Source organism: Fructobacillus pseudoficulneus (assembly GCF_900108455.1).
Taxonomy (GTDB): Bacteria; Bacillota; Bacilli; order Lactobacillales; family Lactobacillaceae; genus Fructobacillus; species Fructobacillus pseudoficulneus.
Window position 1 is genome coordinate 56,600 of sequence record NZ_FNWS01000005.1, and the last position, 45,864, is coordinate 102,463.

Consider the following 45,864-nt stretch of genomic DNA (forward strand, 5'->3'; position numbering starts at 1 on the left):
ATAAAGACCATATCGCCTAAAGGCATTGCCTTTGACATTGATAGTGTTGGAACCATCATTTCATTCCTCCCTCAGGGATTGTTTTTACTTGTTGATAAGTGTGAACGCCATACCCAAAACGATGATTGGTGTGGCTTCGGCCAAGGCCAATCCCAAGAAGGCACGTGACAAAAGCTTGTTTGCCAATTCAGGTTGACGAGACATTCCAGCTAGGAATTGTGAGTACATCACACCGACTCCGATACCACCACCGATAGCAGATCCCGCGAAGGCAATCCCGGCTGCGATTACGCCTAAGTTGTGTAAATCCATTATAATTCTCCTTTAGTGCTAAAACGCTTCGCGTTTTTTCTTTAGGGTTTGGATGATAGCGCTCCCGCGCGACGGCCTAACGCTTTGTTAGACCAAGTTGTTTTCCTACTCGTTACCAGATAACTGAGCCGTAAAGACACCAGTCAACATGACAAAGACGTAGGCTTGAATACCACCGATTAAGAGTGAAAATGCCTGCCATGCAATTTCCAATGGGAAGGCCAGGATAATCCAAAAGCCATTCAAGTGGGTTCCCCATGCTAAGCTTGCAAGCAAGTTGAGCATTAACTCACCGGCAAAGATGTTTCCAAAGAGCCGCAAAGCAAGCGTCAAGAAGTTCGTAAACTGCTCGACAACATTCAATGGGAACATGGCAACATAGGGTTTAAAGAACATGTTCTTTAGATAACCACCAAAACCAAGTGCTTTCACCCCAGTTCCATGGGCAAGCATCAACGACATAATCGCCAACGTGAAGGCAAAGAGTGGGTCGGCAGTTGGCGACTTCACATAAGTCACACCATTACCCATCTTAACTTGTAAGAGTAGGCCCATTTCGTTTGCCACAATCAAGAACAAGAAAAGGGTAAAGGCATATAAACCAAACTGCCGGGCTAAATTAGCCGGTAATTGATCACCTAAGATACCACGAACAAAGTCTAAGACATATTCGATGGCATTTTGCCCCTTACTTGGACGAATGGCGACTTTCCGGGTTAACAAAACCGCAATTAGGACTACGATTGACATCGCAATCAACGTCGAAATGATTGTCGTCCAATTAAACGTCAAACCCAAGAAAGAAAAGGTTGATGTCGGTTCATCCATCATTTTTCTCCTTTCTATAGAACTTATTTTGATGCAAGGCGTTGGGCGCATTCCTCAAAATATACCCCCAATAATACTCGTGAAATGGAGCAAATACAAGCGACTTTGTTTCAAATTCACAACATTTTTTCATTTATTTTTGCCTTGTTTAAAATAAACAACAATATGAAAAAAATGTTGAAAAACTCAGCCAAATCCCGTCCTTATGCATCCGATTTCGCCTGCTTTGGTAAGACCAAATTTAATACAATTCCCAAAACGGTTGCTAAAGCCACGCCAGAGAAGTCCACTTGTGAACTAAGTGCCAAATGGAAGTTCCCAATCCCCACAACCATCACTGGTCCGGCAATCATCAAATTTCTTTTCTGACCGTAATCGACATGGTTATCAACGATGACTTGCAACCCCGCGGCAGCGATTACCCCATAAAGCATCAAACCAACACCACCGGTGACAGCACCGGGTACCGTTCCAATTAAGGCCGATAATTTACCAATAAAAGAGAAGACAACTGCCAAAACAGCTGCGCCACCAATGACCCAAACGGAGTAAACTCGTGATAACTGCATCACGCCGATATTTTCACCGTAAGAAGTCACAGCCGGTCCCCCGAGCAAACCAGCCGCAACGGAAGCTAAACCATCACCCGCCAAGGTTTTATTCAAGCCGGGTTCCTTAAAGAAGTCTTGACCAGTAATCTTTGACAAAACCAACAAGTGACCCAGGTGTTCGGATAATGTTACCAAAACCAGGGGTGCCATGGTCAAAATCGCGATTGGATAAAACTGCGTTGCGTGACCGTTAGCCTGTGAAAAGAGAAAATCAAACTTTGGTAAGGCAAACCAGTGGGCCGAGGCTACCGGTGCCAAGTCAACCAAGCCAAAAGCCAAAGCCAACAAGTAACCCACGACAATTCCAATCAAAACCGGAATCAATCCTAAAAAGCCACCCAGGTACATGTTGCTAAAGATAGTCACCAGCAAAGTCGCCCCCGCCACCAAGAAAATCTTCGTATCATAGTGACCGTTTAATTGGGTAGCCGATTGGGCCGCCGTTGCGGCTAATGACAAACCAATCACCAAAATGACCGGCCCCACAACCTCTGGTGGGAAAATTTTGTCGATCCAAGCGGAACCAATTTGAGAGACGATGATGGCAATGATGAGGTAGACCACCCCAACCGCGACGACTCCTTGACCAACAGCTGAGTAACCAAAGGTTTTCAACAATGAAGTCATAGGAATGATAAAGGCAAAAGACGAGCCCATGTAGGCTGGAACCTTCCCCTTCGTTGTCAGTAAGTGAATCAGGGTTCCCACTCCTGATGAAAAGAGCGCCACCCCCGGATTTAAGCCAACTAAAATTGGCACCAAGATTGTAGCACCAAACATCGAAAAGAGGTGCTGTAGTGACAGACCAACCAGCGGCAAAAATGGTGGCCGCTCGTGTAAGTCATAAATCGGTTTTACGTGTTTTGTTTCTTCCATAATTTCAACAATCTTTCATTTCTTTACTTAATAAAAAGCCTACCGAGAAGAGTATTCTCCCAGTAGGCTTATGTTTGGGCTTAGGCACCCAAAGTCTTCTTTGACTTGATTGACAAATCATCGGCCAAATCATAAACGATTGGTTGACCATTGGCAATTTCAAGGTTCAAAATATCATCATCAGAGATGTTTTCCAAGTGCTTAGCAAGGGCACGCAATGAGTTACCATGAGCAGCAATCACAACGTTCTTACCAGCTTCCAAATCCTTCTTGATCTTAGCATCATAGAAAGGCAAAACACGTTCCAAAGTCACCTTCAAGTTTTCACCCAATGGCAATTCACCAAATGGAACATCTGCGTAGCGAGCGTCAAAAGCAGGGTAAGTCTTACCCTGAACTTCAACAGTTTCTTCGTAGTTTTCAAGCAATGGAGGCAAAACGTCATATGAACGACGCCAAATGTGCACTTGGTCATCGCCCCACTTTTCAGCGGCTTCTGCCTTGTTTTGTCCTTGCAAAGCGCCATAGTGACGTTCGTTCAAACGCCATGACTTTTCTTCAGGCACGTACAATTGACCAGCTTCTTCCAAAGCATAGTGCAAAGTTGTGATGGCACGAGTCAACACTGAAGTATAGGCCTGGTCAAATACCAATCCCTCTTCCTTCAAGAGTGCACCAGCTTGCTTTGCTTGGTCGATTCCCTTGTCAGACAACTTTGTGTCAATCCAACCGTTAAAGAGGTTCAATGCGTTCCATTCACTTTGTCCGTGACGGATCAAAACTAATTTAGCCATTAATGATTGCTCCTTTAAAATTCATTGATTATGATTCTTGATTATTATACAACATTCGTCATGTGAATTCACCCAAACAAAAAACCCGGGAAACCCGGGTTTTTCTTGGACAAGAGTAAATCTTAGTCCTTAACGATGTTAACAGCTTGCAAACCGCGGTCTGAGTTTTCAACATCGAAAGTTACGGCTTGGCCGTCTTCCAAAGTCTTGAAACCGTCACCTTGGATTGCTGAGAAGTGTGCAAATACATCTTCGCCTGATTCGCGAGTAATGAAGCCGTAGCCCTTTTCGCTGTTAAACCACTTTACAGTGCCTTTTTCCATGATTGTTTCTCCTTGGGTCATCCCAAAATTATAGTTGTAATTAAGAATTGTTGGTATGACGCCTTCCGAAAAAAACAAATCAAAATCAAATACTTAATTTACACTCTTACTTTATCATAAAATTATAATCTAAGCAAACGCTTTCACCGACTTTTTTAGAACGGAACTAATGTAAACAAAAAGAATCAAAAAGTACTTAATTAAGAAATTTTAATCACTTTATGAAGCGGACAAAATATCGCGATAGTGTTGAACCGTTGCTCGTGCAGCCCCGTCAGGATCATCCTGTGCCTGAGCTTTGACTTGTTGCAACCATTCGATAAAGTCAGCTTGTGTTGCCAAATTCGTAATCAGTCCCTTTAGGCGTTCACTTTCTTGAACAGAAAGTGCCAACCAAGTTGGTGGAACTTGATAAGTTACTTGAGAGTGCTTCAATTCATTGTTGTTATCGGCAATTCCAAAGAGGAATTGGTAGAAACCATTGCGGTAGACATAACGTTGCGTCTTTGTCACCTTAAAGGCTTGATTTCCCTGAATGTCTTGAAGAGCAGTGCTTGTCTTTAGATCAGGCTTGGCAACTGTTGCCGTCTTACTGTTTGCCTGATCACGGTAAATGAAGATTTTTTCCTTACCAGACGTTCCAACCGTTTGGAAAGAAAGCATCCCGTAAGTATTTTGTCCTTGGACTGAGTAAATTTGTTGCTTCGTCGTTGTTGTTTTAACCTTCATGCCAAAGTGATCGTGCATATTACCAATCACCAGCAAAACAGAAGCTACGACAACAAACATTGATCCGGCAACTGCCAAAATTCGTTTTTTCGGATCCTGAATCATCATCAAGGAAACGAAAGCCAAGATAACAAAGATAAATAGAATAAAGATAATCATCTTAGGCCTCCTTCTTTGACTTTGGTTCTGGGGTTGGATTAACCTTCCCATTGTGCATAAAGAATACCAAGACAAAGGCCACGAAGGCAAAGCAACCAGCTAACAAGAATGAAGCATGGAAACCATCTAGGCTGGCATTTAATGCCTTGGATGCGTATGCCAAAGGATCTCTCGTTTTGAGTGAATCACTTGGCAAGTTGTTATTGATTTGCGTTTGCATCACCGAGGCCAAAATGGCAGTTCCCAATGAAGCGGCAATTTGACGGGCCGTGTTATTGGCGGCCGTTCCCTGAGCCGTTTGATCAGTGTGCAAAGCACCCATGGCTGATGAGGTCAACGGCATCATCGTGATTCCAATTCCAACCATTCGAACCATGTACAAGGTTGTAATGTAGAAGGTTGGCGTTGTGGTCGTTAAGAACTGGAATGGAATGGTTCCCAAAAGAATCATAAAGAAACCAAATCCAGCCAAGCGCTTAGCCCCATACAAGTCGTAAAAGTAACCGGCGATTGGTGAGAGAACCCCAATCATCAAGGCCCCTGGCAAAAGCGTCAAACCTGAGTGGAAGGCTGACAAGCCACGCACTTGTTGCATATAGATTGGCAAAACCATTTCAACACCAATCATGGCAATGAATGTCAAAGAAACCAAGGCAGACGTTAAGGCGAACTGCTTGTTAGCAAAGACGGATACATCCAAGAATGGCTTTTCCATGTGCAATTGGTGCCGGACAAATTCAGCAATGACCAAGACACCAACAATCATTGGTGCGATTACCCAGGTAAAGTTTGACCAACCATAATTTGAAACCATGGCCGAACCAAACAAGAGCAATCCAAATCCAACTGTGGATTCAATTAATGAACGAATGTCCAAAGACATCTTGCGCGTTTCCAAAACATTGCGGAAATAAACCGTTGAAAGAACTAGGGCCAAGAGTGCCAATGGCAAAACGAGGCCAAAGATTGACCGCCAGTCACCACCAAGGGTCATCCCCCAAACGTGGTGCTTTGAGTCTAAAATCCACCCTGATAGGGTTGGGCCAATCGCTGGCGCCATCCCAATCACTAAGCCGACCATTCCCATCGCGCGACCACGCGAACTGGCGTCAAAGAGTGTTAAGGCAACCACCTGCATCAACGGCATCACAATTCCTGCCGCCATTGCCTGCAATGCCCGGGCCACCATTAAGAGCCAAAAAGCATTGGTTGGGGTTACCCACGCTACTGCCGTTCCAATCGAGTAAACCGTCAAAGCGGCCAAGTACAAGTACTTTGTTGGAATTCGAGTAATCAAAAATGCCGAAACAGGCACCATGATTCCATTAACCATCAAAAAGATTGTCGTCAACCATTGTACTGTCGCTGTATCGACGTTAAACGCAGTCATCAAGGTTGGCAATGCCGTTCCCAATGACGTTTGCATGATGATAATCAAAAAAGATCCAATCATCAACAAAGCCATCATCATCGGGCGGTTGATTGATTTTTCACTGTTGTCAGTTTTATCTGCCATTGTGTCCTCCATTATTTTTTCGGTAATAACTTAATACTTTTCCTAGTCAGTAAAAGTTCTAAAAATTGAACATTATTTTCTCGTTTTTCTAAACCCAGAAGTTAAGCATACCGCCAAATGGGGATTGTTGTCAAATTTGTAAAAATTGGTCTAATTATTTTTCAATGTTATTCGCCTGAATATCAACAACTTGATGATATCGGTCTAACTTTAAAAGCCAGCCAGCCTTGTTTTTAGTGGGTAGAATGAATCGATCGTAATTCGCTTGATTGGTTTGCTCCCAAACTTCCATGGCCAAAGCATATAAGTCTGCCACCGGCATTTCCCGGTATTGGTAACGCCATGAACTGGGCTCCTGACTGGCCTTGGCTGTTGCCAAAAATATTCTTTCGATATACCAGTCTTTAATATCAGTTATTTTAGCCTCAACAAAGATTGTTTGATCCAATAAGACTGAAGGCAATTGTAGGGCAACCACCCCTTCAATAATCAAAACATCCGGCCGGGTAATCTGGGTCACTTCGTTTGGTACGATATCCGCCAAGGTTTGAGAATACTTTGGGATTGCCTGTTGCTGTTCTCCTTGTCGGAAGGCTTCAATCACTGCCCCCAACTGGTCCAAATGATAAGTCACCGGAAAACCCTTTTGGTCAAACAAACCATCGTCTTGTAATTCTTGGTTGGTCTTTAAAAAATCATCTGTTGAAACAACCGTGACAGTCAGGCCCCTTTTCTCAAGGTCATGTGCTAAGTTTTCGGCTAAAGTTGACTTTCCAACTGAAACCGAACCAGTGATCCCAACCGTCAAAAAAGACCCTTGATGGGCCTGATAAATTTTTTCAACTAATTCTACTGTCATACTTGCTCCCGTGAATAGAGGTCCGCTGGGACATTGGCAATCAATGGTGACAATTCGCCCGCACCAATCAAAGTCAGCCGGTGCATTGCTCGGGTCGAAACGGTGTACAGCAACCGTTGCTGATCAGCTTGGCTGTAATGTTTAGCATCCGCTTGCCAAATAATGACGGCGTCAAATTCGAGTCCCTTGGCCAAATATGATGGAATAATCACCGCACCCGGTGCGAGTCGCTGGTTTTCGGAATGGATTAGCGTTACATCTTCTTCGGCCAAATTCTGAGCTAAGTCCTGAGCAGCTTGTAGCGTTTGCGTGATAATGGCGGTTTTTTCATCGTCGGCCGCATTTTCGGCCAATTGTTTTTTAACCGCCTGCAAGGCACCCGCTTCATCCTTGGCCAACTGCATTACTGGTAGTTCATCATCTCGGTTAAAGGCTTCGATTGCACGACCATTTTGCAAGAGTTCCTTCGAGAAATTCGTAATTTGCTCAGTTGATCGGTATGTTTGGCGCAATTCAATCAATTCAACCTTGTCCTGGTCAAAGAGTGAGGCAAAGTCTTGTTCCAAACTATTAGCCCAATCTTGTGTGAAAATCGCTTGGTTCAAATCACCCAAAACGGTAAATTTCGCATTTGGGAAGGAGAACTTCAAAAAGGCCAGCTGGAACGGCGTATAGTCTTGAATTTCATCAATGAAGAGGTAGCGAATGTCGCGCTGACCGTGCTTACCAGTAATTAAGTCATAGAGGTAAAGATAAACAGTCGTATTCGTCAGCGTTAACTTGTGCTCTTTCAAATCAGCAATCACGCGCTGTACATAGCTATCCCATTCAGCATTTGAAATTGAAAAGTCTGCCAACTTAATAAATTCTGGCAAGGCGCGCAAAAAGTCAACAAATTGGGTATTAATGTTGATAAAGCCTGAGCGCCGGATGCGCTTGGCAATCGGACGGAGCGCCTGAGTCACAATCTTCTTTGCTAAGAAGTTGCGCTCCTGCTTGTCTGACTTAAATTCTCGTTCCTGTGGCCCCTCGCCCAGCTGATGACGACGGGTTGCTGCCGCAGCGTCGCCTTCCTGGTCATCCCCAAGGCGGGTTGAACCGGCTCCAACCATTTCGTCGTACTCTTCCTTTGAAAGGTTTTCGATAGCTAATTCGACCCAGTCCTTCTTCATTTGAACGCCGACTTGGGCCCGCAATGAGCGTAGCAAGGAATCTTGGGTTGCTTCTAGGCGCTGTGATAGCTTGTAGTTACTATTATATTGGTAGTAAATTTCCAAGACTTTTTCCTTGGAAATCAGTGGTTCGCCACGGAAGTTCAGGCTCTTAGCCTGAAGACCACTTTGGTTGAGTGACTGCGCATAGCGGTTTGTTGCTTCAAATAACTCAAGAGACCCCAACATCCGGTCAATCTTTTCGTTTCCAGCCGTCTGTTCAAATCGTTCCGCCAAAGTTTGGACTGAGATCCGTGGCAAACGACGGGAAGCATATTGGAAAAAGGTCAATTGCACCAAGTTTTGCTCACCCAATTCCGGCAGAACCTGGTCGACGTAGTCATTGAAGAGTTGGTTTGGTGAAAACATCACGACTTGACCCGAATTTAACTTACCACGGTAACGGTAAAGCAAATAAGCGACACGTTGCATGATGGCCGCGGTCTTACCAGAACCGGCCGCCCCCTGGACAAAGAGTAGGTCTGCCGCGGTGTTTCGAATAATCTTGTTTTGCTCTTTTTGAATCGTTGTGACAATTGACTTCATCTTCGTTGATGATTCACCGGACAACGCGTTCAAGAGCATCGCATCCCCAATTGCTTCTTCCGTATCAAAGAGGGTGACAATCTTGCCCGATTCAATTTCAAATTGTCGCTTTAACGTTACGTTAGCTTGTTGTGGACCAACTGGGGTCAAATAATCGACCTTCCCCAACCCTCCATCATAGTAGATAGAAGCAACTGGTGTTCGCCAGTCATAAATCCAAAACTTCCCCGCCTCATCTGAATAAGACGCTAAACCAATATAAATCGATTCTGGTTTTTGACTTTCTTCTTGTGGGTCTTGAAAATCAATTCGCGCAAAATATGGCTTGTCTTCTTGCTTAGCCAACGTTTGAAAGCGGACTTCAGCACGTGACTTAGCTGCCTCGCGCTCGGCAATCGCCTGTTGTTGTTGGCGCACGGACATGGCTGTTTCGACAATCCCTGAATAGGTACTCGTCTTAACACGAACGTCATCCCAGGCGCTGGCAACGTTCTCTAATGAACCTTTTGACTTCTTGATTTCTTCCTTTGTTTCCTCTAACGAATGGTTAATTTTACCTAGGGTTTGATCTAAATAGGCTTGTTCACTGGTTAATTGATTGTTTGACACGGTGCACCCCTTCGAAAAATAAGTTGTTATTATTATACGCTAATTTCAGAAAATTAGAAAGACTATAAATACCAAACAAAATTGAGCAATTTGTTCGTTTTCCCTCTCATAATTAGCTTCTATTTTAACAGAATTTGCTGGAAAAACCGATTTTTATGTACAAAAAAAGACTGAGCGCGAACTCAGTCTTTCATTTTTACTTATCAGTCAATGACTGGATACCTGGCAAAGTCTTACCTTCCAAGTATTCCAAAGATGCACCACCACCAGTTGAGATGTGTGACAACTGGTCAGCAACACCCAAGGCTTGAACGGCAGCAGTTGAGTCACCACCACCAACGATGGTTGTTCCACCGTTCTTGGTTACATCAACCAAGGCGTTACCAATTGCCAGTGTTCCCTTGGCAAAGTTTTCCATTTCAAAGACACCCATCGGACCGTTCCAAACAACAGTCTTGGCATCTGACAAAACCTTCTTGAACAAGTCAATTGACTTAGGACCAATGTCCAAGCCCATGTAACCGTCAGGGATACCAGCGTCTGAATCAACAGTCACTGTCTTGGCATCGTTGGCAAAGTTGTCAGCAGCAACGGCATCAATTGGCAAAACCAACTTGTCCCCTGCTTCTGCCATCAATTCCTTAGCCAAGTCAACCTTGTCGGCTTCAAACAATGACTTTCCAATCTTGTTGCCCTTAGCAGCATCGAATGTATAGGCCATTCCACCACCGATGATCACCTTGTCGGCCTTCTTCAACAATGATTGAACAACTTCAATCTTGTCAGAAACCTTGGCACCACCAATGATGGCAACAAATGGACGCTTTGGTGTGTCAACCGCGTCACCCAAGAACTTGATTTCCTTTTCCATCAAGAAGCCGGCAGCTGCTTGGTCCACATTTGAAGCGATTCCAACGTTTGAAGCGTGGGCACGGTGAGCAGTTCCAAAGGCATCATTGATGAAGATATCGTCACCAAGTGAAGCCCAGTACTTACCCAATTCAGGATCGTTCTTTGATTCAAGCTTTACTTGTTCGCCATCATGAACATCTTCATAACGCGTGTTTTGAACCATCAAGACTTGTCCGTCCTTCAAATCCGCAACAGCTTGTTCCAACTTAGCACCACGTGTTTCAGGAACGAAGATCACTTCTTGTCCAAGCAATTCGCCCAAGCGCTTTGCAACTGGAGCAAGTGACAAGCCAGGCTTGTCATCTTCAGACTTGATACGACCCAAGTGTGAGAACAAAATTGCACGACCGTTTTCAGCGATCACGTGCTTGATTGTTGGCAAGGCAGCCACGATTCGGTTGTCGTTACCAATTACACCATCTTTAATTGGGACGTTAAAGTCCACACGCATCAAAACCTTCTTGCCATTCAAGGCCAAGTCAGTTACTGCTAATTTTGCCATAATTGCCTCCAAATATTCTTTGTTTAAACAAGACCAATTATAAAGCAAAAACCGGCAAATGTCTTGGGGTTCCCGCTAATTTATTTAAAAATTTCAACACCAATTTGCCTGATTTGTTGGACAATTTCTGACGGTCTGTAATCAAAAAGAAAAAGGCCAGCCGTTAACCGGCTGACCTCTTAATTGTCATTAAAAATTAGTGCTTTAATGTGTACTTGTTATCTTGACGAGCATGCTTCAAAACATACTTCTTGTCGCGACGTAATACCTTATTATTGATAAACATCAAGAAGGCCAAAAGCAAGGCAATTGGTGCATAAACTAATGAATGGTTTTGCATTGCTAAGCCAACACCAGTTGCCGGCAGGTCGCCATCCGCTTTCGCGTTTTGCGAAGCTTGCTTTTCTGGTGTAGTGGCTGTGGTTGAACTACCATTAGTGGTAGTTGTTGAATTACCATTGTTAGTCGTTGTACCACTTGTTGGTGTACTGTTATCGCTGTTCGAAGTAGAGTCAGTCTTAGTTGGGTTAGCAACTGTCACAGTAACGGTCTTTTCTGTCGACAAGCCATAACTATTCGTTACCTTATAAGTTACCTGGTAGGTGCCCGCCTTTGAGGTGTCAACATTGTTACTCTCAACGGTGATTTGACTTGTCAAATCCGTCTTAGCACTACCGTCATTTTGTTGATCAAAGGCCGTGACATTTGCCTTTGGATCGAACTTATCGCCAACCGTGAGGTTTTGATTATTGGCGTCAATTTCAGGATTGATCGGATCAACCCAGTCAATGTTGATGGTTCCGGTTCCGGTATATTGTCCGACCCCTCCCTGCCAGTTATAAGTAATCGTTGTTGGCAAGTTTGATGATGACGCAGGAACAATAAATGCTTGAATGCTTGAATCACTACTTTTTGAATCAGCTGCCGAAGCGGTTTGACCATTAAAATACTGATACTGTGCTACGGCTGAAGAAACATTTTTTATAGACAATGAACTGTTCGTTGGATCACTTGTCCCCTGATAGAGACCTGAACCATCATTCAAACCGATAAATGAACTGGTTTTATTTGGTACATTAACCACTTCGTTAACCGTTTGGCCCGCAGCCGGCTTCATTAACTTAACCGTTTCAGTGTACGTTTGATTTTGAGCAGATGTACTTGATGTTAGTTTATAACCATTCATGAAACTAATATCATAGATTTGGTTACCATCCACTTGGAAAGTCTGCAAACTTGGATACCGCGACTGTATACCAGACATGATATCAATGTTTGAAATTTGGTTATTACGAACACTAATTGACTTTAACTTCGTAAAGGTTGATTCCTTAAAAGCATCAATCTGTGCAATCTGATTATTATCAGCATAAATGTACTGTAAACTCGTCAAATTGGCTTGCGTAATTGGGGAAACATCACTAATTTGATTATAGCTTGCATCAATTGTTGTTAAAGCCGGCATTGACAAATTCTTAATGATTGAAATATCACTAATTTGGTTATTCGCAATATTCAACGTTTTCAAATTTGGCATTGATAAGCCATTAAATGCCGAAACGTCACTAATATTATTGCTATCTAAATAAGCATATTGGATATTGACTATTTGAATCCTGGTACTGGCTGATATTATTCTCTTCAGCTGAACGATTGGCCTGATTTTGATTACCAATTACCGTAATACTTTCAAGACCCGTTGCATAATGCAATCCCTGAATTGAACTAATCGTACCCGACGTGATTTTAACTGATTTTACTGTAGCAATATTAGTTGTTGTTAGCTGGCTTTCATCAATATTCAATTGAGTAGCAAATGCCTTTCGTAAGGTTTCATCAGGCATCCACGTTGCAGCGTCAGAAGCATCCCCAACCGCGTTTTGCGACGTTTGGTTCGTGGGATTGGCTGTATTAGTGGTATTACTTGTATTGGCAACGGCATGGGCTTGGACAGAATTAGCCATCAGCACCACGGTTGTCATCACTAAACCAGCAGAAAACAAGTTCCCTCGCCAACGTGGTTGAACTTTTGTTGAAAATTTTTGGACACGAGTCTGCATAGTTAACCTCTTTAATATCGTTCTCTTTGTTTCTATTATATTTCCTTCACAACAAAATTACAATTGTTTATTCTAAGAAACAGTTTTATTTCACTTGGAAATCAAGAGCTTAATTTAACACAGATAAACAAAAAAGACCAATCTATCACTAGATTGGTCTTTCAACGATTGCCCCTGCTGGGATCGAACCAGCGCATGGAGGTACCAAAAACCTCTGCCTTACCACTTGGCCAAGGGGCAATGCTTCTATTTTGCCTGAAGCGAGGCAATGGGAGCGGTAGGATTCGAACCTACGAACCCGAAGGAACGGAGTTACAGTCCGTCGCGTTTAGCCAGACTTCGCTACACTCCCATTTGCTAAACAACTATTCTATAATAACAACAAATGAGCAGCCTGACAAGCTTTTTTATTATTTTTAGCGTGTTTTTTTTGAACGCACTTTTTTAAGGACATTCCCACTAGCCAAAGCCGATTGAGCAATTGTTTGAAAACAAAAAAACGCCCTTCAGGGCGTTTTATTTTTACCAAATTTGGATTCGGTCTGCTGGGGCAACCCACATTCCATCACCCTCTTGCACTTCGTATGTCTCTTGGAAGTCATCGAAGTTTGGCAAAATCACATTTGTTCGCAACTTGGCCGGCGCATGGACATCCACTGTGGCCAGCATCTTCAAAAAGGCTGGCTCAGCTTTTTGCCGCCACAGGGTCGCAAAATTCGTGAAGAATGCTTTTGGATCAAAGTCTGACCGTTCCTTGGCAGCAGCCAAAGCGGCAGAAACCCCACCCAGGTCGGCTACATTTTCAGACACCGTCAAATGGCCATTAATTTTAGCACCAGCTGAATCTTGCCCTTCAAAACGGTCAATCACTGCTTGTGTCTTTTCTTCAAAGTTAGCAAAGTCTTGCTTCGTCCACCATTCCTTCAAGTTACCACGCTCATCATAACGGGCCCCATTGGTATCAAAGGCATGCGTGATTTCATGGGCAATGACCGTTCCAATGCCACCAAAGTTTTCACTGGCTGTTTGGTGATAATCATAGAATGGTGCCTGCAAGATGGCTGCCGGGAAAACAATTTGATTGAAGTCCGGTGAATAGTAGGCATTCACAAGGTCACCGGGCATCCCCCAACGGCTTTTGTCGGGCTTCTTGCCCCACTGAGCCAGGGTATCGGCAGTTGCTTCGGTTGCAAAAATCTGGGCGTTTTCTAACACAGACTTTGTTGGGTCAACGATTCGACCTTGCAAATAAGCAGGCAAGGCATCTGGATAACCCACCTTAACCTTCAAAGCGGCCAACTTAATTTTAGCCTTTTGGCGGGTGTCTTCAGACAACCACTTTTGGCTATTAAAACGGCCTTCATAAACCCCAATCAAATCATGGACCATGTTAGTTACGTCCAGCTTTGCTTCCGGTCCGAAATAAGTTTCACCATACCACTTTCCAACAGCCTGAGCGAAGAAACCGTGGGCCTGGCGGAAGGCCGCCTTGGCTTTATCCGTTGCTTCTTTAGCCCCCGAAAGTGTTCTACTATAAGTGCCGGCCAAGACACGGGTCTCATCACTCAAATAAGCTGAGACACCCAAGACATTTTGGACAATTGTCCAGGCCTTAATCTGCTCAAAGTTTTGACCATTGTAAACCTCAGCGGCCTTTTGATAGAAGTCACCATCATAGACAATCACCTTCTTTGGATCTTGACCCAAAAGTTCCGTGAAAACCTTCGTAATGTCATAATCCGCAAAACGTTCCTGCAACTCTGTCGTTGTCATTGGATGATAATTTTTCCATGAATCAGACAAAACTTCCCGGGAACTTTCACGGTCGGCCAAAATTTGATCAAAGGCTAAGGTCTTATCAACCAAATCCTGAGCTTTTGCCTCAGCAAAACCAAAACGAACAAGTAAATCATGGGTCATCTTTGACCAAACACCAAGCAGCTGTTCTTTTTGTGTTTTATCTTGGTAGGTTGTGACATCTGGCAAAATAATTCCAGGTCCTGAAACCCACAACTCATTCCGTTCCGTATTTTTTGAATCCGGCTCAATATGAATTGACAAAGGTGTATCATAACCTCCCTTAATTAAGTCCGCTTCTTGCTCTTGAAATTCTTCCCAGCTCGAAATTGCCTCAATTTTTTCGATAAACTTCTTCACTTGACCGGCTTCATCAGCACCCCGCTTGGCCCAATCGCTTGTCAAACGGTGCATCGCTACAAATTGTTCCAAGGCGGGAACAATTTTTTCGCCGGCTTCGATTTGAGCCAAAACACCACGCTCCAAATTTTCAATTTTATCGGCAAGATCATAAAAACCACCCGTAGCCGGCTTATCAGCCGGAATTTCTGCTTTTTTGATCCAATCCCCGTTGACTGCGTCATAAAAATCGTCTTGATACTTTGCTGTCATCACATTCCCCTCCTAATTGCTATATCGTTACTTGATATTATCCCCATTTATGTGAAAAAAGGCAAATTTTTCTAATTAAAAAAGCAGAACAAAATCGCTCTACTTTTTATTTTATTAAATTTATTTAAGAGTTTGTGCGCCGGCATCCTTTGGTAAAGTTAAGACTTCAATTAACGGATACAGCGAAGCGAGGCCAATAATCAAGAAGGTCAAGCGGTAAGCCATAGCAGTTTGGAATGTCTGTCCTAAAATCGCGACAATGGTTGCGACCAGGCCGACGCCTAAGGCTTGGAAAAGCATTTGCAAAACCGACGTCATGGTATTAGCGGAATTCTTCTGTTCTTTTGACAGTTCAGAAAACGACAGCGAATTATAGGCCGTCAAGGCCAATGACCGGCCGACCCCTGAAACGAATGCGACAAAGGCAATCCAGGGCTTGGCGGTCCCCATTTGAAAGGCAGCCATCAGCAAGGTAGCGACCGTTGCTAACGACAGTGCCACGGTCAAGGCGTACTTATAACCCAGACGTTGGATAATTGCTGTTGTAAACGGTTTAATGGCAATGTTTCCCACAAAGATAAAGATAACGTAGGTTCCAGCAGCAACCGGTGACCAGTGAAAGGCAACTTGCAGGAGCAAAGTCAGCAAGTATGGCAAGGCCCCAATCGTCATCCAAAAGATTGACCCACCGGTCTCGTAAATCCGAAAAGTTTTTACTTTCAGTGGTTCTAGGGAGAAGAGTGGCTGCTTTCCTTTTTGCAAATGGCGCCAAGCCAAAACGCAGAAGAGCAAAGCCAAAAAGAAGATGAGTGCTCCCCAAAAGATTAATGATAAGCCGCGCGCCAAAACTTCAGAGGCAATTAATAGACCGCCACCAGCCAAGGCGACCAGGCAAAAGCCCAACAGGTCAAATGGCAGATCCTCACGCTCATTATCATCTAAAATAAAGACAATTCCCGTCAAAATGATCAGCAAACCGATTGGCAAATTCAAAAAGAAAATCCAATGCCACGATAGCGCACTAATCACATAGCCGCCTAGCAACGGTGCAATGGCCGGCGCCAATAGAGCTGGCCAAACCAAGTAAGATAAAATTTGTAGCATCTTTTTTGGTTCGGTATTCTCTAAAATAATCAATCGGCCAACTGGGACCATCAATGCTCCCGCCATACCTTGAATTGCTCGCATAACCAATAAGTAGGTCAGGTTATTGAACAGGCCGGCCAGAACTGATGAAATTGTAAAAAGACCAACTGCCAGCAAAAACAAATTTTTCCGGCGAACTTTCTTAGACAACCAGCCAGATAAAGGTATAAAAATTGCCGAAAACAGCATATAAACCGAAACCAGCAACGACGCCGTACTTTGGTTGACCTGCAAATCAGTTGCGATTTGGGGCAAAGCTGTGGTGACAATTGTCGAATCCAGCATTTGCATAAAAAGTGCGGCCGCAACGACTAAGGCTGCCTTTTTCATTTGCACAAAATTCATTTGCAAATTTTCTGTCATGAAGACTTTTCCTCGATTACTTTCTTAACTATTTTCCTTTAAAATTCTAACTTTACAAGAATCCATTCTATACTCATCATTTTTAAAAAACAATTCAGACAAAAAAAGCCCGATTGAGCTTTTTGTTTACCTTATTTAGTTTGAGCATCACGCAAAGGGTGGCGTTCCACCACCCGGCCAGCCAACGGTTGGCAGTCGCGGTGGTTTTCAGAATAGGCCTGTTTAAAAGTGGCTAAATCTTTTTGATTTATCCCCAACGGTTCAGCCAGCAAAAACCAGCGAATACCTTGTTGCAGGGGCGGTGTTGTCAGCGTACCCACGTAAGAATAAGCCAGCGACTTAATTTTTGGCAAAAAGTCTTGCAAGTCCGCCGTTTTACTCTTTTCTTGAAAAAGTGGTGTTAACAGTGGTTCTTGCTGATGATCTTCTGTTGCCAAAATTGCCAAAACCATCGTTTGCCCCTGATCATTTTGGCAAACAAAGTGAATTTCGGCAGCGAAGCGCCGACCATCAACGAGGTGTTCGGCCCCATCGTGGACGTGAAAACGAATTAACTGCCAAGACTGACCGTTTAACTGCAATTCTCCTTCACAGTAAAATTGGTCCCCCGTCACTTCGGCGTTCTTACGAATTGGGGAAGTTTTAATTCCGGACCAATCGACCAACCAAGCATCTCGGTCAACAACCAATTTGGTATCAATAGCAATTGGGGATTCACCGATACTGTTGGTCGTATATTTCCAAGCACTTTGATAGCGATAATCAAGCTTTTGCATCATGATTTCCTTTTCTGGTTAAAGGGTGATGTAGATTGAAAAATACATCAGCCCAGCGCCCACTAAGACAAAGACATGCCAATAAACATGCCCCATCGGAATTTGTGGGACTAAGTAAAAAATCGTTCCTAGTGAGTATACCACTCCGCCGGCTAACAATAACCAAAACGCCGTCGCCGAAAGCGTCGTCCACAAAATCGGCATGGCCACGATAATCATCCAGCCCATCACCAAATAAATCAGTACTGATAGCCAGGGAAAGCGACCAACAAAAAACAGGTCATAGACTAAACCGGCGATGGTCATTGCTAGAATCGCTCCCCAAATACCCCAGCCGGCATAACTATGCAGGACTAACCAAGTATAAGGTGTATAAGATCCTAAAATAACCAAATAAATTCCGGCATGGTCCATAAATTGAAAAACTTTTGCCGCTTTAGTGAAAATCAGCGAGTGAAAGAGTGTTGATGCTAGTAAAAACAAAGAAACCGAGGACAAATAAATTGACACCGCTGCTATTTCAAGCCCCGTCACCGGGCCTTGAGCGATTTTTAGTGCCAAAAAAACACTGGCAATAATCGCTAAAATAAAGCCCACACCATGAGTTACGGCGTTCAAAACCTCATAGACAATTTGATAAACTTTTCCATGTTTCTTAATTTCCATTGATTTTTTCCATTCTGTTAAACCGATAAAACGGCATTTTTTAATAAATATAACTTATCATTGTTAGAAAAATAAAACTATACCAATTGACAAGTTCTGCCAGCTGTTTTATAATAATAACTGTAATATATGATATTTGCTGAATTGGAGGATTATTTATGAAGATCACATTTACACAAGCTGCTATCGACCGTTTGCAAAAGTTCACGGGCGACGACGTTAAGATTGTTTTGGACTTTGACGATGGTGTTGGTCCATTTTCTAACGAAGCGAACTGCACACTGGCCCTCTCATTTAACCTCTTATTCGTGAACAAGGATCAGGACTTGTCAGAATTCGGTTCAGTGCTTGATTCAAACCTTGGCCCAGTTTATGCTAAGCCTTACTCAACCCAACAAATGGACGAAGACATGACAATCGACGTCAACGCTAAGTACCTCCGCTACTCCCTTGCCGGACGTGGTGGTGAACTTGATCCAGCTCTTGGCATCAAGCAAATTGCTTAATCAGCCATGTTTCTGCTTAATATTAAAAAGTCAGCCCTGCGGCTGGCTTTTTTCTATCTACAAAAACAAATCGACCGAACAATTAGAATTCTTTCGCGACAACTTGCCAGTCTTTTGACCAAATCACAGCCATCGCGCCATCACCGGTGTGAACACCAATGACCGGATCCATGCTGGCCCGTTCAAAGCTAACCGTTGGGTACTTGGCTTGGAAGTCCTTCAGCCATTTATCACCCAATTTGTGATTATTACCATCAATAATATAGGCACGAACAGGATAATCGGCTTCTTTCAAGTAAGCTTCAAAAGCTTCTTGAATTTGGTCTTTGGCTCCAGACATCTTGCGGGCCTTGCCAACAACGCCAATCTTTCCTTCACCCATGATATCAAATTCCAGGATTGGCTTAATATTAAGCAGACCACCAATCAAGGCTTGTCCTCGTGAAAGTCGACCCGTTCGCTTCAAATGTGAAATGTCGTTAACGACTAGACGCACACCAAGGTCTTTTTTAAATTCGTCTAAGGCGCGACTAATTTCGTCAAGCGACTTACCTTCTTTGGCCAAAGTTGCCGCAATCAATGCTTGGGCTGCTTGACCCATGTTCGTCAACTTTGAATCAACAACTAGAATGTCATCCAGTCCATCAAAATCGTCAGCAACTAACTTTGCTGTTTGATAGGCCCCTGAAATTCCAGATGACAAGGTAATAATTACCGCTTGGTTATAACCCGCGGTCTGAGCCTGGTTCAAGGCTTGTTCCCATTCGGCCGGGCTTGGTTGTGAGGTTGTTGGTAAAATTTTCTTTTCATCCATTAACTGAACCAATTCAGCCAATGACGTCAAATCTTTACCACCAAAATAAGTTTCTTGCCCAAATAAGATTGGTACGGATACTTCAATAATTGAATATGAATTGCGGATTTCAGCCGGCAAGGCCGCTGATGAGTCCACAATCACCACTGTTTTTTTATTCATCTTTTTACTCCTAATGCTTTGCAATATTTTACCATATTAGCGCAGCCAGACTCCAACCGCTTGACCAATGAAAAATGCCAGCGAGCCTGCGCCGACCTGGAGGAAAAGATAGATAACCTGCTTTAAGACACCATTTTTTTGGCCAGCTTGCGTCATCATCGTCGAAAAGGTCGTCAAACCGCCCAAAAAACCTGTTTGCGTCAGTAAGGCTGAATGGTTGCCTTGGCCTAACGTCACCACAAAACCAAGCAAGAACGAGCCAAGAATATTGACGGCCCAAACACCGGTCAAGTAGTCAAAACGACTCGGCCACCATAGCAAGAGCAAGTACCGGCACAGTGCACCAACACCCGCACCCACCATTACCAATAAATAATTATCAAGCATTGGTCATCTCCTTTCTACTATTATTGATATCATTAACAAAAATTTGTCCGAACTTTTGGCCAATTAAGACCAAAAGCATACCAATGAATAATGAAGCAAAAAGGTAAAGGGCCGCCAAGGCTGGTTGGTTCTTACTTAAAGAAAAAACTTGTAAAATCATTGTGCCAAAGGTCGTAAAGCCACCCATGATGCCGGTCCCTAAAAATGATTGCCAATAAGCCGGTTGTGCTAATTTGTGACTTAAATAGGCGCCAAGGAAGGCTAATAAAAAGGCACCCAACCAATTAATGAAGAGCGTTGTTAACGGCCAATGACCAATGACTGGTAAGAAATTGCAAAAATAGCGCAATAAGCCACCCAATGCACCACCAGCAAAAACAACAAGTGCTTCAATCCTCCGATTTGTTTCCATCTTGACGGCCTCCTTTGAACTTAGAGTAAATTATAAACATTCCAACAAAAAAATTCAGCCCTCTTAGTGCTGAATTTCGCGAACATCGTTGACCAAGTCGGCCAAAACCATTTTATTTAAGATTGCTAAGACATCACGATCAATTTCATCATAATACTTAGAAAGTGCTTGACCAATTGAAGAACCAACCGGACACTCAGGGTTAGTATGCTTGTCCAAGGCAAAAACGGAAGCGCAGTCCTCAACGGCTTGCAAGACATCCGCAAAGGTAATGGCTTGGCTGTCCCGCGCAAGAACTGGACGACCAGGGTAGTCCCCTTCTCGTTTTAGGATTCCTGCATTTTGTAAGTCAGATAAGAGTGCCCGAACACGGGAAGGGTTCGTGTTGATTGAACCGGCAATTGTCTTTGAGCTCAGTGAGTCATCAGGCCGAGCGGCCGCGATATAAACTAAGATATGAAGGGCATTGGTTAAACGTAATGATGGTTTCATAATTTTTTTCCTTGTATTTTTCTAAAGTCTATTATAACATATAGTTGTACTTTTAAAAAATACAACATTCAAGGAGACAGACTATGTCAGAATTTCTAGATTTGCAAAAGAAGCGTCGCTCAATTTATGGCCTTGGCAAGAACGTCAAGCAGACACCAGCTGAATTGAACACAATCATTAAAGAAACAATTGAAAATACGCCATCTGCTTTTAACTCACAAACAGTACAAGCAGTGGTTTTGACTGGTGCTGCTCACCAACGTTTGTGGGACATCACTTTGGCCGAATTGGAAAAGGTTACTCCTGCCGAAGCATTTGAAGGAACAAAGGCCAAGGTTAACGGTGCATTTAAGGCCGGCTTTGGAACTGTATTGTACTACACTGACACAAACATTGTGAAGGGCTTGCAAGAAGGCTTCCCACTTTATGCTGATAACTTTCTTGACTGGGCAGAAGAAGCAATCGGAATTTCAGCTTACGCCGTTTGGATGCGTTTGGCAGAAGAAGGACTTGGCGCAACTTTGCAACACTACAACCCATTAATCGATGCTGCCGTTGCCAAGGAACTTAACTTGCCTGAAAACTGGGTTTTGCGTGGTCAAATGCCATTTGGTTCAAGCGAAGCTCCTGCTGGCGAAAAGGATTACTTGCCTGAAGACGTTCGTTTCCGTTTCTTCCAAGACTAATCTCATTTTTTAACGAATATTTTCATTTTTCCTTGACAGCCCTTGGGCGGTCTTGTATGCTTAACTTAACTTAACTTAACTTTTAGATGTTTAAGGAGCGCAACATGCGTCAGTCTACTCTACAATTGAACCGCCAATGGTGGCGCCGGTAGGAAAGCAGCTTGATCGGATATGGACAAGCTGTGACAACAGTTTTGTCCCAACCGGCTCCTTTGCAATGCATTAAAAAGTCTGTTTGGGTAAATCAACACACCCAAGCAGGCTTTTCTTTTTGCCTAAAAACTGGGTGGCGTTAGTAGTTTCAAGGAGAAGAAGATGAATAAACGTTTATTATCCGTTTCGTCATTAATTGCTCTGTTCTTGGTCGTTGCATTTTTTACGACCGGCAACAGCAATCACACGAATAAAAAAGGCATTCCAACAGTTGGAATTTTGCAGCTAGTCACTCATCCGGCTCTTGATCAAATTCATCAAGGCGTAATCGATGGTTTGAAGGATGGCGGTTACACTGCTGGTAAGACCGTTAAAATTGACTATCAAAACGCGCAAGCTAATCAAGCCAATTTGAAAACGATGGCTCAGGGTTTTAGCGATAAAAATGAAGATTTAACAGTGGGAATTGCCACACCGGCCGCCATCTCCCTAGCGAAAGCGGCTAACGGTAAAACACCAGTGATTTTAGCCGGAATTACCAACCCATCGGGATCGAAGTTAGTGAAAACGGATGCTCATCCTGGCGCTAACATTACTGGGGTCGGCGGTGACTCTCCTTATGAAAAGCAGATTGCTGTCTTCAAGGAAGTTTTGCCAAAAGCAAAGACAATTGGAATCGTTTCGACTTCTTCTGATGCCGGTGGTACTTACAATGCGAAGAAAATGACCAAGGCATTAGAAAAGGCCGGTTACCAGGTCAAGAACTATACAATTGCTTCTACTAATGACATGCAGCAAATTGCGACTACCATGGTCGGCCAAGTTGATGCTGTTTACGCACCACAAGATAACGGTGTTGCCACAGCAATGAAGACTTTGGTCGCCGTTGCTAACCAAGCACATGTGGCTGTCATTCCTGCCGCTGACTCAATGGTTAAAGATGGCGGCCTGGTTACTTTTTCTAATTCACAGTATGAAATTGGTTATCAGGCTGGTCGGATGGCTGCTCAAGTTCTTAGTGGTAAGAAGAAAACCGCAACGATGCCGGTTTACAACGTCACTAAGGGAAATTACGTCATCAACCAACAAACAGCGAAGACGCTTGGCATCACTTTGCCAGCCGATATCGTCGCAAAGGCTGAAAAAGCTGGGGAGGTCTTCTAATGTCAATTGTTGTCTCAAGTATTTCTCAAGGGATTTTGTGGGCCGTTTTGGGCCTGGCCCTCTTCTTAACTTTTAGAATTTTAAACTTTGCCGATATGACGGTTGAAGGTTCATTCCCACTTGGTGCCGCAACAACCGTTGCTTTGATTGCTCACGGAACGAACCCTTACCTAGCCTCTTTGGCTGCCATTGTTGTCGGCGCCTTAGCCGGTCTGGCAACCGGTTTACTTTATACCAAAGGTAAGATTCCAATTTTGCTTTCCGGAATTTTGGTCATGACCGCCTGCTTATCAATCAACCTCCGCATCATGGGTTCAGCTAATATTTCTTTGCTGAATCAAAAGACAATCTTCTCTGGTTCATTTTTGCAAGGTTTGCCTAAGTACTTTGACGGTGTCTTTGTTGGACTGATCATCATTACCGTTATCACTCTAGCCCTCATCTGGTTCTTACAAACTGAGCTCGGTCAGGCCTTTATTGCGACTGGTGACAATGCCAAGATGGCTTCAGCCTTTGGTATCAAAACTGATCAAATGACCATCATGGGCTTAATGGTTTCTAACGCGATGATTGCCTTTGGTGGCGCCGTGATTGCGCAAAACAATGGCTTTGCTGACATTAACATGGGAATCGGCATTATCGTGATTGCCTTGGCTTCAATTATCATCGGTGAAGTTGTCTTTGGCGATTTGTCATTAAATCAACGTTTGGTCGCTGTCGTGATCGGTTCCATCCTTTACCGTTTAGTCTTGCTTGCTGTCTTGCAACTCGGCTTCTCAACCAACGACTTAAACCTGATTTCATCAATCATTCTGGCCTTTGCCATGGTCCTACCACAGGCACGCCATTTCTTAAAGTTTGACAAAGTGCTGAATAGTTTAGGGGGTAAAAATCATGACTGATCCAGTAATTTCATTAAAAAACGCCACCGTGACGGTCGGCAACCAAACTGAAATTTTAAAGGGTTTAAACCTTGATATTTATCCCGGCGACTTTATCACTGTTCTTGGAACAAATGGGGCCGGAAAGTCTACTCTATTCAACACCATTTCAGGTGACTTAGAGTTAAGTGCCGGCTCAGTCTTCCATCAAGGGAAAGACATTACGAAGGTGCCGGCAGTGAAGCGGACTTCCTTTATCGCCCGTGTCTTCCAAGATCCGAAAGTTGGTACTGCTCCACGAATGACAGTTGCCGAGAACTTGCTCTTAGCCGAGAAACGCGGTTCAAAGCGCACATTGCGCAACCGACGGCTAACTGCCGAAAAGTTGGACCATTATCGGGAACTTACCGCTAAAATGGGTAACAATTTGGAAGACCGTTTGCAAACGGCGGCTGGATCTCTATCTGGGGGTCAGCGACAAGCGCTTTCCTTCCTAATGGCTATCCAAGTTAAGCCGGGCTTACTCCTACTCGATGAGCATACCGCTGCTTTGGATCCCAAGACCTCTGCTCAGTTAATGGATGCTACCAACCATCAGGTTGTTGATAATCATCTAACAGCTTTGATGATTACTCATAACTTGGCCGATGCTCTTACCTATGGAAACCGCCTAATCGTCCTCAATGCCGGAAATGTTGTTCTTGATGTTGCTGGTGCTGACAAAGATGCTTTAACCGAAGAAAACTTGCTTGAGTATTTTGTTCATTAATCATGACAATTAAAAAGGCCACGCTGATTGCGTGGCCTTTTTTTATTGCTTTTTATAAGTCCATTCCTGAACCATTTGTATTAATTCGATCGAACACCGTAAAAAGATGTTCCCTTTCCGTCAGCCGATATTTTTTACTCTTTCGGTCAAAGATAATTTCTGATTTGATGTCATCTTCAATTTGTAAATCTTCCAAGAACTCTCGAATGGCTGCAATATCACGTTGGACCGTCTTTCGACCAACGAAGAACAAATTTTCAATTTCGTCAACGCCCATCGACTGCTTTGAAATCAATACAGAATACAAACGAAGAATTCGTTGCTTATCGTTATAGGCTGCCGCTTTCCTTGACATGGTTTCCTCCAAGCTGTTTTGCTACTCTTCGAAATTTACTAGGTTAAAAAAAGGACCGTTCCCAGTCCTTCTTATTAAACCGATCGACGGTTAAAGATCCAGTAAGCCAAACCATAAATCAAGACGAGATAAACGCCATAAACCGTAAAGATTACCCAAGGATCAGTACCAAAGTAGGCTTGGTACTGTAGCTTTGATAAGAATGTACCATCATATGAACGAACCGCTTCCAAAATTGTGAATGGGTTCCACTTCAAACCACTCCAGAATTGAACCAAATAAATCGAAATTGTCGAAATAATTGAGGTTACCATTGACATCACAATCCCCAAACTAATCGCTGCTGCAGCCGACTTGGCCACATTGGCAATCAGCAAGACAATCGCAATGAAGAAGAGGGTTACCAAAAATGAAATTCCTTGTGCGTAGAAGAACTGACCAAAATCAATACTTGTACCGGTTTTACCATGCATCCAAATAAAAATTTGGCGACCGATAAAGCTTCCGACAAAGGCGATCAAGGTCATTAACACCGCTTGAATTAAGATAATCAATAATTTTGAAATAAAAACTTGCAACCGTGAATATTGCCGGGACAATAATGGCCGAATCGTACCAAAAGTAAATTCCTGACTAAAAGTCAAAGCGGCAATCACCGTGATAAAGATGGAAAGAACAATACTTGAACCACCGAATTCTGCAAATCCTGCAGCTTGAGTACTAGCAGAAAGCACAAACGGCAAAATAATAATTGGCAAAACAAAGATAATGATTGCCCAGATATAGACCCGGTTTTGCTTCCAGGCCTTCATTGTTTCTTGTTTTAGTAAAGTAAACATAACTTCTCCTTTTCAGCCTAGACGCGCGTTGCATCTGTCGACAAGACTTCTAACAAGTGATCTTCCAGGTTTGTCTTTCCTGTTTGAATATCACTGACTTCAAGTCCGGCTTCCGTCGCCTTGGCCAAAACAGTTTGTGCTGAAACACCATCCGTTACTGTAATTGTAACGTGGTCGTCTTTTGCTGTAGCTTCCCAACCAGCATCTTTAGCAATTGCTAGCATCTTTTCGTTATCATTCGTTTGAACGTTAACGGCTGACTTTCCTTCAGCTAAGAAATCAGCCATTGTATCACGACGTAAGATTTTACCCTTATTAATGATGACAACATCGTCGGCTAAGCGTTGCAATTCATCTAGTTGGTGAGAAGAAATCAAAAATGAGATGCCTTTTTTAGCCAAAGTTTGAATCAAGTTACGGATATCGCGAACCGATTGTGGGTCTAACCCGTTCATTGGCTCATCCAAAACAACCAGTTTTGGATTTCGAATCAAAGAAATCGCGATTCCTAAGCGTTGCTTCATTCCTAATGAGAATTTTTTCGCCTTGCGCTTACCAAACTTTTCGCCATCAATCCCTGTTAAATGCATCAATTCTTCGATATCAGCATGGTCCTTGCTGTCCATCGCATAATAATTCATGTGATCTCGAGCAGTAAAATTAGGATAGATTGATGGGTACTCAATCAAGTTTCCCATCTTAGCTAATGAACTGGTTTTAGCAAGACTGACTAGCTTCTCATCAAAGATGATTTCCCCGTCTTTGTATGACATCAACCCTGTAATTGCTCGCATGGTCGTTGACTTACCGGCCCCATTGGGACCAATCAAGGCAACAATTCGTCCAGTATCAACTGAAAACGAAACGTTGTCCATGGCCTTGTAAGAACCAAAGTTCTTTGACACGTGGTGCAGTTCTAATAATGACATTAATGCTGTCTCCTTTATTTTGATAACGCTACCTGCGATTGCTTAGTAAGATGATCAAAACTTTTTAGCTCGATGAAATCTTTCAGCCAACCCCATTATAACAAAGCTAACTACAAGTTCAAAAATTGTCTCTCTACTTAGAGAAAATTTTAGGGTAATAAAAGGCCCCCTGGAATAATCCAGGGGGTCGTTCATCTGCTGAACCTTCATTCCGGCACGGGAGAGAAGGTATAAATTAGGTTTAGAGAGAAGTATTTATAGATGTGCCGGAATGAAGTTTTTGATGTCCGATATATTACTATATCGATGTCTTTAGTATAGGTCGCTGAGATTAAACTAAAGTTAAAGGAATAAATATATTTGATTAAGTTTTTTACAGCTTATTTAACAGTGCCCAAGAAGTACTTCTTCTTACCCCGTCGAACCAGGATGTATTGACCATCATAGGCTTGGCTTGGATCAATTTCCGTTGTGACATCCTGTTGCTTTTGGCCGTTAATCGTAATCGCCCCATTCGTGACATCTTCGCGCGCCTGCCGCTTTGATGATTCAACGCCAGCATCCACCAAGAAATCAACAATGTTTTGCTTGGCAGCTGTTGTTTCAAATCCAGGTACACCAGCGAAAACATCCTTAATTTGTTGGACCGTCAGGTTGGCCACATCACCAGAGAAAAGCGCCTTTGACAGTGCTTCCGCTTCTTCTACCGCTGCTTGTCCGTGAACAAAGCGCGTGACTTCCTCAGCCAAACGCTTCTGACCCAAACGGGCACCCGGATTTTCTTCAACTTCTTTTGCCAACTCATCAATCTCTGCTGGTGTTAAGAAGGTAAAGTACTTCAAATACTTCACGACATCTTCATCGCGTTGGTTATACCAGAATTGGTAAAAAGTATATGGTGAAGTCTTTTCGGCATTCAACCAGATTGCGTTTCCTTCTGACTTACCAAACTTTTTTCCGGTTGAGTCCGTCATCAAAGGAATCGTCAAACCAAAGGCTGGTGCATCCGCTCCTTCAACGGTGTGAATCAAATCAACCCCAGCGGTAATATTTCCCCACTGGTCCGATCCCCCAATTTGTAAACGAACATTTTCTTCTTGCCAAAGGTGTAAGAAGTCAACCGCTTGTAAAATTTGGTAAGTAAATTCGGTATAAGAAATCCCCGTTTCGAGTCGGGAAGCAACGACATCCTTTTTCAACATCACATTGACTGAGAACAGTTTACCGTAGTCACGGAGGAATTCTGGTAAGGTCATTGGGCTCAGCCAGTCGGCATTATTAACAATCGTTGTGCCATCAGATCCAAAGAGTTTCGTTACTTGGCTAGCAATTCCTTGCTCATTTACTTTCAGTTGTTCTTCTGAAAGTAGCTGGCGTTCCGTTGTTGGTCGTGGATCACCAATTGAACCGGTGGCACCCCCAACAATAATCACGGCTTTTCCACCAGCTTTTTGGAAGCGTTTCAAAACCATGAATGGGATCAAATGACCAAGGTGGAGTGAATCCGCGGTAGGATCGGTTCCGACGTATGCACCAATTTGCCCCTCATCCATTGCCTTTAACAAACCAGCTTCATCCGTCACCTGGTTAACAGCGCCTCGCCATTTCAAATCTTCAATAAAATTCATCTTTTTCTCCTTTACCTTCAAGACGCCAACAAAAAACGCCCTAATCATTTCTGATTAGGGCGAATTCTCCGCGGTACCACCTAAATTGCTTGATTTCCAAGCCACTCATTTAGCCTTTAACGCGGGACAAGTCGTCATCGAGAACTGTTGTGTAACTCAGTATTGGGGTGGGTTAGCTTCCAGCGACCGCTAACTTTCTGTTTGTTCCACCGACCAAACCTTTGCAACAAATGATAACCCTATTATAGCAAATGTTTTTTAGCTTTGCAGATGATTCATTCTAATCACTTTTTTTTTCCGATAGTTTAGAGTAAAATTAGTTTATAAATGGAAATTTCTTCGAGTACCGGGTTTATTTTTTTAAACAACCCCTTATACATCGTCTTGCTAACGTTTTTCGTTGGCTTTTTATTTCCTCATTGAATTGGAGGATTTATGAAAATTGCTTTAATTGGAGCTGGTCCCCGAAACTTAGCTGTTTTGGACCGTTTAATTCAAAAAACACCCAGCAATCAATCATTAACGGTTGATCTTTTTGACCCCTACCCAGTCGGTGGTCGTGTTTGGAACCCCTTTTTTAAGGATAACCAAACCTTCTTGATGAATACCTTTGCCAATCAGGTCACTCTATTTAACGACTATGATAATAACCAGACTAACGAGGGTTCTTTGTCGCCAAATTTGTTGTCGTGGGCACAGTCTTTTGCTTTAGAGTATTTAGAAAAACACCCAGAATATGACATCGCCTATCGCGAAGAAATTATGGCGTCTGTTACTAGTAACACCCATACTTCTCGTGGTCTGATGGGCGTTTACGCGGCTTGGTTTTTTGAACAATTATCATCTATTTGTCCAGAAAATATTTCAATTAACTTCCATCAGGAAACGGTTACTGATTTAACTAAAACCACTGACGGTTTTCTTTTAACCGCTGAATCTGGTGAAAGCTATCAAACCGATGACGTCGTTTTCGCTCCAGGTCATTTAGATGCTAAATTAACCGATAAGAAAAAAGACTTAGCCCACTTTGCACAGGAAAAGTCTCTACATTATTACCCAGCTTCTCATCCAGCTGAAAATGATTTTTCAGCCCTTGATAACAATGACACTGTTTTGATTCAAGGTTTAGGCCTATCTTTCTTTGATGATTTACTGACTTTAACCGCCGGCAAAGGGGGAATATTCCTTACTAAAAAGGATGGATCGTTGTCATATCAGAAGTCAGGTCATGAACCTCACTTAGTAATCGGTTCTGGATCCGGTTTGCCACCCCGTGCGCACGGAACAAATCAAAAAGGTGCTAGTGAGCTTTACCATCCTTTGTTTTTCACCTTACCTGCTTTAAAGGCTATTGCGGCAGAAAATAATGGTAAAGTTCCCTATTCCACTTTCCGCTTTATTTTAAACCGAGAATTAACCTATAAGTATCTCGTTAATTCAATTCATCAATTAAAGGACCTTAGCGAGAGCAAAAAAGCTGAAGTCTTAGAATTTATCAAAAACCCTGATAACTGGTTACTTGTTAATGATGAGTTCAACTTGAATTTAAATACTGAAATTTCATGGGATAAACAAGCTAACCCTACTCGGGACATGAAGTCAGGCACAGCATTCAAGAAGTTCTTCATTCAGCATTTGAAAAAGGACATTCAATCCGCACAGTTAGGCAATCAAGAGTCACCACTAACTGGCGCTTACGACATTTTGCGTGATTTGCGTGGAACTGTTCGCTATCTTTACGATAACCGTTACTTCGATGAAGATGATTACCAAAAACTACTGACAGACTTTAAACTCTTTGACACGCAGCTTTCAGTTGGCCCTCCATTAATTCGCATTCAACAGTTACTAGCCCTAATTGAGGCGAAAATTGTAACCATTACTGGTCCAAACTTCAGTGTCGCTCACGATAATCAATCCTTTATCGCCACTGATCGCTTCGGCGATACTTATCACGGAACAGCCTTAATCGAAGCCCGTCTTGGACGCATTGATTTCCGGACTGCAGATAGTCCATTGATTCAATCATTAAGACAACAAGGTCTGATTACCGGTGACAACCGTATCACCAACCCCGATGGAACGGAACTCTTAGAAAATACAATCAAAGTTGATCCAGCAACTTATCAAGTTATTGATCACGATAATCAACTAGTCAAAAACTTCTTCATCACTGGTATCCCACTTGAGGGACAGCGCTGGTTTACGACGGTTATTCCTCGTCCTCACACGCAAACAATTGCCTTTGTTGAGGCAGCAACTGTTGTTAATCAAATTTTTGCTAAATAAAAAGCAGCCTTCTGGCTGCTTTTTTTATTGCTGTAAAAAGTTATATTTTTGTTGATAAATTTCTATTGTATCATAATCAAAAATGCCGTGATGACCACCCTCAATCAAGTGGAAGTCTGCATCCTTCCCTGTCATCTGACGATACCGCTCAATCATCTCTTGACTTTGCTGATATGGTACGACTTGGTCATCACTACCTGCATAGGCAATAACCGCCGGCATTTTTTCGGTGAAATAATTTGCCGGATTTCCTTGGCTCACCCCGGTTGGGTTTTCTGTCACCGACAATCCAGCCAAAGCTAGGCCTTCAAAAGAAATCGCTTGTCCCGATTCAGCATACTTTGGCTGAATCTTTTCTTCAGCAAACTGTCGAGCGAACTGATCAAATTCATAAGGACCGTAATTAGCAATAACGTGCTGTACTTTTGGCAGCCCCGTCAGATCATCGTCTGCTTGAATATGTCCCAACTTGACCCCAGCAGTAACTGATGCTGCATATAGGAGTGCTAGTTGTGCTCCAGAAGATTCCCCCGCCAAATCAATTTTATCTGCAATCAAATGATACTTATCTGCTGATTGATTCAATAACTTAATGGCCGCCCGCATTTCCGCAATTTGTTTTGGGAATGAAAATGAACGAGAAGAAATTAATGAGTAGTTCATTGAAGCAACTGCATAACCATCTTTCACCAACTTCAAACTTGGTCCTAATTTGAACGATGATTTTTCTCCTCGTACCAGACCTCCTCCTTGCAAATCTAACAAGAGTGGTGCTTTATTTTCCGTCTTTGGCAAATACAAATCGAGCAATTGCCATTCTTCTGGCCCGTATTGAATATTTTTGATTGTTTGGCCAACATAATCAGGGACTTCAACTGGTTCAATTGTTATTTTGGCATCTTTGAATAACATTTTTCGCTCCTGACTGTTTTACGTGAAACATTAGAAGATAGTGTTTCACGTGAAACACCTAAAATAAAAAAGCCCGAACAGGCCCAGACTTTACCTTATCGCAAACTTCTTAAACGATTCTTAATTTTTATCGCGATTGCCCCAAACAAAGGCAATCAACAAAATCACCGTTGCTAAGTTAGCACAAACTAATGAAAATGCCTCGGCGTTGAATGCCCAAGATGCAATTGAAATGAACATCAAAACTAAAGCTAAAATAGTAATGATAACAGTTGGTTGTTTCATGATATTTCCTCTCTAAACTTTATTCCTTAGATGACTTAGTTAATTCAGCTAAAATTTGTTTTTGCAACTCAGAATTAGCACGAACCAAGTCATTATTTTCTTTTTGTAATTTTTGCAAAGCCATCATATCAACATGGGGTTCATCATAACCCCATTTTTCAGATTCGGATCCAATCAATTTGTTATTGATAAATTGAATCGTATAGTAGACCGCTAACGCAATCGACAACATCGTCAACAATGAAGTTAAAAAGGACGTCCAGGCAGTCTGCGTAGCATCAAAGTACAGCGGGTGGCCAGCAAAAAAAATCCAACGCCATAATGAATACAACAAATGGGCGATTAGTGAAACCAAATCCTTAATTGCGGCACCAAAAGCATTTCCAACAACAACGGAAATGACAAATGTTAGCAAATTCGGCGCAAACAGAAAGCGCCGAAAGGACACCCAACCAGCAGAAGAGCGCTTTAACAATAAATTACGTTGCTCGAGGAGCTCTTTTTTTCGGGCAGCTTTTGACATAACTCTCCTTTCCAAAAACAAGAAACATTTCTAATACTCATTATACGACTTGTTTTACCGTAATAAAAGTAACACTTACTTTTTTAAAAACCCATAGTGGTAGAACAAATAAGTCGCCCCAATCATCATCAAAAACATGATGATGATGGTCACCCACCAGCCATGAGCACCATGCGCAAATGGTAGGTAGTCAACGTTTTCACCATAGAAACCGGAAACAATCGTTGGAATCGTGAAAACAATTGAATAAACCGTTAACACCTTCATGGTCCAGTTCAAGTCACGATTTCCCAACGACCCCGTCGCATCTGAAACCGCATTAATCACTTCCATGGCTAATCCTGCCATATCGCGCGCCTGTTCCACCTCAACCCGGACAGCATCGATCCGATCAGTTTGCTCTTCATTTAAATGGTCTTGATAAGAACGCTTGACCTGGTTCAGCATAATTAAGTTATTGGCCAACGAGTTCTGCAAGTAAATCATTTGTATCTGTAAATGAAGCAAATCGTTAGTATGCTTGGTCAATTGCTTTCGATTACCAAATTGAGCCTGAATTGCTCGCCTTTGCCGGTTAATTTCAGTAATCTCATCACCATACATCGTCATCAAGGGGTAAATGCCGTCAATCAAAAAGTCAAAGGCAGACATTTGTTCAACCGCTTCTCCCTGGTCATCCGTTTGCAGAGACAAAAAATCCTTCTTGATATAATCGGTTGGTCGATGCGCAAAAGTATATAAATCACCGTGGACCAAGACAATGCCGATTGGTCGAGTCAAAACCGGCTCTGGCTCAGCAGAAATCACATCTAAAATAATCAGTGCTTCATTGACATCCGGATCAAACTCCATCCGCACGCTTTCATTATTATCATTAGCATAACCAAGCATCTGTTCCGTTAACCCGTGCTCGGTCAATAACGACTGCTTGTCCTGGCTATTCATGTTGGTCACATGGTACCAAGAAAAATGTTCTGTTTGTTTTAGTGTCTCAATCATCAGAGCATCATCCCTTTCCAAGCAAAATCTTCACCCCTTATGATAGCAGACTTACCCGCACAAGCAAACAAAAAAGCCCCCTGCTACAAGCAGGAGACTGGATTTAGTATCAAAATTTAACGGTGCTTCTTTTTCTTTGAACGAGTGGCCTTGCGAATCATTCGTTCCTTGTTCTTAACAAGTGCGGCTGCTTCTTCACGTTCTTTGCGCATCTTGAATGGATTTTGCAAGAAGAACGTTTGAACCGTTTGGAACAAGTTACTGATTACCCAGTACAAAGAAACAGCTGAAGGAACTGCTAATGCCGTAAACAAAATGATGAATGGGAAGATAAATGGCATCACCTTCGTCATCGTGTTTTGCTGTGGGTTAGCTTGCGTTGACAACCAAGAAGAAGCAAAGGTAAACAGCGCAGCCAAAATTGGCAAAATATAATAAGGATCTTGGTGACCCAGGTTCAACCATAAGAAAGAACCTGAACGCAAAATCGGTGAATTATGAATTCCCTGGTACAAGGCAATCAAAACTGGCATCTGCACCAACAAAGGCAACATTGATGCGAATGGCGAAATACCACGATCCTTGTACAACTGTTGCTGAGCAGCAGCCAACAATTGTCGACTTTCAGCATCACGACCAGGATATTGTTCCTGCAAGGCCTTAATTTCATCTTGCACGCCTTGCATCTTCTTCATTGAATCAATTTGATAAACCATCAATGGCAAAATCACAAATCGAACCAAAATCGTAAAGACGATGATTCCCAAACCATAAGATGAAGAGAACCATGATGAAACACCCAAAATTGAACGAATAAAGATTGCAACAAAACCGCCCCAAAGACCGGTTCCGCCAACGTGTCCAGAATAAGACATATCAGCAGCAATAATACCAACAATTGCCAAAACTGCCATTAAAATTGGTAAAAGCCCAATTGTTTTATACCATTTACTTAGTCGAGCCATGAGAATCTTCCTTTAATAAGTTTGCCAGCTTTAACACATGTTCCAGCTGTTGCTTGATGAATGCCTGAGATTGGTGTGCAACTGCCGGACGGGCAATCACTAGAATATCAGTTTCGGAATCAATCAACGGTTTTAATTCCAAAAAGCTTTGACGAATACGCCGCTTTACATGAACACGGTCATGTGCCTTACCGATTTTTTTACCCACTGAAAGTCCCAAGCGAAAGTGCTTTTGTTCTTGTTTCTTCAACCGATACAAAACAAAGTACTTATTGGCCACCGATTGGTGGTGGTCAAAAACTTTTTGAAACTCGGCAGGCTTTTTTATCCGAAATGTCTTACGCATGGGATACCACCTAATTATTTCAACATATGTACGCAGGATTAGCCTGCATTAACCTAAAAAATAAAAAGGCCACTGACAAGCAGCGACCTGTTTAGGCAGATAATACCTTACGGCCCTTAGCACGACGGCGAGCCAAAACCTTACGGCCATTGCTTGTGCTCATACGCTTGCGGAAACCGTGTACGCGTTCGCGATGACGCTTCTTTGGTTGGAATGTACGCTTCATCTGTCATTTCCTCCATTACTAATTTGTCTGCAAAAAAACTTGCAATTCGACAATAATCATACCATGGTCATAGCATTATGGCAAGGCTTTCACCTCTTTTCTATTAAAAGCGCCTTTATATAGAAAAAAGTGAAAAATGTTCTCCCCAATTTTATCACAAATAAAAGCACAGGCATGCGGATAAGAAAGGACAACTTTTGACTCTCAACAGCTTTTGCCCGACTTTTCCCCATATCCCCAGGTTGTGGACTGCTTTCTGGGGAAAACGGTGATAATTCCACAAAAAGTGAGAATATCAACCTTTCCACTGGGGATAACCCTGTTCATATGTGGATAACCCGAAATTTTGTTCCCTTTCTTCTCCACAAGAAGGACATCTTTTATTCCCCAAGCGGGATAACTATTCTTTTACATTTTTTCCTGTGGATAACTTTTTTCTTCCCCCTTTCTTTGCTATAATATTTTCCATAAGACTCATTCACTTTACATCCGTTTGGAGATACATATGTCGAACACACTTGACCCTAATGACCTCTGGAAGCAGGTCAGCCTTCTACTATATAAAACAACCGGCCCCGTCAGCTTTGAAACCATGATTGCCCCACTAAAACCGCAAGGTTTCGAAGATGGTAAGCTCATCCTTTCCGTCCCTGCCGAACATGCCGAAAAAATTATTGGTGCTTGGAACAATAAACAATACGCCCTGGACTTTGTTCAACACGCAAACGAAATCACCGGCGACTTCATTCGCCCCGAACTACGCGTTTTAAGCGAAAGCATGGAGCCCACTGCTCAGCCAGCCGTTACCAACTCCATTCCACCGACCCAAATTCCTTTTTCACAGGATAACGACTTAAATCCTGATTTCACGTTTGAAAAGTTTGTTAAGGGATCAGGAAATGAAAACGCCTTAGCCGTCGCACTTGCCGTGGCCGAAGCGCCCGGAAAAGTTTACAATCCTTTCCTTATCTATGGAGGTGTCGGACTTGGTAAAACCCATTTGATGCAATCAATTGGAAACGAGTACGCCAGCACCCATCCAAATGCGCGCATCAAATACGCGACAGCCGAAGATTTTTTGAACGATTTCACTGACTCACTTCGTGAAGGAAACAAAGCCGATTCCAACGCGACTGCGAAATTCAAAAAAACATACCGCTCATTAGATATGTTATTAATTGATGATATCCAGTTCTGGTCTGGTAAAGAGAAGGTCCAAGAAGAATTCTTTAACACCTTCAACGCCCTCACCAAGTCAGGAAAGCAAATCGTGATGACTTCCGATCGCTACCCAACGGACATTCCTGATTTGCTAACGCGTTTGACGTCCCGCTTTGAAGCCGGAATTACCCAAGACATTCAAAAGCCCGACCTACCGACCCGAGTAGCTATCCTGAGAAACTTGCAGGAAAGAAACGATTTAGACATTCCAAATGAAGTCCTCGAATTAATCGGTGAAAAAATTGATACCAACGTTCGTTCGCTCGAAGGGGCCTTCCATAAGTTTGAAGCTAAAATTCGCTTCATGAACAAACCAGCGACAATTGAAACGGCCCAATCAATTTTGGCCGAACTCAATATCGATCAAGGCAAGAAAGTCACCGTTGAACGGATTCAAGAAACAGTTGCCAATTACTTTATGCAAACGGTCGCTGACATGCAGGGAACAAGACGGCAGGCTGACTTAGTCAATGCTCGCCACATCGCCATCTACTTAACGCGAACAATGACCAACAAGTCATTGCCAGATATTGGCCGGTCATTTGGTGGCCGGGACCACTCTTCAATTTCACACGCTTATAATAAAGTTGCTGAACAGGTCGAAACGGAACCAAAGACCAAAGAATTAATTGAAGACCTCGCCAATGAAATCAAAAATGGTAAATAAGTCTTGGGGATAAGTTTATAATTGTCTTAAAGTTAGCCACAAAGTTATCAACAGGCAAAACCGCTTCACCTTCACCTTGACAACCTAATCCCCATTTCCCACAGCCCTTATTACTATTACTAGTTAAATAATAACTAATTAATTAATATAAGCACCCCGCCTAAAGGAGGCCTCGCGCCATGAAATTTTCGATTAACCGACAAGCCTTTATCAAAGCATTAAATGATGTTGCTCGTGCGATCTCTTCACGAACAACGATTCCGATTCTGACAAACATTAAATTGGAACTTTCAGATGAAGAATTAGTTTTGACTGGCTCGAACGCTGATATCTCGATCAAGATTACTTTGGAAGCCAGCGACACAACAACTCAGTTGGTTGTTGATACTCCTGGTGGCATTACGCTTCCTGCAACTTTCTTTATTAATATCGTGAAGCACTTACCTGCCGAAACGATGACGCTTTCCGTTGAAGGATTGCAAGCCTTGATTACATCAGGATCTGCATCCTTTAAGATTAACGGCCAACCAAGTTCAGCCTATCCAAAGTTACCTGAATTATCAGAAAGTAAGTCTTTAAAGGTCTCAGCCGCACAATTAGTCGAAATTATTGCGCAAACGAAGATTTCTGCTTCAACACAAGAAAGTCGACCAATCTTGACGGGAATTCATTTGACACTGGATGGCAACCAAATTAAGGCCGTTACCACCGATTCTCACCGTCTATCACAACGGATTGTCACTTTAACTGGAACAGAAAACACAGAAAAAACATCCGTAATTATTCCAGCCAAGGCCTTTAACGAATTGCAATCCTTGCTTGAAGGGCAAAACCGGGTTGAAATTAAACTTTCAAGTAACCAAGCAGTCTTTATCTTTGGCAACACAACTTTCTATTCACGCTTGCTTGAAGGAAACTATCCTGAAACTGATCGTTTGATTCCAAATGAAGCAACAACTGAAATTCAAATTGATGCTGCCGCCCTATCGGGTGCCATTGACCGTGCCTCATTGCTCTCACACGAATCACGCAATAACGTGATTTTGCTGACGATTAAAGACGGCCAGGCCCAACTTTCAGGAAACTCACAAGAAGTTGGTCAAGTTAACGAAAATTTGTCAGCCGAAAAAGTTGTTGGTGACGACTTGGAAATTTCTTTCAACCCAGATTATGTACGTGATGCCTTGCGAGTCTTACAAGGTAAGACAGTTGAATTGAAGTTCACCACTAATTTGCGTCCCTTTATTATCATTCCAGAAGGCGAAACCGATAATAAGCAATTGCAGTTGGTAACCCCAGTTCGAACTTTCTAAACTACTTGATAAAAAACAGCCAGTTTAATTTTGGCTGTTTTTTTGTGTTTTAATGCACAAATGGGCGTGAAGGAATCTTCCCGTCATTCAATAAAAAGACACTGGATGAATCAAAAAAAGCTAAAAACGCCTCTGAGGGGGAAATTAGAGTAAGTATGGTATAATAACGGGGTAAGTATTGACCAAGAAAATGGGGAAACCGATGGCTGAACGCGTAGCAATTAAAACTGCCTATATTACCTTGGCCCAGCTGCTTAAAATGGAAAATTTAATTGCATCTGGCGGCCAAGCAAAAGCTTTTTTGGCTGAACAAGAAGTTGAGTTGAATGGTGAGCCTGAAAATCGCCGTGGTAAGAAACTTTACCCCGGTGATCAAGTCGTGATTCATCAGGAGACTTACCAAATTGAAGGTATGAGTGCTGAAGACTTAGCAGAAGAAGCCGAAAAGCAGGCAATTTTAGAGCGCTTTGCTAATCGGCAACAGGCAGCTAAGAAACAGGCTAAAAAACCAAATCAGTCAAAACCAAAGGCAAAATCTAAAAAGCCGACGGGACCTGGCTCTTGGAATTAAGCCAACTTAGCCTGAAAAACTTTCGGAACTACGACCAGGCAGAATTAAACTTTCAAAGTGGGATTAATGTCTTTCTTGGCGAAAACGCCCAAGGAAAAACGAACCTACTTGAAAGCATTTACGCCTTGGCACTAGCGCGCTCTCATCGAACGAAAACCGATAAGGATTTAATTCAATGGGGGCAAAGTGAAGCCAAAATTGCTGGTCGGGTTACCAATCGTTTTGGTAAGACCCCCCTTTCTCTTTCTTGGTCAGCAAAGGGAAAACAAGCCCGGGTGAATCACTTAGATCAATCGCGGCTATCGACTTACATCGGTCAACTAAATGTGATTCTATTTGCACCCGAAGACCTTGATTTAGTTAAGGGAGCACCAACGGTTCGGCGTCGTTTTATCGACATTGAATTTGGTCAAATGAATCGCCTTTACCTGCAGCAAAGTGCTCAATACAAGAAAATTTTAAAAGATCGCAATGCTTATCTGAAGGCTTGGGCCCAAGGAAAGCAACAAGACCAGGTCTTTTTAGATGTCTTAACGGAGCAATTGATTACGGTTGCTAGTCAAATTATCTTGGCGCGCCGGCAATTTTTGCTGAAATTGGAAGAACAAGCGCTGTTAATTCACCAAGAAGTTGCCAACCAACGCGAAGAATTGCGGTTGGCTTACCAAGCTGCTGTGCCAGTTATGGAGGGTGAAACCGCTGAGCAAATTGCAGCCAATTTGCAAGAAGTCTTTCAAAAAAATGCTGACCGAGAAAAAAGACAAGGCACCACACTAGCAGGACCGCATCGCGATGATTTTACGATGTTAGTCAACGGCAAAGATGTCTCCGTTTTTGGCTCACAGGGCCAGCAACGGACGGCCGCTTTAGCATTAAAGCTCGGTGAGATTGAGTTGATGCATCAAGAAACTGGTGAATACCCAGTCTTGTTGCTAGACGATGTCTTAAGTGAACTCGATGCTGGCCGGCAGACTCACCTACTGTTAGCAATACAAGATAAGGTACAAACCTTTATTACCGCCCCTTCCTTAACAGAAGTTGCTCGCCAGCTAATCAAGGAACCAAAAATTTTTCTAGTAAAAGCTGGTCATGTTAAGGTTGAAGAATAGCCTTTTAGGCAAAGAGGAGTATCATGGCAGAACAAGAACACCCAGAAAATCAAACCGTGAATCAAACGGACCCAGAAGCAGCCAGCCAAATGAATACTGATGCTGATGCTTATAATGCGGACCAGATTCAAGTTTTGGAAGGACTGGAAGCGGTTCGTAAGCGTCCAGGGATGTATATTGGAACAACAACCGCCCAAGGTTTGCACCACTTGGTTTGGGAAATTGTCGATAACGGAATCGATGAAGCCTTAGCCGGCTTTGCCAGCCATATCACGGTGACGATTGAAGCAGATAATTCGATTACTGTTACCGATGATGGTCGTGGGATTCCAGTTGATATTCAAACGAAGACTGGTAAGCCAGCCTTGGAAACTGTCTTTACGATTTTGCATGCCGGAGGAAAGTTCGGCGGCGGTGGTTATAAGGTTTCTGGTGGGTTGCACGGGGTTGGTGCTTCTGTCGTTAACGCCCTTTCGACCACTTTGGATGTTCAAGTCGTTCGTGATGGTCAGCTTTACTACATGGACTTTGAAACAGGACATGTGAAGACACCAATGACCAAAAAAGATGGTCCTTTGCCAATTGAACGAGGCACAATCGTTCACTTTAAGCCCGACCCAGATATCTTCCAAGAAACAACGGTTTATAACTACCAAACGCTCTTGACGCGCGTTCGTGAGCTAGCGTTCTTGAACAAGGGGCTGCGGATCTCGATTGAAGATAAGCGTTCTGATGAGCCATTGAAAGAATCCTTCCATTTTGAAGGTGGGATTAAGGAATATGTTTCTTACCTTGACGAAGAAAAGCAGGCGCTCTTTGATGAACCCGTCTATGTCGAAGGGGAAGAAAACGGTATCGTGGTCGAAGTTGCCTTGCAATACACGACCGGTGTCAAAGAAAATCTAAAAACTTTTACAAACAATATCAACACCTATGAAGGTGGAACCCACGAAACTGGGTTCAAGACGGCTTTGACTCGAGTGATTAACGATTATGCTCGGAAGCAAAAGCTGATCAAAGAAGGTGCTGAATCCCTGACCGGAGAAGACGTCCGTGAGGGAATGACCGCAATTGTTTCCATCAAGCACCCAGACCCTCAGTTCGAAGGTCAAACAAAGACCAAGTTGGGGAACTCAGATGCCCGTCAGGCAACTGACCGGATGTTCTCCGAAACCTTTGCCCGCTTCATGTTGGAAAACCCAGCTGTAGCCAAGCAAATTGTTGAAAAGGGTTCCCTCGCCCAACGCGCCCGCCTTTCTGCTAAGCGTGCCCGTGAAATGACACGGAAGCAGTCAGGTTTGGAAATTTCAAACTTGCCAGGAAAGTTAGCTGATAATACGTCAAAGGATCCTGAAATTTCAGAACTCTTTATTGTCGAGGGTGATTCTGCCGGTGGATCTGCTAAGCAGGGCCGCAACCGGTTGACTCAGGCCATCTTGCCAATTCGTGGAAAGATTTTGAACGTTGGTAAAGCAACCCTAGACCGGGTCTTGGCTAACGAAGAAATTCGTTCCCTCTTTACCGCTTTGGGATCCGGATTTGGTGATGACTTTGATGTGTCCAAGGCCAACTATCATAAGATTATTATCATGACGGATGCCGATGTCGATGGTGCCCACATTCGGACCTTGCTGTTGACACTGTTCTACCGCTACATGCGTCCGATGGTGGATGCTGGCTATATTTATATTGCCCAGCCACCTTTGTATGGGGTTTCCCTTGGAAATTCCAAGAACATGACGTATCTCGATTCCGACAAGGAATTGGAAGATTATTTGGCACAATTGCCAAGTACTGCCAAGCCAAAGGTGCAGCGGTACAAGGGTCTTGGAGAAATGGATTACGACCAACTGGCCGATACCACGATGGACCCACGTAACCGTCGTTTGTTGCGCGTTGATCCTGCCGATGCAGAAGAAGCGGATGCCGTGATTGATATGTTGATGGGTGGCGATGTGCCCCCTCGTCGTCAATTTATCGAAGATAACGCGGTCTTTGTACAAGATCTTGATATTTAATCTGTCCGCTGTGCTTGACGAGGAGTAATTAAATGCCTGAAGAAATGGATACTCGGATTCAAAATACACATTTGTCCGAGCAAATGAAAACTTCATTTTTGTCATATGCCATGTCTGTTATCGTGGCACGTGCACTGCCCGATGTCCGGGATGGAATGAAGCCGGTTCACCGTCGAATTTTGTATTCGATGATTGAACAGGGAAATACACCTGATAAGCCCCATAAAAAGTCTGCCCGTATCGTTGGAGATGTAATGGGTAAGTATCACCCTCACGGTGATTCTGCCATTTACGAATCGATGGTCCGGATGGCCCAAGACTTTTCATACCGCTACATGCTGGTTGACGGTCACGGAAACTTTGGTTCTGTCGATGGTGACGGGGCCGCTGCCATGCGGTATACCGAAGCTCGTTTGTCCAAAGTTGCCATGGAAATGGTCCGTGACTTAAATAAGGACACGGTCGATTTTGTTCCTAACTACGATGGCGAAGAACGTGAACCGGAAGTCCTACCTGCCCGTATTCCCAACCTGTTGGTCAACGGGGCCACTGGAATTGCCGTTGGAATGACAACGAATATCCCAACGCACAATTTGGGTGAAGTGATTTCGGCTTTGCACATTTTGATGAACAACCCAGAGGCGACGACTGCTGACTTGATGGAAGCCCTTCCTGGACCTGATTTCCCAACTGGTGGAATCGTGATGGGTAAGGCTGGGATTCGAAAGGCCTATGAAACCGGTCGCGGAACGATTACCATTCGTGCCAAGGTTGATATTGAAACGACTAAGTCGGGCCGTGAGCAAATTATTGTGACGGAACTCCCCTATGCCGTTAACAAGGCGCGCTTAATTGAACGAATTTCAGAATTAGTTCGTGATAAGAAAATCGATGGCATCACGGGTATCCGTGATGAAACTGACCGTGAAGGACTGCGGATTTCAATCGATGTCCGTCGAGACGCCTCCGCTTCCGTTATCTTGAATAATTTGTACAAGCAAACGCTTTTGCAAACTGGCTTTTCATTTAACATGTTGGCCATTGACCACGGTGCACCAAAGACGCTCAGCTTAAAAGAAATTTTAGTGGCTTATTTGGAACACCAGCGCTCTGTTGTTCGTCGTCGGACAAGCTTTGATTTGAAAAAGGCGGAAGCCCGTGCCCACATTTTGGAGGGGTTGCGGATTGCGCTGGATCATATCGATGCTATTATTAATATCATCCGCTCATCAAAAACATCGGATGAGGCGAAGACACGCTTGATCGAAGGCTATGACTTGTCAGATAAGCAGTCGCAGGCCATTTTGGATATGCGTTTGGTCCGCTTGACCGGTTTGGAACGGGACAAGTTAGAAGACGAATACCAAAAGTTAGTGGCGTTGATTGCTGATTTGAAGGACATTTTGGCCCATCAAGAACGAATTGATCAATTAATTTATGATGAATTGCTTGATATTCAAAGCCGCTTTGGCGATGACCGCCGCACGGAACTGCAAGTCGGTGATGTAACCAGCATCGAAGATGAAGACCTGATTGAGGAAGAAGACGTCATCGTTTCATTGACTCATAATGGCTACATCAAACGGGTGCCAGCGAGCGAATTCAAGGCCCAAAATCGTGGGGGTCGTGGTGTTCAAGGAATGAACTTGAACGATGAAGACTTCGTTGATCAGCTGGTCAACCTGTCAACGCACGACTCGCTCTTCTTCTTTACCAATAAAGGGAAGGTTTATCGGATGAAGGGTTACGAAATTCCAGAATACGGTCGTCAGGCCAAGGGAATTCCGGTCGTCAACCTTTTGAACTTTGATGAAGACGAAGCCATTCAGACGCTGCTTTCGGTTAACGGAAATCCTGCCGAAAGTGAAGACAACCTCTTCTTTGTCACTCGTAAGGGAGTCGTGAAGCGGACGAAGGTCCAAGACTTTGCCAATATTCGAACTTCTGGTTTGAAGGCATTAACCTTGCGCGAAGATGATGAAATTTTGAAAGTTCTTCAAACCGATGGTTTGCAAAACGTGATTATTGCGACGATGAATGGTTATTCTGTCACATTTGCTGAAGAAGCCGTTCGTTTGATGGGACGTGGCGCCGCCGGTGTTCGCGGAATCAATTTGCGCGAAGGCGACGAAGTAATCGGGGCTGATATCTTGACGCCAGACTCAAAGGTGCTTGTGATTAGCCAAAGAGGTTACGGTAAGCAGACGTTAGCAGAAGAATACCCTGTCAAGGGTCGTGGTGGTAAGGGAATTAAGACCGCAACCATCACGGAAAAGAACGGTCCGTTGACGGGAATGGTCACGGTTGATGGCGATGAAGATATTATGGTGACGACTGACCAAGGAGTCATGATTCGCTTTAGTGTCGATACAGTTAGCCAAACTAGTCGTGCAACCCAGGGGGTTCGTTTGATTCGTTTGGAAGATGATGCCAAAGTGGCTACGTTAACAAAGCTGGAACCAGTTGAAATGGATGAAAACGATTCAGAAACTGCTATGGCGCAAAGCCAGCAAGTAGCTGAAAAACAGCCAGCCAGCCAACAGGTTCAAGACTTGGTTGAACGTGCTGAAGCCGATCAAAACGATACAGAAGAATAATTATTCTTTAGAAACAACCTACTCTACTGAGTGGGTTGTTTTTTATTGCATAAAAAAAGCTTTTGACAGCTAAAATAATGGCGATCAAAAGCGCAGTTGTTGCATAAAATTATTCTTTTTCTGTGGCGGTTGGTAGTACCAACGAGACTTTTCCCTGATATTGGGCGCGAAACTCCGTGAAACAGGTAAAGAGTTTCCCGTTGTCAGCGTGACAATCCCCTTCTTTGAATCATATTTCTTTAAGTAATCGATATTGATGCAAAACGCTGCATGAATTTGGCAAAGGTTTTCATGCAAAGTCGCAACGTTTTTCATCGAGGTTCGAATCTTCGTAATCCGATTACTTTCATGTAAAAGTAAGTGATGCGTTCCCTTTTCACTGGAAATATAAATAATCTTAGCTAAATCAACTAAGATGTTTTTACTACCGTCCGGTAAGTGGATGTTAATTGGGCGAAGATAAGAAATCCGATGTAAATTGTATTGGGCCTTTTTTACGGCACGATGCAAACGGTTCTGAAAGGACAAATCGAGGTTTCCTTTAATGATAAAGTCTAACACGCCAATTTGGTATTCAAAGCAAGCATTCGCCATGCTACTATCATTAGAAAGTAAAATCAGTTGCGAGTTGGGATTTTGTTTGCGTAAGATTTCGGCAGTTTGAAAGCCAGCGTGTTTGTGTCCGGCAATTGCCACATCGAGAATTACGATGCTGCCAGTAAGGCTGGCGTTCAGAGTTAATAGTAAGTCACGTGGCGATTCATAAATGGCAGGTTCATTCAGAATCTTGCGAAAGAGTCGTTGCTCTTTCTTATCAGTAGTCAAGACATAGCAGTTCATGCGGTTGGCTCCCTTCAAGTGATCGAAAGCACTCAAGATATTAAACAAAGATGTGGTAAATTCTTATACTTAATTATACGAAAACGGCAATTTATTCACCACAATTATTTATAAAAAATAAGATTTTTAAGCATATTTGAACAAATGTTAAATACAAATAGGCTTTTTGTTTAATATTTCAACTATCAGGATGATTGGCTTGTGGGCACGGTTAATCTTTTAGATAAAAAAGAACAAGATTGCTGAAAAAAACAGTTGACTCAAACGGCGCAAGCCAGTATACTAGTTATTGTTCGTTACGAAGCGAAGGTGCTTCTAACGAGGAGCTGGGGTCTGGCAACAGGAACCGGACAACAAAAAGTTTTCCAAAAAGTCATTGACAAGCGTTGATGATTCAGGTAAACTAAATGAGTTGCCCTAACAAGGCATCGCACATTGAAAACTGAACAAAACTTTGAACAAACAAATCTGTAACGGTGGCTACTTGGTAAGTAGTCACAAACAAATTTGCGAAGTCAATTCGTAACAAACAATAAACGGATAGGCGTTATCGAGAGATAATAACTAGTCAGTTTAATCGAAGAGCAATCTTCAAACTT

At 43.1% G+C, this 45,864-nt stretch carries 45 protein-coding genes and 2 tRNA genes (1 of these 47 running past the window's edge); 12 read left to right on the top strand and 35 right to left on the bottom strand.

Annotated elements, in window-relative coordinates; all coding sequences use genetic code 11:
• The 19 genes from atpF to trhA all read right to left on the bottom strand — a co-directional run.
• Nucleotides 1–56, bottom strand: the 5' end (the start) of a protein-coding gene (gene atpF, locus BLW39_RS05145) for a F0F1 ATP synthase subunit B (protein WP_114666325.1). The gene continues 451 nt to the left of window position 1, outside the view; 56 of the gene's 507 nt are visible here — the first part of the coding sequence; the start codon lies at nucleotides 54–56; the stop codon falls past the left edge of the window.
• A 28-nt stretch (nucleotides 57–84) separates the two neighbouring features.
• Nucleotides 85–312 (bottom strand): ATP synthase F0 subunit C, encoded by a 228-nt coding sequence (gene atpE, locus BLW39_RS05150; protein ID WP_047975171.1) that lies wholly within the window; start codon nucleotides 310–312, stop codon nucleotides 85–87.
• Nucleotides 313–417: 105 nt separating this feature from the next.
• Nucleotides 418–1,140, bottom strand: a complete 723-nt coding sequence (gene atpB, locus BLW39_RS05155; protein WP_059378962.1) for a F0F1 ATP synthase subunit A — start codon at nucleotides 1,138–1,140, stop codon at nucleotides 418–420.
• A 203-nt stretch (nucleotides 1,141–1,343) separates the two neighbouring features.
• Complete coding sequence (locus tag BLW39_RS05160; RefSeq protein WP_059378958.1) at nucleotides 1,344–2,627, bottom strand: solute carrier family 23 protein; 1,284 nt, start codon at nucleotides 2,625–2,627, stop codon at nucleotides 1,344–1,346.
• Nucleotides 2,628–2,707: 80 nt separating this feature from the next.
• Complete coding sequence (gpmA, locus tag BLW39_RS05165; RefSeq protein WP_059378956.1) at nucleotides 2,708–3,421, bottom strand: 2,3-diphosphoglycerate-dependent phosphoglycerate mutase; 714 nt, start codon at nucleotides 3,419–3,421, stop codon at nucleotides 2,708–2,710.
• 122 nt (nucleotides 3,422–3,543) lie between these two features.
• Complete coding sequence (locus BLW39_RS05170) at nucleotides 3,544–3,744, bottom strand: cold-shock protein (protein ID WP_059378954.1); 201 nt, start codon at nucleotides 3,742–3,744, stop codon at nucleotides 3,544–3,546.
• A gap of 219 nt (nucleotides 3,745–3,963) precedes the next feature.
• Nucleotides 3,964–4,632, bottom strand: coding sequence for a DUF4811 domain-containing protein (locus BLW39_RS05175; RefSeq protein WP_059378948.1), 669 nt, complete (start codon nucleotides 4,630–4,632; stop codon nucleotides 3,964–3,966).
• Nucleotide 4,633: 1 nt separating this feature from the next.
• The gene (locus BLW39_RS05180; RefSeq protein ID WP_059378946.1) at nucleotides 4,634–6,148 is read right to left on the bottom strand and encodes an MDR family MFS transporter; all 1,515 of its coding nucleotides are present in this window, start codon (nucleotides 6,146–6,148) and stop codon (nucleotides 4,634–4,636) included.
• A 154-nt stretch (nucleotides 6,149–6,302) separates the two neighbouring features.
• Complete coding sequence (locus tag BLW39_RS05185) at nucleotides 6,303–7,007, bottom strand: nucleoside/nucleotide kinase family protein (protein ID WP_059378943.1); 705 nt, start codon at nucleotides 7,005–7,007, stop codon at nucleotides 6,303–6,305.
• Entirely contained in the window at nucleotides 7,004–9,373 is a 2,370-nt protein-coding gene (gene helD, locus BLW39_RS05190; protein ID WP_059378938.1) for an RNA polymerase recycling motor HelD, read from the bottom strand. The genes BLW39_RS05185 and helD overlap by 4 nt, the downstream gene beginning before the upstream one ends.
• Before the next feature lie 196 nt (nucleotides 9,374–9,569).
• The gene (locus BLW39_RS05195; RefSeq protein WP_059378936.1) at nucleotides 9,570–10,787 is read right to left on the bottom strand and encodes a phosphoglycerate kinase; all 1,218 of its coding nucleotides are present in this window, start codon (nucleotides 10,785–10,787) and stop codon (nucleotides 9,570–9,572) included.
• Between the two features lie 196 nt (nucleotides 10,788–10,983).
• Nucleotides 10,984–12,462 carry a leucine-rich repeat domain-containing protein gene (locus tag BLW39_RS05200; protein WP_074717810.1) on the bottom strand — a complete coding sequence of 493 codons (1,479 nt, stop codon included), beginning with the start codon at nucleotides 12,460–12,462 and terminating at the stop codon, nucleotides 10,984–10,986.
• Entirely contained in the window at nucleotides 12,365–12,847 is a 483-nt protein-coding gene (locus tag BLW39_RS05205; RefSeq protein WP_059378929.1) for a hypothetical protein, read from the bottom strand. Before BLW39_RS05205 ends, BLW39_RS05200 begins: the two co-directional genes overlap by 98 nt.
• A gap of 168 nt (nucleotides 12,848–13,015) precedes the next feature.
• Nucleotides 13,016–13,087 (bottom strand) — tRNA-Gln (locus BLW39_RS05210).
• Between the two features lie 29 nt (nucleotides 13,088–13,116).
• Nucleotides 13,117–13,199 (bottom strand) — tRNA-Tyr (locus BLW39_RS05215).
• A gap of 170 nt (nucleotides 13,200–13,369) precedes the next feature.
• Nucleotides 13,370–15,256 carry a M13-type metalloendopeptidase gene (locus BLW39_RS05220; RefSeq protein ID WP_059378923.1) on the bottom strand — a complete coding sequence of 629 codons (1,887 nt, stop codon included), beginning with the start codon at nucleotides 15,254–15,256 and terminating at the stop codon, nucleotides 13,370–13,372.
• Nucleotides 15,257–15,376: 120 nt separating this feature from the next.
• Nucleotides 15,377–16,765 (bottom strand): MFS transporter, encoded by a 1,389-nt coding sequence (locus BLW39_RS05225; protein ID WP_242975643.1) that lies wholly within the window; start codon nucleotides 16,763–16,765, stop codon nucleotides 15,377–15,379.
• Between the two features lie 131 nt (nucleotides 16,766–16,896).
• Nucleotides 16,897–17,541: a carbonic anhydrase family protein gene (locus BLW39_RS05230; protein ID WP_059378920.1), complete on the bottom strand. Its 645-nt coding sequence runs from the start codon at nucleotides 17,539–17,541 to the stop codon at nucleotides 16,897–16,899.
• 18 nt (nucleotides 17,542–17,559) lie between these two features.
• The gene (gene trhA / locus BLW39_RS05235; protein ID WP_059378919.1) at nucleotides 17,560–18,207 is read right to left on the bottom strand and encodes a PAQR family membrane homeostasis protein TrhA; all 648 of its coding nucleotides are present in this window, start codon (nucleotides 18,205–18,207) and stop codon (nucleotides 17,560–17,562) included.
• A 158-nt stretch (nucleotides 18,208–18,365) separates the two neighbouring features.
• Between trhA and BLW39_RS05240 the strand changes: the two genes are divergently transcribed.
• The gene (locus tag BLW39_RS05240) at nucleotides 18,366–18,713 is read left to right on the top strand and encodes an iron-sulfur cluster biosynthesis family protein (protein WP_059378918.1); all 348 of its coding nucleotides are present in this window, start codon (nucleotides 18,366–18,368) and stop codon (nucleotides 18,711–18,713) included.
• Nucleotides 18,714–18,795: 82 nt separating this feature from the next.
• Here BLW39_RS05240 and BLW39_RS05245 read toward each other — a convergent pair whose 3' ends face one another.
• The 4 genes from BLW39_RS05245 to BLW39_RS05260 all read right to left on the bottom strand — a co-directional run bounded on the left by BLW39_RS05245 (nucleotide 18,796) and on the right by BLW39_RS05260 (nucleotide 20,980).
• On the bottom strand, nucleotides 18,796–19,689 hold the full coding sequence (locus BLW39_RS05245) for a DegV family protein (RefSeq protein ID WP_059378915.1): 894 nt from the start codon (nucleotides 19,687–19,689) through the stop codon (nucleotides 18,796–18,798).
• 36 nt (nucleotides 19,690–19,725) lie between these two features.
• Entirely contained in the window at nucleotides 19,726–20,076 is a 351-nt protein-coding gene (locus tag BLW39_RS05250; RefSeq protein ID WP_059378911.1) for a fluoride efflux transporter FluC, read from the bottom strand.
• On the bottom strand, nucleotides 20,069–20,488 hold the full coding sequence (locus BLW39_RS05255; RefSeq protein ID WP_059378910.1) for a fluoride efflux transporter FluC: 420 nt from the start codon (nucleotides 20,486–20,488) through the stop codon (nucleotides 20,069–20,071). Before BLW39_RS05255 ends, BLW39_RS05250 begins: the two co-directional genes overlap by 8 nt.
• A 63-nt stretch (nucleotides 20,489–20,551) precedes the next feature.
• On the bottom strand, nucleotides 20,552–20,980 hold the full coding sequence (locus BLW39_RS05260) for an Rrf2 family transcriptional regulator (protein WP_059378908.1): 429 nt from the start codon (nucleotides 20,978–20,980) through the stop codon (nucleotides 20,552–20,554).
• An 83-nt stretch (nucleotides 20,981–21,063) separates the two neighbouring features.
• Here BLW39_RS05260 and BLW39_RS05265 point away from each other — a divergent pair, with 83 nt between their 5' ends.
• From BLW39_RS05265 to BLW39_RS05280, 4 genes are all read left to right on the top strand, one after another.
• Nucleotides 21,064–21,666 carry a nitroreductase family protein gene (locus BLW39_RS05265; RefSeq protein WP_059378906.1) on the top strand — a complete coding sequence of 201 codons (603 nt, stop codon included), beginning with the start codon at nucleotides 21,064–21,066 and terminating at the stop codon, nucleotides 21,664–21,666.
• A 315-nt stretch (nucleotides 21,667–21,981) separates the two neighbouring features.
• Nucleotides 21,982–22,983 carry a tryptophan ABC transporter substrate-binding protein gene (gene trpX / locus BLW39_RS05270; protein WP_059378903.1) on the top strand — a complete coding sequence of 334 codons (1,002 nt, stop codon included), beginning with the start codon at nucleotides 21,982–21,984 and terminating at the stop codon, nucleotides 22,981–22,983.
• Nucleotides 22,983–23,885 carry an ABC transporter permease gene (locus BLW39_RS05275; RefSeq protein ID WP_059378901.1) on the top strand — a complete coding sequence of 301 codons (903 nt, stop codon included), beginning with the start codon at nucleotides 22,983–22,985 and terminating at the stop codon, nucleotides 23,883–23,885. Before trpX ends, BLW39_RS05275 begins: the two co-directional genes overlap by 1 nt.
• On the top strand, nucleotides 23,878–24,633 hold the full coding sequence (locus BLW39_RS05280; protein ID WP_059378899.1) for an ABC transporter ATP-binding protein: 756 nt from the start codon (nucleotides 23,878–23,880) through the stop codon (nucleotides 24,631–24,633). The genes BLW39_RS05275 and BLW39_RS05280 overlap by 8 nt, the downstream gene beginning before the upstream one ends.
• A 52-nt stretch (nucleotides 24,634–24,685) precedes the next feature.
• On the opposite strand, the gene BLW39_RS05285 is transcribed toward BLW39_RS05280, so the two are convergent.
• The 4 genes from BLW39_RS05285 to tyrS form a co-directional block, all read right to left on the bottom strand.
• Nucleotides 24,686–24,988: a hypothetical protein gene (locus BLW39_RS05285; protein WP_059378897.1), complete on the bottom strand. Its 303-nt coding sequence runs from the start codon at nucleotides 24,986–24,988 to the stop codon at nucleotides 24,686–24,688.
• A 74-nt stretch (nucleotides 24,989–25,062) separates the two neighbouring features.
• Entirely contained in the window at nucleotides 25,063–25,827 is a 765-nt protein-coding gene (locus BLW39_RS05290; protein ID WP_059378895.1) for an ABC transporter permease, read from the bottom strand.
• Between the two features lie 17 nt (nucleotides 25,828–25,844).
• Nucleotides 25,845–26,756, bottom strand: a complete 912-nt coding sequence (locus BLW39_RS05295) for an ABC transporter ATP-binding protein (RefSeq protein WP_059378893.1) — start codon at nucleotides 26,754–26,756, stop codon at nucleotides 25,845–25,847.
• A 380-nt stretch (nucleotides 26,757–27,136) separates the two neighbouring features.
• Nucleotides 27,137–28,384: a tyrosine--tRNA ligase gene (gene tyrS, locus BLW39_RS05300; RefSeq protein WP_059378891.1), complete on the bottom strand. Its 1,248-nt coding sequence runs from the start codon at nucleotides 28,382–28,384 to the stop codon at nucleotides 27,137–27,139.
• Between the two features lie 435 nt (nucleotides 28,385–28,819).
• Here tyrS and BLW39_RS05305 point away from each other — a divergent pair, with 435 nt between their 5' ends.
• On the top strand, nucleotides 28,820–30,673 hold the full coding sequence (locus tag BLW39_RS05305; protein WP_059378889.1) for an FAD/NAD(P)-binding protein: 1,854 nt from the start codon (nucleotides 28,820–28,822) through the stop codon (nucleotides 30,671–30,673).
• Between the two features lie 24 nt (nucleotides 30,674–30,697).
• On the opposite strand, the gene BLW39_RS05310 is transcribed toward BLW39_RS05305, so the two are convergent.
• The 7 genes from BLW39_RS05310 to rpmH all read right to left on the bottom strand — a co-directional run bounded on the left by BLW39_RS05310 (nucleotide 30,698) and on the right by rpmH (nucleotide 34,929).
• Nucleotides 30,698–31,585 (bottom strand): alpha/beta hydrolase, encoded by an 888-nt coding sequence (locus BLW39_RS05310; protein ID WP_059378887.1) that lies wholly within the window; start codon nucleotides 31,583–31,585, stop codon nucleotides 30,698–30,700.
• A gap of 120 nt (nucleotides 31,586–31,705) precedes the next feature.
• Entirely contained in the window at nucleotides 31,706–31,870 is a 165-nt protein-coding gene (locus BLW39_RS07025; RefSeq protein WP_158705828.1) for a hypothetical protein, read from the bottom strand.
• Between the two features lie 19 nt (nucleotides 31,871–31,889).
• Nucleotides 31,890–32,393: an MscL family protein gene (locus BLW39_RS05315; RefSeq protein WP_059378886.1), complete on the bottom strand. Its 504-nt coding sequence runs from the start codon at nucleotides 32,391–32,393 to the stop codon at nucleotides 31,890–31,892.
• A gap of 75 nt (nucleotides 32,394–32,468) precedes the next feature.
• Entirely contained in the window at nucleotides 32,469–33,392 is a 924-nt protein-coding gene (locus tag BLW39_RS05320) for a magnesium transporter CorA family protein (protein ID WP_059378885.1), read from the bottom strand.
• Between the two features lie 116 nt (nucleotides 33,393–33,508).
• Nucleotides 33,509–34,357 (bottom strand): membrane protein insertase YidC, encoded by an 849-nt coding sequence (locus tag BLW39_RS05325; protein ID WP_059378884.1) that lies wholly within the window; start codon nucleotides 34,355–34,357, stop codon nucleotides 33,509–33,511.
• On the bottom strand, nucleotides 34,341–34,703 hold the full coding sequence (gene rnpA, locus BLW39_RS05330) for a ribonuclease P protein component (RefSeq protein WP_059378882.1): 363 nt from the start codon (nucleotides 34,701–34,703) through the stop codon (nucleotides 34,341–34,343). The genes BLW39_RS05325 and rnpA overlap by 17 nt, the downstream gene beginning before the upstream one ends.
• A 91-nt stretch (nucleotides 34,704–34,794) precedes the next feature.
• Nucleotides 34,795–34,929 (bottom strand): 50S ribosomal protein L34, encoded by a 135-nt coding sequence (rpmH, locus tag BLW39_RS05335; RefSeq protein ID WP_047975516.1) that lies wholly within the window; start codon nucleotides 34,927–34,929, stop codon nucleotides 34,795–34,797.
• Nucleotides 34,930–35,434: 505 nt separating this feature from the next.
• Between rpmH and dnaA the strand changes: the two genes are divergently transcribed.
• The 6 genes from dnaA to gyrA all read left to right on the top strand — a co-directional run bounded on the left by dnaA (nucleotide 35,435) and on the right by gyrA (nucleotide 44,425).
• Nucleotides 35,435–36,817, top strand: a complete 1,383-nt coding sequence (gene dnaA / locus BLW39_RS05340; protein WP_059378880.1) for a chromosomal replication initiator protein DnaA — start codon at nucleotides 35,435–35,437, stop codon at nucleotides 36,815–36,817.
• A 179-nt stretch (nucleotides 36,818–36,996) separates the two neighbouring features.
• Entirely contained in the window at nucleotides 36,997–38,130 is a 1,134-nt protein-coding gene (gene dnaN, locus BLW39_RS05345) for a DNA polymerase III subunit beta (protein ID WP_059378878.1), read from the top strand.
• Between the two features lie 202 nt (nucleotides 38,131–38,332).
• Entirely contained in the window at nucleotides 38,333–38,701 is a 369-nt protein-coding gene (yaaA, locus tag BLW39_RS05350) for a S4 domain-containing protein YaaA (RefSeq protein WP_074717814.1), read from the top strand.
• Nucleotides 38,692–39,810, top strand: coding sequence for a DNA replication/repair protein RecF (gene recF, locus BLW39_RS05355; protein ID WP_059378874.1), 1,119 nt, complete (start codon nucleotides 38,692–38,694; stop codon nucleotides 39,808–39,810). Before yaaA ends, recF begins: the two co-directional genes overlap by 10 nt.
• 89 nt (nucleotides 39,811–39,899) lie before the next feature.
• Nucleotides 39,900–41,828, top strand: coding sequence for a DNA topoisomerase (ATP-hydrolyzing) subunit B (gene gyrB, locus BLW39_RS05360; RefSeq protein ID WP_200769398.1), 1,929 nt, complete (start codon nucleotides 39,900–39,902; stop codon nucleotides 41,826–41,828).
• Between the two features lie 32 nt (nucleotides 41,829–41,860).
• Nucleotides 41,861–44,425 (top strand): DNA gyrase subunit A, encoded by a 2,565-nt coding sequence (gyrA, locus tag BLW39_RS05365; protein WP_059378869.1) that lies wholly within the window; start codon nucleotides 41,861–41,863, stop codon nucleotides 44,423–44,425.
• Nucleotides 44,426–44,509: 84 nt separating this feature from the next.
• Here gyrA and BLW39_RS05370 read toward each other — a convergent pair whose 3' ends face one another.
• Nucleotides 44,510–45,265 (bottom strand): LytR/AlgR family response regulator transcription factor, encoded by a 756-nt coding sequence (locus BLW39_RS05370; protein ID WP_059378864.1) that lies wholly within the window; start codon nucleotides 45,263–45,265, stop codon nucleotides 44,510–44,512.
• Nucleotides 45,266–45,864: the final 599 nt, after the last annotated feature.

Bases quoted from the DNA above. Each gene is read 5' to 3' on its own strand.
- atpE (WP_047975171.1), bottom strand. From the start codon at position 312: ATGGATTTACACAACTTAGGCGTAATCGCAGCCGGGATTGCCTTCGCG.
- atpB (WP_059378962.1), bottom strand. From the start codon at position 1,140: ATGGATGAACCGACATCAACCTTTTCTTTCTTGGGTTTGACGTTTAAT.
- BLW39_RS05160 (WP_059378958.1), bottom strand. From the start codon at position 2,627: ATGGAAGAAACAAAACACGTAAAACCGATTTATGACTTACACGAGCGG.
- gpmA (WP_059378956.1), bottom strand. From the start codon at position 3,421: ATGGCTAAATTAGTTTTGATCCGTCACGGACAAAGTGAATGGAACGCA.
- BLW39_RS05170 (WP_059378954.1), bottom strand. From the start codon at position 3,744: ATGGAAAAAGGCACTGTAAAGTGGTTTAACAGCGAAAAGGGCTACGGC.
- BLW39_RS05175 (WP_059378948.1), bottom strand. From the start codon at position 4,632: ATGATTATCTTTATTCTATTTATCTTTGTTATCTTGGCTTTCGTTTCC.
- BLW39_RS05180 (WP_059378946.1), bottom strand. From the start codon at position 6,148: ATGGCAGATAAAACTGACAACAGTGAAAAATCAATCAACCGCCCGATG.
- BLW39_RS05185 (WP_059378943.1), bottom strand. From the start codon at position 7,007: ATGACAGTAGAATTAGTTGAAAAAATTTATCAGGCCCATCAAGGGTCT.
- BLW39_RS05195 (WP_059378936.1), bottom strand. From the start codon at position 10,787: ATGGCAAAATTAGCAGTAACTGACTTGGCCTTGAATGGCAAGAAGGTT.
- BLW39_RS05205 (WP_059378929.1), bottom strand. From the start codon at position 12,847: ATGCAGACTCGTGTCCAAAAATTTTCAACAAAAGTTCAACCACGTTGG.
- BLW39_RS05220 (WP_059378923.1), bottom strand. From the start codon at position 15,256: ATGACAGCAAAGTATCAAGACGATTTTTATGACGCAGTCAACGGGGAT.
- BLW39_RS05225 (WP_242975643.1), bottom strand. From the start codon at position 16,765: ATGACAGAAAATTTGCAAATGAATTTTGTGCAAATGAAAAAGGCAGCC.
- BLW39_RS05230 (WP_059378920.1), bottom strand. From the start codon at position 17,541: ATGCAAAAGCTTGATTATCGCTATCAAAGTGCTTGGAAATATACGACC.
- trhA (WP_059378919.1), bottom strand. From the start codon at position 18,207: ATGGAAATTAAGAAACATGGAAAAGTTTATCAAATTGTCTATGAGGTT.
- BLW39_RS05240 (WP_059378918.1), top strand. From the start codon at position 18,366: ATGAAGATCACATTTACACAAGCTGCTATCGACCGTTTGCAAAAGTTC.
- BLW39_RS05245 (WP_059378915.1), bottom strand. From the start codon at position 19,689: ATGAATAAAAAAACAGTGGTGATTGTGGACTCATCAGCGGCCTTGCCG.
- BLW39_RS05250 (WP_059378911.1), bottom strand. From the start codon at position 20,076: ATGCTTGATAATTATTTATTGGTAATGGTGGGTGCGGGTGTTGGTGCA.
- BLW39_RS05255 (WP_059378910.1), bottom strand. From the start codon at position 20,488: ATGGAAACAAATCGGAGGATTGAAGCACTTGTTGTTTTTGCTGGTGGT.
- BLW39_RS05260 (WP_059378908.1), bottom strand. From the start codon at position 20,980: ATGAAACCATCATTACGTTTAACCAATGCCCTTCATATCTTAGTTTAT.
- BLW39_RS05265 (WP_059378906.1), top strand. From the start codon at position 21,064: ATGTCAGAATTTCTAGATTTGCAAAAGAAGCGTCGCTCAATTTATGGC.
- trpX (WP_059378903.1), top strand. From the start codon at position 21,982: ATGAATAAACGTTTATTATCCGTTTCGTCATTAATTGCTCTGTTCTTG.
- BLW39_RS05275 (WP_059378901.1), top strand. From the start codon at position 22,983: ATGTCAATTGTTGTCTCAAGTATTTCTCAAGGGATTTTGTGGGCCGTT.
- BLW39_RS05280 (WP_059378899.1), top strand. From the start codon at position 23,878: ATGACTGATCCAGTAATTTCATTAAAAAACGCCACCGTGACGGTCGGC.
- BLW39_RS05285 (WP_059378897.1), bottom strand. From the start codon at position 24,988: ATGTCAAGGAAAGCGGCAGCCTATAACGATAAGCAACGAATTCTTCGT.
- BLW39_RS05290 (WP_059378895.1), bottom strand. From the start codon at position 25,827: ATGTTTACTTTACTAAAACAAGAAACAATGAAGGCCTGGAAGCAAAAC.
- BLW39_RS05295 (WP_059378893.1), bottom strand. From the start codon at position 26,756: ATGTCATTATTAGAACTGCACCACGTGTCAAAGAACTTTGGTTCTTAC.
- tyrS (WP_059378891.1), bottom strand. From the start codon at position 28,384: ATGAATTTTATTGAAGATTTGAAATGGCGAGGCGCTGTTAACCAGGTG.
- BLW39_RS05305 (WP_059378889.1), top strand. From the start codon at position 28,820: ATGAAAATTGCTTTAATTGGAGCTGGTCCCCGAAACTTAGCTGTTTTG.
- BLW39_RS05310 (WP_059378887.1), bottom strand. From the start codon at position 31,585: ATGTTATTCAAAGATGCCAAAATAACAATTGAACCAGTTGAAGTCCCT.
- BLW39_RS07025 (WP_158705828.1), bottom strand. From the start codon at position 31,870: ATGAAACAACCAACTGTTATCATTACTATTTTAGCTTTAGTTTTGATG.
- BLW39_RS05315 (WP_059378886.1), bottom strand. From the start codon at position 32,393: ATGTCAAAAGCTGCCCGAAAAAAAGAGCTCCTCGAGCAACGTAATTTA.
- BLW39_RS05320 (WP_059378885.1), bottom strand. From the start codon at position 33,392: ATGATTGAGACACTAAAACAAACAGAACATTTTTCTTGGTACCATGTG.
- BLW39_RS05325 (WP_059378884.1), bottom strand. From the start codon at position 34,357: ATGGCTCGACTAAGTAAATGGTATAAAACAATTGGGCTTTTACCAATT.
- rnpA (WP_059378882.1), bottom strand. From the start codon at position 34,703: ATGCGTAAGACATTTCGGATAAAAAAGCCTGCCGAGTTTCAAAAAGTT.
- rpmH (WP_047975516.1), bottom strand. From the start codon at position 34,929: ATGAAGCGTACATTCCAACCAAAGAAGCGTCATCGCGAACGCGTACAC.
- dnaA (WP_059378880.1), top strand. From the start codon at position 35,435: ATGTCGAACACACTTGACCCTAATGACCTCTGGAAGCAGGTCAGCCTT.
- dnaN (WP_059378878.1), top strand. From the start codon at position 36,997: ATGAAATTTTCGATTAACCGACAAGCCTTTATCAAAGCATTAAATGAT.
- yaaA (WP_074717814.1), top strand. From the start codon at position 38,333: ATGGCTGAACGCGTAGCAATTAAAACTGCCTATATTACCTTGGCCCAG.
- gyrB (WP_200769398.1), top strand. From the start codon at position 39,900: ATGAATACTGATGCTGATGCTTATAATGCGGACCAGATTCAAGTTTTG.
- gyrA (WP_059378869.1), top strand. From the start codon at position 41,861: ATGCCTGAAGAAATGGATACTCGGATTCAAAATACACATTTGTCCGAG.
- BLW39_RS05370 (WP_059378864.1), bottom strand. From the start codon at position 45,265: ATGAACTGCTATGTCTTGACTACTGATAAGAAAGAGCAACGACTCTTT.